The sequence below is a fragment of the Actinoplanes sp. NPDC051411 genome (assembly GCF_040682075.1).
Lineage (GTDB): Bacteria > Actinomycetota > Actinomycetes > Mycobacteriales > Micromonosporaceae > Actinoplanes.
The window spans coordinates 1-56930 of the sequence record NZ_JBFBAD010000068.1; the positions used below are offsets into that span (position 1 = coordinate 1).

Consider the following 56930-nt stretch of genomic DNA (forward strand, 5'->3'; position numbering starts at 1 on the left):
ACGGATCGGGACCGGTCCCGCCGTACAAGGGTCTGTCCCGTGGATCACGCGGGAGCGAGGCGAGGTCCAGGTGGTGGCTGACGTCGGGCGAGACGCGCCCTCATCCCGGGTTTGGATGTGGGCGTGGCTCGGCCGCCGTCAGGCGCCGGCTGGGCCACGCCGTAGCCCCTCGTGATCCACGGGACAGACCCTTGGCGAGGTCCGTGCCTCTCCGGGCCGTTGCGCCCCTTTCGCGTTGGTCGGTACGCAAGGCCGTCGGCTTCCGCCGACGAGACGATGATCTTCCGTCGTCGACGCGCCTACCGTCGGTTACCCGACGAGCGGAGGGACCGGCGGAATGTCTCAGACCGTGGTGCGACCGTGGCGTTGTCGTTGCAGCAAGATCCGCTACCGGACCGAGGAGGACGCCCGGGCGGTCGCCGAGCGGCACCCCGAGGTCTACGGCACCGGATTCCACCTATACAAGTGCCCGGGCGCGAGTCCGTGGCACATCGCGACCCGCGGCTTCCACCCGCGGGCCCTCAAGTCCCGCGGCCGCATCCTCGCCTACCACATGTCGGCCCGGCGGATCGTCGACGTCAACTGGGTGATCGAGCACGAGCTGAGGCTGGTGCCGAACACGCCGGCCTGGCGGTCGGCCCACCGGCTGGTCGACGACTACGTCGCCTGGGGGCTGGTGCGGCCGGTCGCGCGCCCGGGGACGCGGACGGTCGAGGTCGCCGACGAGAACGGGTTGCTCCGGGTCATCCAGATCGGGTGGGAGCAGTATCGGGCTGATCGGGAACTGTTGACCGGATGACGGCCCGGAGATGCGTCAGCAGGGCCGCGGTGCCGGGCGGGTCGGGCGGCTCCCCCAGCACGGCCACCGCGACGCGCCGGCTGCTTCTGGGCACCGGGACGACGCGTACGCGGTCGTCGCGATGCGCTGAAAGCGCGAGCCCCGGCAGGGTCGTCACACCCAGCCCAGCCGCGACCAGGGACTGAACGGCCACGTAGTCGTCGGTCGTGAACCGGATGTCCGGCGTGAACCCGGCATCTCCGCAGACCCGCAGCAGTTCGCCCCGGCACCGCTCGCACCCCGCGATCCACGGCCGGTCGCGGTGGTCGCCCAGCCGGTCCCCGTCCACGCCGGCCGGCACGACCAGATAGGTCGGCTCGTCCAGCAACACCTCGTGCCGCAACCCGTCCAGGTCGGTGACATCGGGATAGCCGAACACCAGCGCCGCTTCGACGGAACCGCTGCGCAGCAGCCGGATCGCCTCGGGCGGCTCGGCCTCGGTGAAGCGCAGGTCGACATCCGGATAGGCGGCCGCGAAGGAGGCGGCCGCCCGCGGCACGAACGTGCCGAGCGCCGACGGGAACGCCGCCAGCCGCACCCGCCCGGCCCGCAGCCCGGTATAGGTCGCGAGCTCCTCGGAGGCCGCGGCGAGCCGGCCCAGGATCTCCTCGGCCCGCTCGGCCAGCAGGCGGCCCGCCTCGGTCAGCCGGATCCCGCGGCCCACCCGCTGGATCAGCCGGCTGCCGGTCTCGGCCTCGAGCCGGGCCAGATGGTGGCTGACCGACGGTTGCGCGTAGTGCAGCTCGCGGGCGGCCGCGGTCACCGACCCGGTCCGGGCGACCGCGACCAGGACGGTCAGGCGGGTCACGTCAAGCATCGACCCAGCCTATGGTTTCCCTCGAAAACCGCCATTAGACCTATGGGTCGGCGCGACCCGACGATGAGGGCATGGAGTTCACCTACGCCGACGTCCGCGCGGCCCAGCCGATCGTCGAACGCCACCTGCCGCCCACACCCCTCTGGTCGTACCCGGTGCTCGACCGCGCAGTCGGAGCGAACGTGCTGGTCAAGCACGAGAATACGCAGCCCGTCGGCGCGTTCAAGGTGCGCGGCGGCCTCACCCTGCTGGACAGCCTTCCGCCCGGCCGCGGCACGATCACCTACTCGACCGGGAACCACGCGCTGTCGATGGCGTACGCCAGCAGCCGCGCCGGCGTCCCGTGCACGGTCGTGATGCCGGCGGCCGCCAACCCGGCGAAGGCCGACGCCGTCCGCGCGTGGGGCGCCGAGGTGGTGCTGACCGGCGCCGACCTGGGAGCGGCCCAGGCCTACGCCGAGCGGGCGGCCGCCGAGACGGGCGCGCTCCTGGTCAGCCCCGGCGACACCCCCGCGCTGCTGGCCGGTGTGGGCACCCTCTACCAGGAGCTCTTCACGGCGGCCCCCGACCTGGACGCGGTCGTCGTCCCGGTCGGCAGCGGCACCGGCGCGGCCGCGGCCATCGTGGTCGCGCGCGAGCTGGCCCCGCGCTGCGCCGTAATCGCCGTGCAGTCGACCGCGTCGCGCGCCGCCTACGACTCCTGGGCCACCGGCCAGCTGGTCGAACGCCCCAACCGGACCCGAGTCGACGGCCTGGCGACGGGCCGCGGCTTCGCCCTGCCCCAGCGGCTCATGGGCGGCGGCCTGAAAGACTTCGTGCTGGTCACCGACGAGCAGATCGCCGGGGCCCAGCGCCTGCTCGCGACCCACGCGCACACTCTGGCCGAGGGCGCCGGGGCGGCCGCCCTGGCCGCCGTGACCACCCGCCCCGACCTGTTCCAGGGCCGCCGGGTGGCCATCGTGTGCACCGGCGGCAACGCGAGCAAGGCCGAACTGGCCGAACTGGTTCAGTAGGTCGCGCGGCCGCCACTGATGTCGTAGACCGCGCCGGTGGAGAAGCTGACCTTGTCCGACACCAGCCAGGCGATCAGCTCGGCGACCTCCTCCGGGCGTCCCACCCGCTTCATCGGGATCAGGCTGGTGATGTGGGCCAGCGCCTCCGGGCCGGTGTCCGCGTTCATCGGGGTCTCGATGACGGCCGGGGCGATCGCGTTGACCAGCACACCGCTGGTGGCCAGCTCCTTGCCGAGCGACTTGGTCAGAGCGATGACCGCGGCTTTGGAGGCCGAATAGGGCGACATGTTCGGGTTGCCGTCCTTGCCGGCCATGCTGGCGATGTTGACGACGCGCCCCCAGCCACGGTCGCGCATGCCGGGCACGAAGGCGTGACAGGTGTTGAAGGTGCCGTGGACGTTGACCGCGAAGGTCCGGTCCCAGCCGGCGCGGTCGATCTCCCACAGCGGCGCGTTCGGTCCGACGACGCCGGCCGAGTTGATCAGGATGTCGACGGGGCCGATATCGCCGGCGGCCGCGTGGACGGCCGCGGTGTCGCTGACGTCGACGCGCAGGTCGGAGCCGTCGGCGAGGTCCAGAACGACGACCTTGACTCCGTCGGCGGTGAGGCGGGCGGCGGCCGCGGCGCCGAGGCCGCTGCAGCCGCCGGTGATGACGGCGGTGCGACTGCTGCTCATGGGAACCTCTCCGTCCTTACGCGCGATGCTGTCGCCGCGCTGCGGTAACCGCCGGCCATGCTCGACGGCCACGTCGGGCGTTGTGCACAGGGTCAGCGGGAGCAGCCGTCGGCGACCGGGGGCAGCGGGGCCGGGAGGCCGATCGTCGGGAGGCCCAGGGAGACGCCCTGGAGCTTGGGCAGGCGGCCGGCCTCGAACGCGTCGCCGGCGCGGGTGCGGCGGTGCGACAGTGGGGCGCCGTCGGCGTTGAGGTGGTGGGGCGCGGCGTACGTCACCACGGTCTCGACGACGTCGCCGGGACGCGGAGTGGTGTCACCGGTCGCGAAGTGGACCAGGCGGCCGTCGCGGGCCCGGCCGCTCATCCGGCCCGTACGCTGGTCTTTTCGGCCCTCGCCGACCGCGACCAGCACCTCGACCTTTTCCCCGACCAGCTTCTTGTTCTCCGCCCAGGTGAGCTCTTCGAGCAGGGCGATGAGCCGCTCGTAGCGCTCCTGGACGACCGCCTTGGGCACCTGCTCCTCCATCGTCGCGGCCGGCGTGCCGGGGCGCTTGGAGTATTGGAAGGTGAAGGCGCTCGAGAAGCGGGCCCGCCGGACCACCTCGAGGGTCTGCTCGAAGTCTTCCTCGGTCTCGCCGGGGAAGCCGACGATGATGTCGGTCGTGATCGCGGCGTCGGGCATCGCGGCCCGGACCTTGTCGATGATGCCCAGGTATTTTTCCTGGCGGTAGCTGCGGCGCATCGCCTTGAGCACCCGGTCGGAGCCGGACTGCAGCGGCATGTGCAGCGAGTGGCAGACGTTCGGCGTCTCGGCCATCGCGGCGATCACGTCGTCGGTGAAGTCTTTCGGGTGGGGGCTGGTGAAGCGGACCCGCTCCAGACCCTCGATGTCGCCGGTCGCGCGCAGCAGTTTGCCGAAGGCGAGCCGGTCACCGAACTCCACGCCGTACGAGTTGACGTTCTGCCCGAGCAGGGTGACCTCGGACACGCCCTCGGCGACCAGCGCGCGCACCTCGGCCAGGATCTCGCCCGGCCGGCGGTCCTTCTCCTTGCCACGTAGCGACGGCACGATGCAGAAGGTGCAGGTGTTGTTGCAGCCGACCGAGATCGAGACCCAGCCGGCGTAGGTCGACTCGCGCTTGGTCGGCAGGGTCGACGGGAAGACCTCGAGCGACTCGAGGATCTCGACCTCGGCCTCCTCGTTGTGCCGGGCCCGGTCGAGCAGCGCCGGCAGCGAGCCGATGTTGTGGGTGCCGAAGACGACGTCGACCCACGGCGCCTTCCTGACGATGTCGCCGCGGTCCTTCTGGGCCAGGCAGCCGCCGACCGCGATCTGCATGTCCGGGTTTTTCACCTTGGCCGGGCGCAGGTGGCCGAGATTGCCGTAGAGGCGGTTGTCGGCGTTCTCCCGCACCGCGCAGGTGTTGAACACCACGACGTCGGCCGCCTCGGGATCGGCGGCCCGCACGTAGCCGGCGTCTTCCATCAGGCCGGAGATGCGCTCGCTGTCGTGCACGTTCATCTGGCAGCCGTAGGTGCGCACGTCATAGGTGCGCGGGCCGGGGTTTGCGGCTCTGGCCGAGGTCTCGGTAGTCATGGCAATTGACCAGGGTACTGCTACGCGGCGGCGGGGCGCTCGGGCGCGGGGGTCGGTTTGAACCGCGAACGGCCACACCCCGGGGCCACGGCGCAGGCGGGATCGCTCCCGGTGCACGGGCGTACGTGACGGCGCTCCGGACCGTCGTCGGATTCGACCTCGTCGACGTGCACCGGGCGCAGGGTGCCGTCGGGCTCGGCCACGACGTACCGGGAAGGGTTGAGCGTGTCGTCGGGCAGCAGGACCGCGGCACCCAGCCGGACCGCGACGGCGCTCGCGGCCGTCGTCTCGGCGATGCCGGACGGAGCGAGATAGACGTCGATGAGCGTCGGGAAGTCGCCGTCCACGAAATAGACGTCGGAGAGCACATCGCCGTCGCCGCCGAGAGCCACCACCGACCGCCCCAGGGCGCCGGCCAGCGCGCCCCGGCACCGATCGGCATCGATGTGTCCGGCAACCGACCAGTTCCAGAGGCCGTCTGTCAGATCCCCGTCTGCCATACCGAACATGGTGGACACTGCCCTCGCTCCGAGCTCGCTAAGTTACCGCCTCGTGACCATTCTGGCCGGAAAACGGTTGTACAGCGCCCCTAGAGTGACCACATCCGAGTGAAGGTGGTCCCGTCTGTGTCTCTCATCGTCCTCGAGAAGGTTCACAAGTGGTTCGGCCCACTGCACGTGCTTGACGACGTGAATCTCTCCGTCGCCAAGGGTGAGGTCGTGGTCGTGATCGGACCGTCGGGGTCCGGCAAGTCGACGCTGTGCCGCGTGATCAACCGGCTCGAGCCGATCAAGTCGGGCACCGTCACGTTCGACGGCCACCCGCTGCCCGAGGAGGGCCGGGCGCTGGCCCGGCTGCGCAGCGAGGTCGGCATGGTGTTCCAGTCGTTCAACCTGTTCGCGCACAAGACGATCCTGCAGAACGTCATGCTCGGCCCGGTCAAGGTGCGGCGGGAGAAGACGGCCGCGGTCCACGACCGCGCGATGTCACTGCTCGAGCGGGTGGGCATCGCCGATCAGGCCGACAAATATCCGGCCCAGCTCTCCGGCGGCCAGCAGCAGCGGGTGGCGATCGCCCGCGCGCTGGCGATGCAGCCCAAGGCGCTGCTGTTCGACGAGCCGACCAGCGCCCTCGACCCGGAGATGGTCGGCGAGGTGCTCGACGTGATGACGTCGCTGGCCCGTGACGGCATGACGATGGTCGTCGTCACCCACGAGATGGGCTTCGCACGGCACGCGGCCGACCGGGTCGTGTTCATGGCCGACGGCCAGCTGGTCGAGGAGGCCACCCCCGAGGAGTTCTTCGCCAGTCCGAAGAGCGAGCGCGCCCGCGACTTCCTGTCGAAGATCCTCACCCATTGACGTCCGGAATATTTTTTTTCGATCTTGCTTCGAGGAGCATCTAGATGAAACTCAACCGGATGAGCGCTGCGCTCGGCGCACTGACGCTGGCCCTGGCCGTGGGGGCCTGTGGCAGCAAAGACGACGACGCGGCCAGCAGCGGCAGCGGCAGCAAGTCGTTCGCCGCCGGCAGCACCATGGAGAAGCTCAACAAGGCCCAGTCGATCAAGGTGGGCACCAAGTTCGACCAGCCCGGCTTCGGCCAGAAGGGCCTCTCCGGCAAGCCGGAGGGCTTCGACGTCGAGGTGGCCAAGCTCATCGTCAAGGAGCTCGGCATCCCGGAAGACAAGATTCAGTACGTCGAGACGCCGTCGAAGATCCGCGAGGACGCGATCGTCAACGGGCAGGCCGACATGGTGGTGGCGACGTACACGATCAACGACAAGCGCAAGGAGCGCGTCGCCTTCGCCGGGCCCTACTACGAGGCCGGCCAGAACATCATGGTCAAGAAGGACGACACGTCGATCACCGGGCCCGACTCGTTCAAGGACGGCACCAAGAAGGTCTGCTCGGTCACCGGCTCGACGCCGGCCGAAGAGATCAAGAAGCACGTCAAGGACGTCGCGACCCAGGTGGTGCTCTTCGACACCTATGACAAGTGCCGCGACGCCCTCAAGGGCGGTCAGGTCAACGCGGTCACGACCGACAACGTGATCCTGCTCGGCTACATCTCCAAGGATCAGGACTCGTTCAAGCTCGCCGGTGACAACTTCACCAAGGAGCCGTACGGCATCGGGGTCAAGAAGGACGACACCGCGTTCCGTAACTTCATCAACGACGTCCTCGAGAAGTCCTACCAGGACGGCAGCTGGAAGAAGGCGTGGGACGACACCGCCGGCAAGTTCGGTGCCCAGCTGGGCAACGCCCCGACCGTCAACCGTTACTGACACCGCGTAGGAAAGAAGCCCGCCAGTGAGTGTGCTCATCGACAAGTTCGACGTCTTCGCGGGCGGCTTCTGGTTGACGCTGCAGATCTGTGTTCTCGCCGCGATCGGCGCCCTGATCCTGGGCGCCGTCGTGGCGGTCCTGCGGATCTCGCCGGTGCCGCCGCTTCGGGCGGTCGGCACCGGCTACGTCACCGTGTTCCGCAACATGCCGCTGACCGTGGTGATGTTCTTCGCCGCGTTCGGGCTGCCGGCGCTGGGCTCGAACGCCAGTTTCCTCCGCATCCCGGTGATCGATTCGCTGTTCAGACGGCTCGGCACGGATCTGCCGTACTTCCGCTTCGCGCTGATCGCCCTGGTGCTCTACACCTCGGCGTTCGTCTGCGAGGCGCTGCGGTCGGGAGTCAACGCGGTGCCGCCGGGCCAGGCCGAGGCGGCCCGGTCGCTCGGGCTGACCTTCGGTCAGAACCTGAGGTACGTCGTGCTTCCGCAGTCGTGGAAGGCCTCGATCGTGCCGCTCGGCTCGGTCATCATCGCCATGATCAAGAACTCGGCGCTGATCGGCTTCTTCGGCGTCGTCGGTGACCTGTCCCAGACCGCCGACCAGCTGACCTCGGCCGAGGGCTACGCGTTCGTCCCGGTCGCCATCGGCATCTCGATCGGATACCTGATCATGACAATTCCCCTCGGCGCCCTCCTCGACCGGATCGAGCGGCGGCAGGCGGTGGCGAGCCGATGAGCGTGCTCTACGACACACCCGGGCCGCGGCAGCGCCGCCTCACCGTGATCGTCAGCGTGGTCGCCGCGGTGCTGGTGCTGGCCGGGCTCTACTTCCTGGTCTATCGCCCGCTGGACAGCAAAGGCCAGTTCTCGGCCGACCTGTGGGGCCCGCTGCTCGACCCGGGCAACGAAAACTTCTCCCAGGTCTGGGAGCGGCTCGGCGTCGGCATCCGCAACACGCTGCGCGCGGCGGCCCTGGCCATCGTCGCGTCGCTGCTCGTCGGCACCCTGCTGGCCGTCCTGCGGATCCAGCTCAAAAAACTCGCCCGGCGCCGGTTCACCGGATACGCCACCCCGGTGACCTACCTGCTCCGCGGGCTCAGCGCCGTGCTGTCGGCGGTCACCCGGGCCTGCGTCGAGGTCTTCCGCGGCCTGCCCGTCGTGATCACGATCTTCTTCGTCTCCCGGGGGCTCCCCGAGTTCGGCCTCAGATGGCCGACCGTGTGGTACCTGGTGCTCGGCCTCACGATCTACAACTCCGTGGTCATCGCCGAGATCCTCCGCTCCGGCATGGAAGGCCTGCCGTACGGCCAGGCCGAGGCGGCGTCCGCGATCGGTCTCTCCCCGCTGCAGACGACCCGGATGATCCTGCTGCCCCAGGCCTACCGCATCATGCTGCCGGCGCTGATCAGCCAGCTGGTCGTCGTGCTCAAGGACACGTCGCTCGGCTTCATCGTCAGCTACGAGGAGACCCTCAACATCGGCAAGCAGATCATCGGTGTGCTGGACAACCCGATCCAGGTCTACACGGTGATCGCGGTGCTGTTCATCACGGTGAACTACTCGCTGTCGAAGCTCGCCCAATACATTCAGCGACGGCTGGCGCGCGGGCCCAAGACACGGACGGTAGCCAAGGGCGTGGCACCCGACGCGGCGGTCGCGCCCGAGGGCTCGGTCGCGGCGTAGACCGGCCGGGGCGTACGGGAAGGCAGGCCGCCACCGAGGCGGCCGGCTGGATCAACGCGGTTTGCCGGGCCGCCCTCGATCAGAGCGGCTCTGCCGGGCCGGCCTCGATCAGAGCGGTTTTGCCGGGCCGGCTCGATCAGAGCGGCTTATCCGGGCCGGCTCGATCTCAGCGGTTTTATCGGGCCAGCTCGGTGACGCGGGACTCGCGGACGACGGTGACGCGGATCTGACCCGGGTAGGTCAGCTCCTCCTCGATCTGCTTGGCCACGTCCCGGGCCAGCACGGCGGCGCCGATGTCATCGATGTCATCCGGCCGCACCATCACCCGGATCTCGCGGCCGGCCTGCATCGCGAAGACCTTCTCGACACCGGTCTTCCCGGCGGCGATCTCTTCGATCCGCTCCAACCGCTTGACGTACGCCTCAAGGCTCTCCCGCCGCGCGCCCGGGCGGCCGCCCGAGCAGGCATCGGCCGCCTGGGTCAGCACCGCCTCGATGGTCTGCGGCGGCACCTCGTTGTGGTGCGCCTCGATCGCGTGCACCACGTCTTCGGATTCGCCGTACTTCCGGGCGAGATCGGCGCCGATCAGCGCGTGGCTGCCCTCCACCTCGTGGGTGAGCGCCTTGCCGATGTCGTGCAGGAACGCCGCCCGCTTCATCGACGGGACGTCCAGGCCCAGCTCGGCGGCCATGATGCCGGCGATGTGGGCGGTCTCGACCAGGTGCTTCAACACGTTCTGCCCGTAGCTGGTGCGGTAACGCAGCCGGCCCAGCAGCTTGGTCAGCTCCGGGTGCAGGTCGGTGATGCCGACGTCGACCAGCGCCTCCTCGGCCGCCCGGTCGCAGAGGACCTCGACCTCGTTCTTGGCGCTGTCGTAGACCTCCTCGATGCGGTGCGGGTGGATCCGCCCGTCGAGCACCAGCTTCTCCAGCGTGAGGCGGCCGACCTCGCGGCGTACCGGATCGAAGCAGGAGAGCAGCACCGCCTCCGGGGTGTCGTCGATGATCAGGTTGACCCCGGTGACCGACTCGAACGCCCGGATGTTGCGGCCCTCGCGGCCGATGATCCGGCCCTTCATCTCATCGCTCGGCAGGTGCAGCACGCTGACCACGCTCTCGGCGGTCTGCTCGCTGGCGATCCGCTGAATCGCGTCGACCACGATGCGGCGGGCCCGGGAGTCGGCGGTCGTCTTCGCCTCGGTCTCGATGTCCCGCACCATGATCGCGGCCTCGCGCTTGGCCTGGGCCTCGATGTTCTCGACCAGCTCGGCGCGGGCGGCCTCGGCGGTCAGGCCGGCGATCCGCTCCAGCTCCCGGGTGTGCTTCTCCTCGGCCGCGGTCACCTCGGCCTCGCGGGTGGTCAGCGCGCCCTCACGGGAAACGAGGTCGGCGTCCATGGTCGCCAGGCGGCGCTCGCGCTCGACCAGGCGCTCCACCTCTTCACCGTGCAGGCGCTCCCGCTCGTCGATCCGGGCGGCGCGGCGCTCCACCTCGGCCGACTGCTCCTTGACCGTGGCGTTGAGGAGGGCGACCTCGCGTTCGCCGGAGCGGCGGGCGGCCGAACGGACCTGCTCGGCGTCGCCCTCGGCCTGGCGGTGTGCGTGCTCGAGGATCGTGTCGGCCTCGGTGTGCGCGGCCTCGAGAACCCGGCGGGCCTCGGCCCGGGCGGCGGTAGCCTCCGCTTTCGCGGCGGCGGCCTCGGCGCGTACGGAAGCGGCCTTCGCGTTGGCGTCGGCGACCTTGGCCTGCGCGTCGTCGACCGCCTGGCCGCGGCGGTCCTCGGCGTCGGCCCGGTCGGTGCGTAGCTGGCGCAGTGCGCGGGCGCCGAGCACGAGTCCGGCCAGCACGAACGCGGCAAGAACGACGATCGCCACCACGAGCACCCAGTCCAGGGCGGTCATCTCGCCGCGTCTCCCTTCGCCGCCCGCACGCGCGGGCCTTCTGCGGGATGCCCGACCAAGGCGATGAACGCATACGGCCGTGACCCCCGGGCGCTCAGCGCGGGGTCCGGTATGTGGTTATGGGTCCCGCTACTTCGGGCGGGACTGCATAAGTGATGCCGTAATGTGATGCGATCTATGTTGTGCGTGTTGCATGCGATGGTCGAACAAACCTTGTTGTAACGCGAGGCTAGGTCGCGAGTGGCACTTCGGTCAAGGATCCATGATTCGGCAGCGGATAGGACGTAGGGCACAGACCAGGTCGCGGCGCAATTCAGGCGTAGCGGGCCCAAAGATCACGCATCGGGTCCCAGCTCTCGCCCAGCCCTTCCTTCCAGTATGCGAGCAGATAGCCCGCAACCGGCAACTGTGCGTCATCCCACCAGATCGCGGCCACCGGACGAGTGACACCACCCTCGGTCAGCTTGTACGCATACTCCACGTAGTTGCCGGTGGTCCGGCCGGACGGCGCAGGCCCCTGAGTAGCGGCCGCCGCCCCCGGAGTGAGAGTCCGCGCATCGACGTTCTGCTTCAGCGTGTTATCCCGGGCACTGTCCCGGTCGGCGATCGAGTTGTACTCCACGAAAAACGCGCTCATCCCGTTGAGCGTGCACCGGACACGGGCCTTCTCCCCCGCGTTGAGCTTCGGACCGCCGGGCTCACCACTGCGCGAACAGCTCGAAATGAACGGAAGCCAGCCCTGCGAGAGCCCGACCAGGCCGGTGCCGGCGAAGTGCGGCTGATTGAGGACGACCTGACTCTGCTCGAAGACACCCAGCTTCCCGGTCGGAGAAGCGGTCGGGCCGGCCTTCGGCTTCGGGGCGGCGGCGGGGGCGGTCGCCCGACCGGCGAAGAACCCGCCGATGCCGAACACCAGGAGGCCCGCTACCAGGCCCGCGACCAGGCCGATCACCAGACGGCTGCGATCGGGGGGCGGGGACGGCTCGATGCGGCGACTGGAGAAAGGGGCCGCGGAGGTGAAGTCGAGCGGGTCCGGGGTCGGGTCGCTGCGGAACGGGCCGTACGACGAGGGGGCGCCGCTCGTGGGATAGGGGGCGCCGCTCGAGGGGTCGGGAAAGGGGGAGGTGTAGGGGGTGCCGCTCGTGGGATCGGGACCGTAAGGGGGGCGGCCGGCCGGAGAATCGCTCGGGGGGCTGCCGCTCGGGGGACCCGGAGTGTAGGGGGCACCGCTGGCGGGAGTTCCGCTCGTCGGAGCGCCGCTCGACGGAACTGGAGGGTAGGCACCTTGGGGGTAGAGGCCTGACGGGTCGGCCATGTGCGGATTCGTGCCCGAAGGGTCCGGTGCATGCGGGTTCATGCTGATGGGTGCGGTCGGGTATGGGGTTGTGGGCTGGGGTGGGTAGTACACGGTGGCGTTCGGGTCGTAAGCCGGTGCCTGACTTCCGGGCCCGGCATCTACGCCATCCGGGCCGACCTGCTGGGCGTAGCTGGGATGCGCGGTGCTCGGCTGGCCCGTGCTCGGCTGGCCCGTGCTCGGCTGGCCCGTGCTCGGCAGGCCCGTGCTCGGCAGGCCCGTGCTCGGCAGGCCCGTGCTCGGCAGGCCCGTGCTCGGCAGGCCCGTGCTCGGCAGGCCTGCGCTCGGCACGCCCGTGCTCGGCAGGCCTGCGCCCGACTGACCGGCGCCCGACTGGCCGTAGGGCTCGTAACTCGGCTGGGGGTTCATCGACGGGTTCGGTGCGCCGGGCGGAGGCGTCGGATGAGCCTGAACCGTTTCGCCGTTTTGCACGGAAGGCGGGACATTCGCGTTTTGCGGGGAAACCGGCCCGCCTTCGACGCCCGCCGCTGTGTGACCGGCCGCTGTGTGACCGCCCGCCGGCTGGGCCGGATCGCCGCTGTTCGAGGCGGGCGCGGCGTAGGCCTGCTGCTCGGCCCCGGTCGGCTGGGCGGGAATGGGCGCGGTCGGCTCGGCACCCTCCTGGAAGGGACCGTAGCCCCGCGTCCGGCTGGGCGAGTCCTCGGTCACGACGCTGCAGATTACCAGCCAGTTGCGAAGGCCGATGTCCCGGAAGATCGTTCGGCCCCCGGCGTGACGAGCACACCGGGGGCCGTTGATCAGTCAGCCGGCTCAGGCTTCCGGCTGCACCTCGCGACATCGTGGGCTGACGAACACGAGCCCAACACCGTCGAACGCGAGCACCGCATCAAACTTCCTGCTGCGCCTCGCGACGCCGCCGCGTGATGAGCACGAGCCCGACACCGCCGGCCGCGACCGCCGCACCGAGCCCGGCGATGCTGACCACGTTGTCGCCGGTCTTGGCCAGGACGCCGCTCGACCCACCGCTGCCGCTCGAGTCGCTGCCGCCGGTGTTGTTGGTCTTCGACCCACCGGCGCCGCCGCCAGTGCCGCCGGTGCCGGTGGTCGGCGAGGTCGTCGGCTTGTCACCGGGACCGTCGTTGCCGCCGGGAGTGTCCGTGCCGCCGCCGTGCCCGCCACCAGTGCTGCCGCCGCCGTCGCCGCCACCGGTGCTGCCGCCACCGTCACCGCCGCCCGTGCTGCCGCCACCGTCACCGCCGCCCGTGCTACCGCCACCATCGCCGCCGCCAGTGCTACCGCCACCATCGCCGCCGCCCGGGGTGCCGCCACCATCGCCGCCGCCAGTGCTGCCACCACCATCGCCGCCGCCCGGGGTGCCGCCACCACCGGCGGGGTCGCCGCCGGTGCCGCCGTCGCCGGTGCCGGTGCCCGTGCCGCCATCGCTAGTGCCGGTACCGGTGCCGCCATCGCCAGTGCCCGTGCCGCCGTCACCAGTACCGGTGCCCGTGCCACCGCCTTCGCCGCCGGGCCCGGTCGTGCCGCCGCCCGGCGGGTCATCGTCGTCGCTCACGGTGGCGCCGGCGCCCGAATCGGTGGCCGCGGCGCTGTCGGAGCCGTTCGTCGACACGCCGGCCTCATCGGCCAGGACGACGATGCTCCGGGCAGCGCTCTGCGGCGTCGCGGCGCTGGCCGCCTGGCTCCCGTAAAGCGCGGCGACACCGACCGCCCCGACGAGCACGCCCAGGCGCGCGACCGCGCGCACGCCACGGCGACGCGCAAGCTGGTTGATCCGCATGTCCCTCCCCGTTGTCACGCGCGGGGGAATATGGACAGTGATCCCCCGCGATCCGTCGAGCAACCTAGCGGAAACATCCACATCGTCGCTATCCACGTCCGGCTATGCGGCCATCCCCAGCCATAGATTGTTACGAACGTCGATATAAATTCACCCGCACGGGATCGCACGCCCCAAATGTCCGAGCCGCATCCCCGCAGCCCGGAGAGCATTTCGACGGCAGGGACAGCGTTCAGGCGTGATGTACATAAGCGACTCGCGGCGTCGCCCAGACCGGCTTTCAAGGCCTCGGAACGCGGCACAAATCGCTCGGGAACCGACGCATCGACACCGCCCCGGAACGCGCCATTTCAAGGCCGGCAACTATCGCCATCAAGAGCCGAGTGAGACCAGCACCCGCCAACCGCCTACGACTCGGCCGCCTCATCGTCGAGCGCGTCGGCGTCGATCTGATCGGCGAACTCGGCCGCCTCGGCGTCGCGGGCAGCCAGCGCGTCCTTGACCGCCCGGATCGCCACCCCGGCGGGATAGCCCTTGCGGGCCAGCATCCCCACCAGCCGCCGGAACACCGCGTCGGGCGTCCCCTTCGTGGTGCGCAACTTGCGGTCGACGAGGGCGCGCGCGGTCGCCGCCTCTTCGTCGTCGTCGAGGATCTCCAGCGCCTCGCCGGCCACCTCGGCGTCGACCCCGTGCTGCCGCAACTCGTTGGCGAGTGCCCGCCGGGCGAGCCCGCGCCCGTGGTGCCGGCTGGTCACCCAGGCTCGTGCGAACGCGCCGTCGTCGATGATGCCGACCTCGTCGTACCGGTCGAGCACCTCGGCGATCACCTCGTCCGAGATCTCTTTGCGGGCGAGCACCTTGGCGAGTTCGGCGCGCGTGCGTGGGCGTACGGCCAACTGCCGGAGGCAAATCTCCCGAGCCCTCTCCGACTCGGTCTGCTCGGGAGCCGAAGGCTCTCGGGAGGAGGGGTCGCCCGGCGAGCCCCGGCGGCGCCCCAGGGCGTTGCCGCGCCCCGTCACGCCACGCCGGAGCTCGCCATCGGCGGCAGGCTCATCGGTGTCACGACTGGCCGCCCGGGGCGGAAGGGCATCCCATCCGCGCCCGGACCGCGCTCCACGGCGGCCGGCCATCTATCAGAAGTCGACCGGCGGCAGCTCGGGCCCGCCGGCCGCGTCGCCGGTGGTCTGGCCGACACCCAGCTTCTCGAGGATCTTCTTCTCGATCTCGGCGGCCACGTCGGGGTTTTCCTTGAGGAACTCCCGCGCCTTCTCCTTGCCCTGGCCGAGTTGGTCACCGTCGTACGTGTACCACGCGCCGGACTTGCGGATGATGCTCTGCTCTACGCCGACGTCGATCAGCGAGCCCTCGCGCGAGATGCCCTTGCCATACATGATGTCGAACTCGGCCTGCTTGAACGGCGCGGCGACCTTGTTCTTCACCACCTTGACCCGGGTGCGGTTGCCGACCACGTCGGTGCCGTCCTTCAGGCTCTCGATGCGGCGCACGTCGAGGCGCACGGACGAGTAGAACTTCAGCGCGCGGCCACCGGTCGTCGTCTCGGGCGAGCCGAACATGACGCCGATCTTCTCGCGGAGCTGGTTGATGAAGATCGCGGTGGTGGACGTCGTGTTGAGCACGCCCGTCATCTTGCGCAGCGCCTGGCTCATCAGGCGCGCCTGCAGACCGACGTGGCTGTCGCCCATCTCGCCCTCGATCTCGGCCCGCGGCACGAGCGCGGCGACCGAGTCGATGACGAGGATGGTGAGGGCGCCGGAGCGCACCAGCATGTCGGCGATCTCGAGCGCCTGCTCACCGGTGTCGGGCTGGGAGACCAGCAGGGCGTCGGTGTCGACGCCGAGGGCCCGCGCGTAGTCCGGGTCGAGAGCGTGCTCGGCGTCGATGAACGCCGCGATGCCGCCGTTGCGCTGGGCGCTGGCCACGGCGTGCAGCGCCACCGTCGTCTTACCGCTGGACTCCGGGCCGTAGATCTCGACGACACGGCCGCGCGGCAGGCCGCCGACGCCGAGCGCCACGTCGAGCGCAATGGATCCGGTGGGGATGATGGCCATCTGCGCGACCGGCCGCTCACCCAACCGCATTACCGAGCCCTTGCCGAACTGCTTGTCAATCTGAGCCAGCGCCAGATCGAGCGCTTTGTCCCGGTCAGGTCCTGCCACCATGTCCGCCACCCCTGTACTCGACTTTGCAGGCGTCTTCGCCGACGAGCTCTTGTTCACCACGGGCATCAACGTAGGGGGTGGGTATGACAAAAATCCGCCGCCCTGCCCTGAGCTGTGGATGACCAAGCCCTGTGGACAATAGCCGAACACGTGTACGACGATCGAGTGACACGCCAGAACAAGCGTACGAAAAACGCCTCAGCGCAGGCGAGACGGAACCCGATCGGGGTACGCCGCCACCACAGCTCGCCAGATAGTAATGGTTTCGACACCCTGAGCAATCGCTTCATCGATCGTGCGGCCGCCGAGTTCCGCGAACGAATGGTCGGCCGCAATGCTTCGCGCATAGCTCGAACCGAATACCTCGCCGAGGCGTCCCCAGAAATCCGTCAACCGCACCCCACGAGCGTACTCAAGCCGCCTTTCGGCGCCACCGACGCGAGGCCGGCGTCACCTCACCGCCGCGGCGGCGACCTTCAGGTCGTCGACCAGGCTTCGGTACGCGGTTTCCCGGTCATCCGCCCGCAGCACCGCCGAGGGGTGGATCGTCGCGAGCGCCTGAACCTCGTCGACCGGGAAGTCTTCCGGATGCTGGGCCGAGGCCGGCCACGGCATCAGCCGGCCGCGCGACTGCGTGACCCGGAACGACGGGCCGAGCAGCGCCTTGCCCGCGGTCGCGCCGAGCATCACCACGACCTTGGGTTTGAGCAGCGCGAACTCGGCCACCAGCCAGGGCCGGCACGCGGTGATGTGAGCCGGGCCGGGCGTCTGGTGGATGCGCCGCTTGCCCCGCAACTCGAAGCGGAAGTGTTTGACGGCATTGGTGATGTAGACGTCGGCCGGGTCGAGGCCCGCGTCGTCGACCGCCTCGCGGAGCAGGCGTCCGGCCGGCCCGACGAACGGCAGGCCCTGCTGGTCTTCCACGTCGCCGGGCTGCTCACCCACGAAGACGACCGACGCGTGCGGCGCGCCCCGGCCGAAGACGGTCTGGGTCGCGTCGGCATAGAGCTCGCAGCCCTCACACCCGGCCGCGGCGGACTTGAGCTGGTCGATGCTGGTCGGCTCGGCGGGCACCCACTGCTGCGCGCCGACCGGCGCGTCGGTCCTCGGCATCCCATGGTTTTACCCGACGTGGTTCGGCTCACACTCATCGGGAAGGCACCCCGGGGCCGGACGGGTGAACGGCGGCGGCCACCGCGTCGGCCACGGCCGGGATCTCGGACTCGTCCAGCGAGCTGATCGTCAGGCGGATGCCGGGCGGCGCGGCCACGCGAAACAGCGAGCCGGGCGCCACCGCGTACCCCCGATCGCGCAGGAGCCCGACGGCCCGCGTCTCATCGGGAACCTGGACCCAGACGTTGATCCCGGTTTTACCGGTGGCCGTGAGGCCGCGTGCCGTGAGGGCCTCGCAGAGGGCCCGGCGGCGCTGCGCGTAGACGCGGGAGGCCTCCCCGATGAGGGCCGTGACCTGCTCGTCCTGCCAGAGGTGCAGCAGCGTGCGCTGGAGAACTGTGGAGACCCAGCCGGCGCCGATGCGCATCCGCCCGACGACCCGGGCGATCGTGGTCTCGTCGCCCGCGACCACCGCTATGCGCAGGTCGGGGCCGAAGGGTTTGGACGACGACCGGACGAAGGCCCACGAGTCGGTGACCGGGCCCAGGCAGTGCAGCGGAACCCCGGCCAGCTCGGCGGCATGATCGTCCTCGACCAGGAGCACCGAGGAATGCCCGGCGAGCACGCGGCGCACCTCGGCCGCCCGCTCGGCGGTCAGGGCGCCGCCGGTCGGGTTTTGCGCTCGGCCCGTGATGATCACGGCCCGGGCACCGGCCCGCAGCGCCGCGGAGAGCGTGGCCGGATCGGGCCCGTCATCGTCGACGGCGAAGGGCACCGGGCGCAGACCACAGGCGGCGAGCAGGTCGAGAAGATTGGCCCAGCCCGGATCCTCGACCGCGACCGCGTCGCCCGGTCGCAGATGGGCGGTCAGCAGGCGCTCCATCGCGTCGAGGGTGCCCGCGGTGGCGGCGATCGTGGCCCCCTCGACCGGGACGCCGTCGGCGGCGAGACGCAGCCGGGCGGCGTCGGTGAGCGCGGGCATGGCGACCGCCGACGCATATCCCTGCGGTTTGTCGACGGTCTCGGCGACCGCGCGCAGCGCCGGGCCGAGCGAGGGCAGCCGGTGCACGTCGGGCTCGCCGTCGGACAGGTCGCGCAGGCCGGGCCGGATCGGAAGGCGCAGCGCGGACCGCGGCCCGGCGATCGGCGGCCGGGGACGGATGCGGGTGCCGCGCCGGCCCTCGGTCTCGACGACCCCGCGTTGCCGCAGTTCCTGATAGGCCTTGGCGACCGTCGCCGGGCTGACGTGCAGGTGGTCGGCGAGAACCCGCACGGCCGGCAGGGCGGCGCCCGCGACCCAGTCTCCGCGCAGGACGCCGGACTCGATGCTGGCGGAAATCGAGGCGGCGCTGTCGCCGTTGACCTGATACTGTGCTGACACAAGGCAGATTCTGTACTAGTACAGGTTGAGATGCAAGCAGGAGGGCCCGATGTCCGACCTCTATCCCGCGACCGCACGCACGACCCCGACCCGCGCGCGTCACCTGATGAGTTACGACCGAGCCGCCGCACACGCCATCCTCGACGAGGCCTACGACTGTTCCGTCGGCATCGTGATCGACGGCGAACCCCGCGTCCTGCCGACGCTGCACATCCGGATCGGCGACACGCTTTACCTGCACGGCTCCAGCGGCGGCCGCTTCGGCCTGACGGCCCGCGGCGACGACGGGGTCAAGGTCTGCGTGAGCGTCATGCTGCTCGACGGCTTTGTGTACGCGCGGTCCCAGTTCCACCACACCGCCAACTACCGTTCGGTGGTCGCCATGGGAGTGGCACGCCTGGTCCCCGACGACGCGACGAAGCTGGCCGTGCTCACCACCCTGGTCGAGAAGTTCGGGGCCGGTCGCACCGCCGGCAGCCGTCCACCGTCCAAGCAGGAGCTGGCCCAGACGTCGGTGCTCGCCCTCCCGCTCGAGGAGGTCTCGGTCCGCAGCCGGGGCGGCGGAGCCAAGGACGAGCCGGAAGACCTCGACCTGCCGCACTGGGCCGGAGTGGTGCCGCTGCGGCGGGTGCCGCAGCCGCCAGTGGCCGACCCCGGCATGCAGAGCCCGCCCCCTGCTTATCTGCCCGGTGCTCCGCAGTCCCCGTGGCACGAGGCCGTGCTGCTCAACGGCGAGCACGTCCGGCTGGAGCCGCTCTCTCCGGCGCATGTGGACGGGCTTCGAGCGGCCCTGTCCGATGAGGAGGTCTGGCAGTTCCTCCCGACGTCGCAGCCGACCACGCGCGAGGAGTGGGCCGCCCACGTCGACAACATGCTGGACCGTCGCTGGCGGGGCCTGCAGGTGCCGTGGGCCCAGGTCGACCCGTCGACCGGCCAGGTCGTCGGCATGACGACCTATCACGACATCGACCCGGTCAACCGCTCGGTCGGCATCGGCCACACGATGATCGGCCGACATTGGTGGCGCACCGGGGTCAACACCGAGGCCAAGCTGATGCTGATGGCCCGCGCCTTCGACGTGCTCGGCGCCGAGAAGGTCTTCTGGCACACCGACATCCGCAACCAGCGCTCACAAGACGCGATCGCCCGCCTCGGCGCCAGCCGCGACGGCCTGATCCGCGCCCAGCGCCTGCGCCCCGACGGCACCTGGCGCGACACGGTCGTCTTCGCCCTGACCGCCGACGAATGGCCGGGCGCGGCCAAGCGCCTCCGCGCCCGTTTGATGGCCGGTCCCGCCAAGGAGCCGGCCATGCAATAGCCGCCACGGCCGGCAGCCCCAAGTGGGCGGACGGTCGGATATTCAAGAACCCTCGAGCTGAGCGTGGCTACTCGTCAGAGCCCTCGGAGTCGTCTTCGAAGACCTCCTCGACGACCTCGCCCAGGACCATGCCGCCGAGCACACCTCCGGCGACGCCCGCGGCCACCGCCCCCATGCCCGGCCCGCGGGACCGGCCAGGGCCGTGGCCCATCGGGTAACCGTTGGCCGCCGGATAGCCCTGGCCCGACGACGGGTAGCCATGGGGCCCGCCGGGGTAGCCAACGGCCCCGCCGGGGTAGCCATGGGCCGCGCCCGGGTAGCCATGGCCGCCCGAGAAGGCGGCGCCATGACCACCGGAGCCGCGCAAGCCCTGGTAGCGACCGGCTGCCTCCTGCACCCAGGAGTCGACAACGGACTGCCAGTCGGCGGTGTCGGCCTCCTCGTGGGCGACCCGGAAGCGGCCGTAGGCGTCGTGGCCGGGCGTCAGGAAGCCGCCGCGCTCGTCGAACTCGAGGACGATCTCGACGCCGGCCGGGTCGGCGACGAAGGTCAGCTCGACCTCGTTGATCGCGCCGGCCAGGTGGGGCGGCGGGTAGAACTCGATCTCCTGGTAGAAGGGGAGTTGCTGATGGACGCCGTAGATCGCGCCGTGCTCCAGGTCGGCCCGGGCGAAGCGGAAGCCCAGCGCGGCGAAGGCGTCGAGGATGCGTTCCTGGGCCGGCAGCGGGTGCACCACCACCTCGTCGAGGTCGCCCTGGTCGACCGCCTTGGCCACCGCCAGCTCGGTGCGCAGGCCCATCGTCATGCCGTGCAGGCGTTGACCGTAGACGTCGGTCACCGGGGTCTCCCACGGCACCGGAAGGTTGAACGGGATGTCCCGCCGCTCGCCCTTGGCCAGCGGGAACGGGCCGGAGACCGGCACCCGGAGGAACTCGGCCAGGCCGTCGCCGTGCCCCGACTCGACCCGGGTGACCAGGCCGAGGGCGATGTACTCGATGGTGACGTCGTGGTCGCCGCCGACGACCTGCACCTGACCGCCCAGGGTCAGGCCGGGCCGGGTGTTCGGGTTGGCGAGCACCGTGTCGACGGACGGGCCGCCCACACCGAAGGCGCGCATCATCTTCTTGAAGACCACCGGGTCATTCCTCCTTGAATCAACGGGTGGCGCAGCGATGGCTCAGGCCCGCGGTACGGAGGGGCGGGCCGCGAATGTCGGCGACCCTAACAACCAGGGCTGATAACTCCCTGTGAGCTAGATAAACATCAAGACAGGCCGACAGTGCTACTTGCCGTCGGCATAAAACGTGCTCAGGACCATGCTGATCTTGGCGAAGTCGCCCGACCAGTCGACGTCGCGGGTCTGCCAGCTGATGGCATAGGCCTTACCGTTCGTGGCGAACCAGCGGGTCTGCACGTGCAGAAGCGTCCTGTCGGGAGCCAGATATTCGTATTCCCAGTCGGCCGCCTTGTTGAGCAGCGGCCGCGGCTCCAACAGGACCTGGTGATAGGCCGGTAGCGCCCCGGCCGCCACCAGCCGTGCCGCCTCTTTCCGGCACGCCTGCAACGGGTCGGCGCTGGGCTTGCGCCCGAAGTCGAGGGTCATCAGCCGGCCGCCGTCGGGGTCACGGAAGCAGTACGTCGTGCCGACCTTCTGATAGGTCCAGTGGTCGGGCACCGGCATGTGGAAACCGGTGCCGTCGGTGAAGTAGGACCAGCCGGGATACAGCGCGAACCCGATGACACCGCGGGCCGCGTTCTTCTGCGGCGTTTCCGGGGCGTCGGACGACATCGCCCCGTCGCACGCGGCCGGGCTGAACCCGCCGACTGCCGGCGCCCGCGACGGGGCCGTCGACTGCTGGGCCACGCCCGGGAACACCATCGGTGACGGCTGGTCGTCGTCCCGCTGGATCAGGTAGCCGGCGAAGATTCCTGCCGCACCCAGCACCGCGACCGCGGTCAGCACGGCTGCGACCAGGGGAAACCTCGGCTTCGACCGGTCGGCCACGCCTGCGTCGGCTCCCGCCGGGGCAGGCGAGACCGGACCGGACGAGGTGCGTTGGGCGGGCACCGGGCGTACGGGAGCCTGATCAGCCGACCGCGCAGCGGGAGTTGCCGGCGCACCCGACATGGCAGCGACCGTGGCATGTCCGCGATCTTGCCGCGCCCGGCGCGGCGCCGGCACCGTCAGCGCGCGCTCACGATCGACGACGGCCGGTTCACCGTCGGCCGTCGCGACGATCATGCGGAGGCGGCGGTCGACCTCGGCCGCGGTCAGCCGGGTCTCCGGCTCGTGCCGCAGCAGACCGGTCAGCACGGGCGCCAGCAGACCCGCCAGTTCCGGCGGATCGGGCGGCTCGGTCCCCAGCGCCATCAGCGTGGCCATCGCGCTCTCGCGGGCATAGGGCGAACGGCCCTCAACCGCGGCGTAGAGAGTCGCCCCGAAAGACCACAAGTCGGACTCTACGGTGGACGCACCGTCACGGGCCCGTTCAGGCGAGACGTACTGCGGCGAGCCGACGATCAGCCCCGGACCGGTCACCGAGCCGTCGTCAACGAACGTGGCGAGACCGAAATCGGTCAGGACGACCCGGCCCTCGCCGCCGATCAGCACGTTGTGCGGCTTGATGTCGCGGTGCAGCACCCCGGCCTCGTGGGCCGCGGTCAGGGCGTCGAGCACGTGCAGGCCGATGCGGGCGGCGGCGACCGGGGCGAACGGGCCGTCCTCGCTGAGCACCTGGTGCAGCGACCGGGACGGAACGTATTCCATGACGATCCACGGCTGCCCGTCGGCGTGCACCACGTCGTAGATCTGCACCACGTTGGGGTGGTTGAGCCGGGCCGCGCTGCGGGCCTCACGGAGCGTGCGGTCCTTGAGGCGGGCCTTCTCCTCGTCGGTCATCCACTCCGGCGGCACGAACTCCTTGACCGCCACATCGCGGTCGAGCATCTCGTCGCGCGCCAGCCACACCCGGCCCATGCCACCGGTGCCGACCGGCTCGCGGAGACGATACCGACCAGCGACGAGCATGCGCCGAACCGCCATCCCGCCCCCACCGTCGACTCGATTTCAGGATAGACAGGCACCCCGACCAGCGGAACCACGATCACCCGGCCACTGCGTAAACCACGAGATTGTCCGTATAAGACCGAAGCCGGTGGTCGAACACCCCGCCGCACGTGATCAGCCTCAGCTGACGGTCCGGCGTCGGCCCGTAGACCTCACCGGTCGGAAAGCGCGTCTTCGGGTACCAAGCCACGCGAACCACCGTGAACCGCACCACCGACCCGCCCCGCACGACCTCGATGCGGTCACCGACCGTAAGCTCGCGCAGCCGATAAAAGATCGCCGGCCCCGACTTCGAGTCGACGTGCCCGGCGATCACGGCCGGCCCGACGTCACCCGGCGCCGTGCCCCCCGAATACCACCCGGCCCGGCCGTAAACCTTCGGCGGAACCAGGGCACCACCCGTCCCGAGGTGCAGACTCTCCAGAGACGTATCGATGCCGATCGCCTTCACCCGCAGCCGGCCCGGCACACCGGCGGCCACCACGGCCGCGGCCCCGAAGGGATCACCGGCCGACCTTCCGGCCACGGTGACCGGCGCCGCGACCGCCTGCGGCCCCCACCGCCCGAGGTCGGAGTCGCCGTCCCGGTCACTCACGGCAAGATATCCGGTGCCGACGACAAACGCGGCAATCCCGGCGGCAACGACCGGCAGGGCGGTCTGCCGCAGCCTCTTTTTCCGTACGCGATCTGCTCCGCGCCCGCCCCCTTGGGGCCGTTCTTCCGCCGCTCCGGTTCCCCCGGTCAGTCCAGCTTCGAGAAGAGGCACCGCCGACCGCAGCAGCCCTCCCCCACCCGAACCGCCAGATGCCCGCTCACCCCGCTCCTCCTCGTCGCGCTCCTGCTCGCAGAGGTCCGGCTGGCGGCAGTCCAGCTCGTGGCGCTCCGGCTCGCGGAGGCCCTGGCCGCCCCGCTCTCGCTCGTCGCCATCCAGCTCGTGGCGCTCCGGCTGGCGGGCATCCTGCCCGTCCCGCTCCTGCCCATGACGGTCCGGTCCGCGCCGCCCCGGCTCGCGGCGATCCTGCTCTCGGCCTTCCGACCCGTCGCGTTCCCGCTCATCGGGCCGTCGCGGTCGTCGCAGCTCGACCAACGCTCCCGCCGCGGGTCTCCCCACCCGGTCGAGGGGACGGTCGGGCCGCAAACCAGGAGCCCGCCCCTGGGCACGCCCCCGGTCGCCAACCCGCGCACCCGCGCCAACACTCCCCGGGTCATCGACCCCCGCACCCCTGCCGGCACGCCCCTGATCGTCAACCCGGGCACCCCCGCCAGCACCCCCCTGGTCAACAACCCGCACCCGCGCGGCGACACGCCCCTGGTCATCAACCCCCGCACCCGCGCCGGCACGCCGCTGCTCGTCAACCCCCGCACCCCCGTCGGCCTCGCCCGAGACGCCTTGGTCGGTGTCGAGGGCGGGCGGCGGCAGGGAGGCGCGGCCGATGTGGCGTCCGGGTTCGTCGGCGACGAAGTCGTGGGGGTAGACGGCGAAGGCTCGTCGCTTCTCGGTCGCCGGGCGTCCCGGCATGCCCGGCGGCACCAGCGGGATCGGTGGCCAGGCCGACTGCGGAGGCGGCAGCGACAATGCCCCCGGCACGGCCGCGACGGCCCGGACGACCGGCGGCAGCAACACCCTCTCGCCGTCGGCCGGGTGTGGCGACGCGACCTGGGCACGGCCGCTCGCCGGGGCGACGGCCTTACCGCGTACCTCAGCAACGGCCCGCACCACCCCCTCAGCCGGCGCCGGAACGCCGGGCATGGTGGGCTCCGGCGCCTCCTCGTCTCGCGGAGGCGCCGGTTCGATGTGGAGTTCGGCCGTCACGCCCGGCCTCGCCTCAGGCCGCCCGGATGCGGCGGCGGACGACGACCACGAATCCGGCCGTCACCACCGCGGCCAGTGACGCCAGCAGCAGCGCCGTGGCCAGGTGGGACGTCGGCTGGGTGCCGCCGGCGCCGGTGGCCACCCCGCCCAGCGGGACCGTGCCTTGACGCTCCGCGTCGACATGGAGTTGGGGTTTCAGGCCGCCGTTCTTGTCGTCGAGCACGATCAGCGAATAGACGCTGCCGGCCCCGAGTGTGCACGGCAGCACGCTGGTCTTCCCGCCGCCGGTCGGCGCGACCTCGACGCTCCACTTGCCCGGGTTGACCTCGCGGTATGCGGTCGTGGTCGCGAACTGGACGCCGTCGGCGATGGTCTTGCCGTTTTTGCCGGCGACGTTGAGCACCGGGGCCTTCACCGAGGCCTGGATGACCCGGACCTTGGACTTGCCCGGGTCGGGGAGCTTGAGGTCGTCTTTGAGGACGCGGAGTCCGAGGTCGGCGAAGCGGCCGACGCCGGCGACCGTGTAGGCGTCGCCGTTTGCCACCCCGACCTGGGTGGTGATCACGGGTTTGGTGCTGGCGGGCGCGCCGGCCTTGCGCATCGCCACCTGGTAGGTGCCGGTGGGCAGGCGCAGGTATTGCGACATGGCGCCGTAGGCGACGCCCTTGAAGACCTGTGGTTTGACCGCGTTCGACGGGGATTTCAGGTAGACGTCGACCGCCGGGGTGTCGGGCGAGAGGTGGGCGAGGCGGACATAGCCGGCGCCGGCCGCCTGGGCGGGTGAAGCGAAGAGCGTGACAGCCGCGAGCGCGGCCAGAGCCGCGAGGGCGCCGCTGAGGCGCCGGCGGGTGGATGCGCGAAGGGACACGGAGCCTCCTGTCGGGTGGGGGACCTCTGCGTTCACTGACATTGATGTCTGACGGACCGGTGGCGCGACGGGCGATCGCGCAGAAGAAACCAACCGCATCGCGGACGTGCGAGTCAAGCACTATCCGAAACGTGGCCTTCACGATCTGTAGGCGAGAAAGTGTCGTACCCCGGGGGGAGGATGGTTGGCGTGGAAGAGGTGCTCGAACAGTTCGGCCCGGCGACCAGGGAATGGTTCCGGGCAGCGTTCGCCGCGCCCACCGCGGCGCAGGCCGGGGCGTGGCGCGCGGTCGGCGCCGGTCGCAACGCGCTGGTCGTCGCGCCCACCGGCTCCGGCAAGACCCTGGCGGCGTTCCTCTGGTCGCTCGACCGGCTCGCACACGAGCCGGTCCCGGCCGACGCCAAACGCCGCTGCCGGGTTCTCTATGTCAGCCCGCTCAAGGCGCTCGCGGTCGACGTCGAGCGCAACCTGCGGGCGCCGCTCACCGGCATCCGGCAGGCGTCGGGCCGGCTCGGCGTTCCGCCTCCCGACATCACGGTCGGCATGCGAACCGGAGACACGCCCGCCGACGAGCGGCGCGCTTTCGGCCGTACGCCGCCGGACATCCTCATCACGACGCCCGAGTCGCTCTATCTGATCCTCACCTCGGCCGCCCGCGACTCCCTGCGCGGCGTCGAGACGGTGATCGTCGACGAGGTGCACGCGGTCGCGGCTACCAAGCGCGGCGCGCACCTGGCGCTCAGCCTCGAACGGCTCGACGCGCTGCTCGGGCGCCCGGCCCAGCGCATCGGGCTGTCGGCCACCGTCCGCCCGATCGACGAGACGGCCCGCTTCCTCGGCGGCGCCCACGACGTCGAGATCGTCCAGCCCAAGAGCGCCAAGACGATCGAGGTCACGGTCGAGGTGCCGGTCGAAGACATGACCGCGCTCGACGAGGTCCCCGACGTGGATCCCGACGACCCGGGCGCCGGGCGTCATTCGCCGTCGATCTGGCCCGCGGTCGAGGAGCGGGTGCTCGACCTCATTCAGGGTCACCGGTCGACGATCGTCTTCACCAACTCGCGGCGTGGGGCCGAGCGGCTGTGCGCCCGCATCAACGAATTGGCGGCCGAGCGGGCAGGCCAGGTCATCCCGGTGCCCGACCGCCCGCCGGCCGAGATCATGGCCCAGGCCGGGCAGGCCGGTGGCGCGCCGCCGGTCGTCGCCCGGGCCCACCACGGCAGCGTCTCCCGCGAGGAGCGCAAGCAGATCGAGGAGGCGCTGAAGTCGGGCCGCCTTCCGGCGGTGGTCGCCACGTCCAGCCTCGAGCTGGGCATCGACATGGGCGCGGTCGACCTGGTCGTCCAGATCGAGGCGCCGCCGTCGGTCGCGGCCGGCCTGCAGCGCATCGGCCGGGCCGGTCACCAGGTCGGTGCGGTGTCGAAGGGCGTCGTCTTCCCCAAGCACCGCGGTGACCTGGTCTCCTGCGCGGTGGTCGCCGAGCGGATGGGTGAGGGCGCGATCGAGGAGCTGCGCTACCCACGCAACCCGCTCGACGTGCTGGCCCAGCAGATCGTCGCGATGGTCGCGCTCGACGAGTGGCAGGTCGACGAGATGGCGGCCCTGGTCCGCCGGGCGGCGCCGTTCGCCGAGCTGCCCGAGTCGGCCCTGCACGCGGTGCTCGACATGCTCTCCGGGCGTTATCCGTCGACCGCGTTCGCCGAGCTGCGCCCCCGCCTGGTCTGGGATCGCGGCACCGATCAGCTGACCGGCCGGCCGGGCGCCCAGCGGCTGGCCGTGACCAGCGGCGGCACGATCCCCGACCGGGGCATGTTCGGCGTCTTCCTGGCTGGCTCCGAGCGGGCGTCCCGGGTCGGCGAGCTCGACGAGGAGATGGTCTACGAGTCCCGCGTCGGCGACGTCTTCCTGCTCGGCTCGACCTCGTGGCGCATCGAGGACATCACGCCCGACCGGGTGCTGGTCTCCCCCGCGCCCGGTGCCGCCGCCCGCATGCCGTTCTGGAAGGGCGACGCTCTGGGCCGCCCGATCGAGCTGGGCCGCGCGATCGGCGCCCGGTTGCGGTCGCTGACCCGCGCCGGCGACGAGAAGGGCACGGCCTCGCTGCTCGAAGCGGGGCTCGACGACTGGGCCGCCGGCAACCTGATCGCCTACCTGCGGGACCAACGCGAGGCGACTCGCCATCTGCCCGACGACCGGACGATCGTGGTCGAGCGTTTCCGCGACGAGCTGGGCGACTGGCGCATGACCGTGCACTGTGTCCTCGGTGCCCGCGTCAACGCGCCCTGGGCCCTGGCGATCGCCCGGCGGCTCAGCGAGCGGTACGGCGTCGACGGCCAGGTCATGCCCTCCGACGACGGCATCGTGGTGCGGCTGCCCGACACGGCCGAGGAGCCACCCGGCACCGATCTCGTGGCGTTCGACCCGGAAGAGATCGCCCAGCTGGTCGAGGAGTCGGTCGGCACGTCGGCGCTGTTCGCCTCCCGGTTCCGCGAGTGCGCCGCCCGGTCTCTGCTACTGCCGCGCCGCGACCCGCGCCGCCGCCAGCCGCTCTGGCAGCAACGCCAGCGTTCGGCCCAGCTGCTCGACGTGGCCCGCGAGTTCGCCGACTTCCCGGTGACGCTCGAGGCGGCCCGCGAGTGCCTGCAGGACGTCTTCGACGTTCCCGGCCTGGTCGGGCTTATGCGTGAGCTCTCCGGCCGCAAGGTGCGCCTGGTCGAGGTCGAGACGCCGCGGCCGTCGCCGTTCGCCCGGTCGCTGCTCTTCGGCTATGTCGGCGCTTTCCTCTACGAGGGCGACGCCCCGCTGGCCGAGCGCCGCGCGGCCGCCCTGGCGCTCGACTCGACGCTGCTCGGCGAGCTGCTGGGCCGGGTCGACCTGCGCGAGTTGCTCGACCCGTCGGTGGTCGCCGAGACCGAGGCCCAGCTGCAGTGGCTCACCACCCAGCGGCGGCCACGTGACGCGGAGGACGCGGCCGAGCTGCTGCGCCTGCTCGGCGACCTTTCGACCGCCGAACTGGAGACGCGCGGGGTCGAGGAGGCGTGGGTGTCCACGTTGGAGGCCTCCCGGCGGGCCATCCGCATCCGGGTCGCGGGCGAGGAGCGCTGGATCGGCATCGACGACGCCGGGCGCTATCGCGACGCCCTGGGCGTGGCGCTGCCGGTCGGGCTCCCCGAGGCCTATCTCGAACCGGTCGCCGACCCGCTCGGCGACCTGGTCGCCCGCTATGCCCGCACCCACGGGCCGTTCGCGGCCGCGACCTGCGCGGCCCGCTTCGGGCTCGGCGTCTTCGTGGTCGAGCAGGCCCTCAAACGGCTCAGCGCCACCGGCCGGGTCGGGTCGGGTGAGTTCACGCCGGGCGGCGCCGGCACCGAGTGGTGCGACGCCGAGGTTCTCCGCATGCTGCGCCGCCGTTCGCTGGCCGCGCTCCGCCGGGAGATCGAGCCGGTCCCGCCCCGCATCCTGGCCGCCTTCCTGCCCCGCTGGCATCAGATCGGCGGCAACGCCCGCGGGGTCGACGCGCTGGCCGCCTCGATCGAGCAGCTGCAGGGCATCGCCGTGCCCGCCTCGGCCTGGGAGCGGCTGGTGCTGCCGGCCCGGGTCACCGACTACGCGCCACCCCAGCTCGACGAATTGTGCGGCAGCGGCGAGGTGCTGTGGGCCGGTTCCGGCTCGATCGCGGGCGGCGACGGCTGGGTGACCCTGGCCTGGGCCGACAGCGCGCCGCTACTGCTTCCGCCGCCGGACGACGAGGTCGCGCTCACGCCGCGGCACGAGGAGGTGCTGGCGGCGCTCGGCGACGGCCAGGCGCTGTTCTTCCGCGGCCTCTCCGACCGAGTGGGCTCGACCGATGACACCGAGCTGGCGGCCGCGGTGTGGGACCTGGTCTGGGCCGGCCACCTGACCAACGACACGTTCGCCCCGCTGCGGGCCCTCCTCGGCGGCAGCGGCGCCCACAAGTCGCGGCCGACGCCCAGCCGGGGCCGTTACGGCCGCCCCGGGCGTCCGGCCATGCCGGCCCGCAGCGGCCCGCTCAACATGGCCGGCCGCTGGTCCCGGCTGCCCGCCCGCGACCTCGACCCGACCCGCCGGGCGGCCGCCCTGGCCGACCTGCTGCTGGAGCGCCACGGCGTGGTCACCCGCGGCGCGGTCATGGCCGAGGGGGTGACCGGCGGCTTCTCGGCGGTCTACCCGGTTCTCGGCGCCCTCGAGGAGCGCGGGGCGGCCCGCCGGGGTTATTTCGTCGAGGGTCTGGGAGCGGCCCAGTTCGCCGTGCCCGGGGCGGTCGACCGACTGCGTGCCCTGGCCGAGCCGGCCGAGCTCGCCAAACGCACCGGCACCGCGGCGGTCGTGCTGGCCGCCACCGACCCCGCCAACCCCTACGGCGCCGCCCTCCCGTGGCCCGAGCGCATCGTCGACAGCGGCGACGGCGAACCGGTCGTCAAGGCGGGCCACCGCGCCGGCCGCAAGGCGGGCGCCCTGGTGGTGCTGGTCTCCGGCGACCTGGTCCTCTACGTCGAACGCGGCGGCCGCACCCTGCTCTCCTTCACCGACGACCCGGAGTCCCTGATCGCGGGCGGCCAGGCGCTGGCGGGAGCGGTCCGCTCGGGCGCCCTGGGCGCGATGTCGGTCGAGCGCGCCGACGGCGAGTCCGTCCACGCCTCGCCGTTGCGGGAGGCCCTGACGACGGCCGGCTTCCGAGCGACGCCACGAGGATTGCGCCTGCGCGGCTGATGCGCGAGCCGAGCGGTCAGCCCGAGGCCAGGCCGGCGGTGAGGCCCCAGGCCAGGCGGACGGTCACGCCCCAGGCAAGGGGACGGTCACGCCCCAGGCAAGGCCGGCCGAGACAAGACCGGCCCGAGCCGAGACCGACGCCCGACTGGCGGCAAGACCGACGGTCAACTCGCGCCGAGGCCGGCGGTCAACTCGCGCCGAGGCCGGCGGTCAACTCGCGCCGAGGCCGGCGGTCAACTCGCGCCGAGGCCGGGCGGTCAACCCGCCGCAAGACCGACGCTCAGCTCGCGGCGAGACCGGCGGTCAGCTCGCGGTAGGCGGCGAGGACCGAGTGGGTGTGCTCGGCCAGGTCGGAGGCGGGCTCGAGCGCCGTACCCGGCCCGGACAGGAACGCTGGCGGCATCGAGTGCAACGTCTGGTCGGCGGCCTGAACCGCCGAGCGCATCTGCTGCTCGCGGATGAAGTCCCGGCCCGCCTCCTCGGCTCGGCGGAGGCCGGCCTCGCGACGCTGGAACTCGGCGTCGATCCGGGCCCGGGCGGCGCGGGCCGCGCTGAGCTGGGAGCGGGTTTCGACGCTGGCCGTGCCCGGGTCGAAGCCGGCCGCCTCCAGCACCGCGTCCAGTTCCTCGCGGCGGGACAGCACCGCCGCGGTCTGCCACAGCGCCTCGGCCAGCATCACCGCGGCCTCGTCGGCGTCGATCAGTTGCCCCAGGTCGGGCCAGGTCTCGCTGACCCGGTCGGCCAGGCCGAGGGCATGGTCGAAGGCCGAGCGGGCCTTCTCACCGCGCAGGAGGATGTTGTCCGGCCGCCGCAGCCGCCGCTCGGCCAGGCGGCGGCGGAGCTGCGGGGTCAGATAGGTCGAGGCGATCAGGGTCGCTCCGCCGACCGCCACGCCGATGCCGGCCGGGGCCAGGGCGGCGGTCAGCGCGCCGAGCGCCACCGGCGGCGCGAAGACCAGGGTCGTCTCGCCGGGGGCCCGGCCGGTTCGGGGCGGGATCTCGACCAGCGTGTCCCAGGAGCGCGGCACCGGGCGGTTCCGCAGCCAGCCGAGTCGCCGCCGGGACACGACGATGACGCTGTCGTCCCGCATGACGTAGATCCGCGCCACCGCCGCACCCCCTAAGTCTCCGCATCGGCATCCGGCGCGGGGACTTTAAGAAAGTCAGAGCTGGCGGGCCACCTCGGCGGCTACGAACTCGACGTGGTCGAGGTCGCTCAGGTCCATCGTCTGCAGGAAGAGGCGGGTCGCCCCGGCTTCCGCGTACCTCTGGATGGTCTCCACCGCCTCGCCGGGCGTGCCCACGACGCCGCCGTTGGCCCGCATCTCGTCGGCCTCCCGGCCGATCGCCGCCGCCCGGCGGCGCACCTCGGCCTCGTCGCGGCCGACGCAGAGGACCGCGGCGGCCGAGAAGGTCGGCAGGGTGGTGCGGCCGATCGCGGCGCACGCTTCCCGTACGCGGGAGAACGTCGGCGCCACGTCGGCGATCTTGGAGAAGGGCACGTTGAATTCGTCCGCGAAGCGGGCGGCGAGCGCGGGCGTACGCCGTTTGCCGTGGCCGCCCACGATGACCGGCGGGCGCGGCGACTGGACCGGCTTGGGCAGCGCGGGCGAGTCGCTGAGCTGGTAGTGCTTGCCGTGGAAGTCGTATGTGCGGCCGGCCGGCGTCGCCCACAGGCCGGTGATGATCTCGAGCTGTTCTTCGAGCCGGTCGAATCGCTCGCCGAGGGGCGGGAACGGGATGCCGTACGCCGCGTGTTCGGTTTCGAACCAGCCGCCGCCGAGGCCGAATTCGATGCGGCCGTTGCTCATCGCGTCGGCCTGGGCGACCGCGATGGCCAGAGGCCCGGGCAGCCGGAACGTCGCCGAGCTGACGAGCGTGCCGAGCCGGATGCGGGAGGTCTGCACCGCGAGGCCGGCCAGGGTGAGCCAGGCGTCGGTGGGGCCGGGGCGGCCGTCGCCGCCCATCGTCACGAAGTGGTCGGAGCGGAAGAAGCCGTCGTAGCCGCTCGCTTCGGCGGTCTGGGCGACCCGCCGCAGGTCGTCGTAGCTTGCCCCTTGCTGGGGTTCGGTGAAGATCACGAGACGCATGGATTCAACCCTGCCAGAGTTCTCCGGCGCGCCTGACCGGACCTGCCGCTCGCGTTCCGTGCCGGGGCAGTAACGTTTGGCACCATGGCGGGGTATGGATGGATCTCACTTACTACCGATTACGGCACCTTCGACGGGTTTGTGGCCGCGTGCCACGGATCGATCGCGCGGATCGCGCCGGACGTACGGGTGATCGATGTCACCCACCACGTCCCGCCGGCCGACGTGTCCCGCGGTGCCGCCGTTCTGGCCCAGAGCGCCCCGCATCTGCCACCGTCGGTGCATGTCGCGGTGGTCGACCCGGGCGTCGGCACGGCCCGGCGGGGCGTCGCGATCGGCACTCCGGGCGGCGTGCTCGTCGGCCCGGACAACGGCGTGCTGATCTGGGCGGCCGAGGCGCTCGGCGGCGTCGACTCGGTGCACGAGCTGGCCAACAAGGACTGGTTCCTCGGCGACGTCTCGCGCACCTTCCACGGGCGTGACCTGTTCAGCCCGGCCGCGGCGCGGATCGCGCTCGGCGCCGACCTGGGCGATGCCGGGCCGGCCGTCGACCCGCGCCAGCTGGTGCGGCTGCCCGACCCGGTCGTGACGGTCGGCGACGGCTGGATCGAGGCCGAGGTGCTGACCATCGACCGGTTCGGCAACGTGCAGCTGGCCGCGGGCGGTGCGACGCTGGCCGGGCTCGGCCCCGACCTACTGGTCAACGGCAATGTGCGGGGCCGGCGGGGCGCCACGTTCGCCGATGTCGACCGGGGCGATCTGCTGGTCTTCGAGGACTCGGCGGGCAAGGTCGCGCTGGCGATCAACAACGGCCGCGCGGTCGTCGTGCTGTCGGTGACGCCGGGAGACATGGTCCGGCTGGCGGCCAGAGGCTGAAGTTCAGCGAATCCCCAGCTGGCAACCCGGCTGACGCCAGGCAAGATAGGTACATGCCCGAGGGGGACACCGTCTGGAACACGGCGCGCGTGCTGGAGCGCGCCCTGGCCGGTGACGTGCTGACCGGTTCCGACTTCCGGGTGCCGCAGCTGGCGACCACCCGGCTGGCGGGCTGGACCGTGGCCGGTTCGGGCAGCCGCGGCAAGCATCTGCTGCTGCGGCTGACCAAGGCCGGCGAGGCTCCCCGCACCTTGCATTCGCACCTGCGGATGGACGGGGCCTGGCGGGCGTACGCGCCGGGCGAACGCTGGAGTGGCCGCCCTTCGCACCTGATCCGGGTCGTCATCCGCAGCGCCCGCTCGGTCGCGGTCGGCTACCACCTGCACGAGGTGGCGCTGATCCCGACCGCCGACGAGGACAAGCTGCTCGGGCACCTGGGCCCGGATCTGCTGGGCCCCGACTGGGATCCGGCCGAGGCGGTGCGCCGCATCTCCGCCAAGCCGGATGTGACCGTCGCCGAGGCCCTGCTCGACCAGCGCAACCTGGCCGGCATCGGCAACCTTTACAAGGCCGAGACGCTGTTCCTGCGCGGTGTCTGGCCGTGGACGCCGGTGGCCAAGGTCGCCGACCTGACCGGCATGGTCGAGTTGGCGCAGAAGCTGGTCGCCTCCAACCGGGGCCGCTGGACGCAGACCACGACCGGCTCGCTGCGTCGGGGCACCACGAGCTATGTGTACGGTCGTCGCGCCCAGCCCTGCCGCCGCTGCGGGACCGCGATCGAGAAGGCCGACAGCGACGAGCGGATCACCTATTGGTGTCCGCAGTGCCAGCCGAGGACGGATTAGTAGGCGGGCCGTTTCAGCTCGGAGAGCCCTTCGGCCAGGCCGCGCAGCCGGTCGGTCGCGTCGACCAGGCTGGAGAAGGCCGGATGCTTCATGTCAGCCATCGGGTGCCCGTCTTCGGCGACGTAGCCCGCCGCCGCCGCGACCAGCCGCTCATAGGCCTCGACGCCTTCGACGAACTGCTCGGCGAGGCTCGCGTGTGACTGCTCCAGAGCCGGCCGCTGGTCGGGCGGGCTGAGCGGGATCGCCTTTTCGACGCTGGCCACCCGCTGGCCGAGGTCGCGCAGCCAGTGCTCGGCGGTCGCCGCCTCGAGCAGTGCCTCCTGGCCCGGCCCGTGCAGCCGGCCGGCCAGACCGACCAATGTCGAGGACGCCCGGTCGAGCCGGTCCCACGCCATCGTGATCGCCGAGCCGCGCAACGCGTAGCGGTTGCGCTGCCGCCGCACCTCGTGCAGGAACGTGCGCCCGGCCGGGAACCGCTCGATCGCCGCGGTGAGGCGCTGCCCGGCGAGGGCCGGGTCGGGCGCGGGCGGCGGCGGGAGGGCGGCCAGCGCCCGGTGGTCACTCCAGCGCCACCAGGCCAGCGCGACCGAGGCACCGGCCGCGCCGGCCCAGATCGCGTCGGGGAGACCGATGCCCGCGTAGGGCGTGAGGACGGCGGCGGCCGCGGTCAGGCCACCGCCCAGCACGCTCCATCGGCGCGCCGAGTTGCGCAGCCGCTTGAGCCGCCGGAAGTGCCTGGCCCGCTCGTCCACCGTCGTCCCCCTCGTGAATGCCGGATCAGCCGGCGGCTGAGGTGTCGCCCCGCTTCTGGTTCATGCTGGCGCGGATCTCGTCGAGCCGGGCCACGCTGGCCGGGTCGGACGCCGGGGCGCCCTGCTCGACCGCGGGCGTCGCCGCAGAGCCACCGAGCTGCTCGCCGGCCATGCTGGCCCGGATCTGCTCGAGCCGGGACGATCCGGCCATGTCGAGGCTCGACTTCTGCACCTCGAGCATGCGGCCCTCGACCGAGTTGGACGCGAGCTCGGCCCGGCCCATCGCGCTCGCATAGCGCTGCTCGATCTTGTCGCGCACCTCGTCGAGCGACGGGGTGTTGCCGGGCGCGGCGAGCGACGACATCGACTCGAGCGACTTGGCGACGGTCTCCTGCATCTTGGCCTGCTCGAGCTGGCTCAGCAGGCGGGAACGCTCGGCGATGCGCTGCTGAAGCACCATCGCGTTGTTTTCCACCGCCTTGCGGGCCTGACCGGCCGCCCCGAGCGCCTGGTCGTGCAGCGTCTTGAGGTCTTCCATCGACTGCTCGCCCGAGACCAGCTGGGTAGCGAGTGTCGTCGCGGTCGACTCGTATTTTTGCGCCTCGGCCTCGTCGCCCTGTGCGCGGGCGCGGTCGGCCAGCACGAGCGCCTGCCGGGCCATGCCCTGCAGCTTCTCGACCTCGGACATCTGGCGGGACAGCTTCATCTCCAGCTGACGCTGGTTGCCGATGACGGCCGCCGCCTGCTGCACGAGCGCCTGGTGCTGCCGCTGCGCGTCCTCGATGGCCTGCTGAATCTGCACCTTCGGGTCGGCGTACTCGTCGATCTTGGCGCCGAACAGCGCCATCATGTAGCGCCAGCCCTTGACGAACGGATTCGCCATATCGCGGTATCCCCTCAATGTCGCTCAGTCGGACCCGCCACCGACGCCCCGCTCTGGAATGGCTGAGCGAGGAGCTGACGCGATGGCTTGTGCAGCCATGGTGTCAGCTCGACGCCACTGGCGTCACGTGACCTCGGGGAGAACTCAGGGTCTCCCCCAGACTCATTCCCCAGGTTTCGAGGCTACGCGCAGTCGCGGCTGGGTGCGATCCCCGAGACGTCCGTAACTGACCATGAACAACAAAGCGGCCGGACTGTCCGGAGGACAGCCCGGCCGGGCATGGTCGAAGGGGGTTGCTAGGCGGCGTAGACGACGTCGCGTCGCGGCTTGCGAGTGGTCCGCAGCGTCGCCTTGAGCGGCGAATCGTGGCGGACCGAGACCGACACCTTGCCGTCGGTCGCGACATTTTTGACCGGGGCGGGCTTTTCCTCGACCGGAACCAGCACGCCGTCCATGTCTTCAGCGAGGGAGAGCGTGTCGCTCACCTCGCCCAGCAACTCGGAAAGGCGCGCGCCCAGAGCTTCGCAGATGGCCGCGAGCAACTCGCTGGACGCCTCTTTCTGACCGCGCTCGATCTCGGACAGGTACCCCAGGCTGACATTCGCGGCGGTGGACACCTCGCGCAGCGTGCGGTGCTGCCCCTGCCGGCGCGCCCGAAGTGCGTCGCCGATAACCCGGCGTAGCAGGACCATGGCACCTCCTCCTGCGGCGGGGCCGCCGGCCGACGCCGGAGGCTTCCCGCAACCGTACCCGTTGCGGGCCAGACCGACATCCCGCCCCGCCGAATTCCGGGAGCACCCCTGCGATGCCGGCACCCGGACAACAACCGTGATCACTACAACATTCCCTGGTCAGGCCCGTGCCGAAGCGGCCTCTATGCGGTCAGCGAACAGGCGCAGGACGCGGGTCACACTTTCGGTGCGGACGGCCGCCCGATCACCAGGGACCTCGAGCCGGAGCACCTCGCCGCCGGAGCCCTCGCCCGGCCCGTCGACCGCCACATAGACCGTGCCGGGCGCGATGCCGTTCTGCGGGTCGGGCCCGGCGACGCCGGTCGTGGCCAGGCCCCAGTCGGCCGCACACCGCCGCCGGGCCCCGGCGGCGAGCGCCAGGGCCACGTCGGGATCGACCGGGCCGCGGGCCGCCAGCAGATCTTCCGGTACGCCGGCCAGGGCGTGCTTGAGGTCCGTCGCGTAGACCACCAGGCCGCCCCGGAACACCGCACTGGCTCCCGGCACCTCGACCACGGTCGCCGCGACCAGGCCGCCGGTCAGCGATTCGGCGGTGGCGAAGGTCTCACCGCGCCGGGCGACGAGGTGCACGATGTCACTGGCGAGCACTTCGGGCCTCCCGTCGCAGCCGCAACGCCTGCACCACATAGTCGCCGCCGGTCACCACGGTCACCAGCAGGGCGGCGCCCATCAGCACCGGGCCGACCAGGTCGGCCGGATGCGGCACCGGCCACAGGTACCACGCGATGGCGGCGATCTGCAGCACGGTCTTGAGCTTGCCACCGCGGCTGGCCGGGATGATGCCGTATCGGATCACCCAGAACCGGAGCGCGGTCACCCCCCACTCGCGCACCAGGATCACGATCACGACCCACCACCACACCCGGCCGTACGCCGCGAGCAGCACCAGCGCGGTGCCGGTGAGGGCCTTGTCGGCGATCGGGTCGGCGACCTTGCCGAACGAGGTGACCATCGACCAGCGCCGGGCGATCCAGCCGTCGAGGAAGTCGGTGCCCGAGGCGACGCAGAAGACGAGACACGACAGGATGCGGGGGCCGGTGCCCTGCAGCGAGGAGGCGACCACCAGGGCCAGGAAGACCGGGACCAGCACGATGCGAACCGCGGTGAGGACGTTCGCCGGGTTGTACGGCGACACCACCCGCGTCGTCGTGACCGGAACCGGCTCCTCGGTCACCGCGACGACACCGGCGCCGCGGAGATCATCTCGACCGGTACCGCCACCAGGTCGACGCCCTCGGTCGCGGTGACCCGCGCCCGTACGAGATCACCCGGCCGCAAAGCGGCCAGATCGACCCCGGCCTCGCTGGAAACCAAGGTGGTCGAGCCGTCGACCTCGGGGGCCTGGTGCTCGGCCCGGCCCTCGATCTCGCCGTCGTCGACGGTGTCGACCAGCACCTCGACCAGCGAGCCCATCCGGTCCTCGGCCCGCTGGGCGCACAGTTCCTCGGCCAGCGAGGTGATCCGGTCGTACCGCCGCTTGATCGTGTCTTCCCGGACCTTGCCGTCGAGGCCGGCGGCCTCGGTGCCGTCCTCGTCGCTGTAGTCGAAGACGCCGATCGCGTCGAGGCGCGCGTCGGTCAGGAAACGGGCCAGCTCGTCGACGTCGGCCTTGGTCTCGCCCGGGAAACCGACGATGAAGTTGCTGCGGGCGCCCGCCTCGGGCGCCAGCTTGCGGGCCGATGCGAGCAGCTCCAGGAACCGCTCGGTCGAGCCGAAACGCCGCATGCGGCGCAGCACCGGCTCACTGGAGTGCTGGAAGGAGAGGTCGTAATAGGCGGCGACGCCGGGCGTCGTGGCGATCACCTCGACCAGGCCCGGCCGGATCTCGGCCGGCTGGAGGTAGCTCGCCCGCACGCGGACGATCCCGTCGACCGCGGCGAGCTGCGGCAGGAGCTTCTCGAGCGCCCGCGGGTCGCCCAGGTCTTTTCCGTACGACGTGCTGTTCTCACTGACCAGCACCAGTTCGCGCACGCCGGTCTTGGCCAGCCACTCGGCCTCGGCCAGCAGCTCCTGCGGGTCGCGCGAGACGAAGGCACCGCGGAACGCCGGGATCGCGCAGAACGCGCACCGCCGGTCGCAGCCGCTGGCCAGCTTGAGGCTCGCGACCGGGCCGGAATCGAGGCGGCGGCGCAGCACCTGCCGCAAGTGAGCCGGGGTGTGCTCGTCGACCGTGGCGTGACCCGGCACGACGACCTTGGCCGCTTGGCGCTGCACCGGGGTGATCGGCAGCAGCTCGCGGCGGTCGCGCGGGGTGTGGGCGACGAACTGTTCGCCGGCCAGGACGCCGTCGAGACGGTTCGCGATGTCGGTGTAGTCGTCGAAGCCGAGCACCGCGGACGCCTCGGGCAGGCTGTCGGCGAGCTCCTTGCCGTACCGCTCGGCCATGCAGCCCGCCGCGACGACCTTCGCTCCGGTGTCGGCGGCCGCCAGCAGCGTGTCGATCGAGTCTTGCTTGGCCTTGTCGACGAAGCCGCACGTATTGACGAGCACCACGTCAGCGCCCTCGGCGTCGGTGCTCACCTGCCAGCCGCCCGCGTCGAGGCGCGCGGCCAGCTCCTCCGAATCCACCTCGTTACGCGCACAGCCGAGGGTGAGGAGAGCGACACGACGGGAAACAGGGGTTACTGACACCCGGCCAAGGCTACCGGGCCGTCCGCGCGCGGCCGTCCCCCGCTCGGACGCCACCAGAAATTCAGTTCTCATTAAACAAGGACCACTAGGGTCCCGCGCTTGTGCGAACTCCGTTGAAATCGGCCATTCGGGCCGAGTGGTCACTGATCGTCGCGCTCGCCGCTCTTGCCCTGCTAGTCCGCCTCGTCGGGCTACGGCAGGACTCCGGCGAGGTTCACAACATGTCTGCTTGGGCCCACCGGCTGGTCGCGGGGGGCGGCTGGAAGGGCCTGAGCGAACGCATCGGCAACTACAACGCCCCTTACCTCTATCTCCTGCTGCTCGCCACGTACCTGCCCGGGCCACTGATCATCAAGATGAAGCTGGTCTGGACGGCGTTCGACGTCGTGCTGGCGTTCTTCACCTACAAGCTGGTCGGGCTGGCCCGGCCGGGCCCACGCATCCCGGTCATCGCGGCACTGATCACGGTCTTCCTCCCGACCGTGGTGCTCAACGCGGCGTACATCGGGCAGCTCGACGACATGTGGGCTTCGCTCTGCGTCGCCGCGCTCTATTTCCTGCTCCGCAAGCGCTACTGGTGGGCCCTGTCGATGCTGGGCGTCGCGTTCGCGCTCAAGCCGCAGGCGATCTTCTTCTTCCCTGTGATCGGCCTGTTGCTGCTGGTCGGACGGGTGCCGTGGCGTACGGTGCTGGCCGTCCCGGCGGTCTATCTCGCCCTCGACGTGCCGGCTCTGGTGGCCGGCCGGGATGCCCGCGAACTGCTGACGATCTATTCACCCGGTCGTCAGATGGGCGTGATCAGCCAGCTGAGCTACACGGCGCCATCGGTCTACTACTTCATCCCGGCCTCACCGGACCGGGTCGGCGCGGTCCGGCTGCTCGGCGAGATCCTGCTGGCCGCGATCGTCCTCGGCATCTACTACGTGTTGATCGTGCGCCGGGTCGAGATGACCGATGCCCGCATCGTCACGGTCAGCCTGCTCTTCGCGATCCTGGTGCCGTACCTGCTGCCCGGCATGCACGAGCGCTACTTCTTCCTGGCCGACGTGCTGTCGGTGGCGGTGTGCTTCTGGCGGCCCCGGCTCTGGCCGGTTCCGCTGCTGGTGCAGGCGTCGTCGCTGGCGTCGTACTTCCCGTTCTTCTTCCATCGGCTCGGCGGCCACTTCCTGCCGATGACCCTCTTGTCGACGATCATGCTGGCGGCCTTGATAACGATCGGCTACCAGGTACTCAAAGACGCCGCCGACGGTCCGGCGCCGATTTCCGGCGCCGGCCTTTCCCGTACGCCCGTCGCAGCACCCAGGATCGAAGTGCCTAGTCCCCGTCAACCCGAAGAGCAGCTAGCGACTCTTCCAGCTCGTCCGGCTTGACCAGCACGTCCCGGGCCTTCGACCCCTCCGAGGGCCCGACGATGCCGCGGGTCTCCATGAGGTCCATCAGCCGGCCCGCCTTGGCGAAGCCGACCCGCAGTTTGCGCTGAAGCATCGACGTCGACCCGAACTGACTGCTCACGACCAGCTCGATGGCCTGGATCAGCAGTTCGAGGTCGTCGCCGACCTCCTCGTCGATCTGCTTCTTCTTGCTCGGCGGCGCGTCGGTGACGCCCTCTTTGAACTCGGGCTCGCGCTGGTCCTTGCAGAAGTCGACGATCGCCTTGATCTCCTTCTCGTCGACCCAGGCACCTTGGATGCGGGTCGGCTTGGAGGCGCCCATCGGCAGGAACAGGCCGTCACCGCGGCCGAGCAGCTTCTCGGCGCCCGGCTGGTCGAGGATGACCCGACTGTCGGCGAGGCTCGAGGTGGCGAAGGCGAGACGGGACGGCACGTTCGCCTTGATCAGGCCGGTGACCACGTCGACCGACGGGCGCTGGGTGGCCAGCACCAGGTGGATGCCGGCGGCCCGGGCCAGCTGGGTGATGCGGACGACCGAGTCCTCGACGTCGCGCGGGGCGACCATCATCAGGTCGGCCAGCTCGTCGACGACCACCAGCAGGTAGGGATAGGGCTTGATCTCCCGCTCGCTGCCCGGGGGCGCGGTGATCTCGCCGCTGCGTACCTTGCGGTTGAAGTCGTCGATGTGGCGTACGCCGTTGGCCGCGAGATCGTCGTAGCGCATGTCCATCTCGCGGACGACCCACTCGAGCGCGTCGGCCGCCTTCTTCGGGTTGGTCACGATCGGCGTGACGAGGTGCGGGATCCCCTCGTACCCGGTCATCTCCACCCGCTTGGGGTCGACCAGCAGCAGGCGGACCTCGTCCGGGGTGGCCCGGGACAGCAGCGACACCAGGATCGAGTTGAGGCAGGAGCTCTTGCCCGCGCCGGTCGCGCCCGCGATCAGGATGTGCGGCATCTTGGCCAGGTTGGCCACCACGAAGCCGCCCTCGATGTCCTTGCCCAGCGCGACCACCATCGGGTGGTGGTCGGCGGTGGCGGCCCGCGAGCGCAGCACGTCGCCGAGCGAGACGTTCTCCGGGTCGGTGTTCGGGATCTCCACGCCGACCGCGCTCTTGCCCGGGATCGGGCTGAGGATGCGCACGTCGGGTGACTTCACGGCGTACGCGATGTTGCGCGAGAGCTGGGTGATCCGCTCGACCTTGGTGCCCGGGCCGATCTCGACCTCGTAGCGGGTGACGGTCGGGCCGCGGGTGAAGCCGGTGACCACCGCGTCGACGTTGAACTGCTCGAACACGCCGCTCAGGGCGGCCATGATCTCGTCGTTGGCCCGGCTGCGGGCCTTCGGCGGGGTGCCCTGGGCGAGCAGGTTGGGCGGCGGCAGGCGGTAGTCGCCGGCCAGCGAGGAGATCTCCAGCTGCTCGGCCCGGGTCGGCAGCGGGTCGTTGTGCTCGGGCGGGGCCGGCGGCGTCTTCTTGCGGCTCGCCGGCACCTTGGGCACCGCGATCGTGTCGTGCACGACCAGGTCATCGTCGTCCGGCTCGGCCGGGGCCAGCCCGATGTCGGCCAGCGATCCCTGCCGGCGCCGCGACGGCCGGCGCGTGCGGACCGGCTCCTCGTCGAGGCCGACGTCGAGGTCGTCCTCGGCGTCGTCGATCGACGGCTCGGGCAGCGGCGCCCGCGCGGTCGAGCGGCCGAGAAGCACGTCGACCAGCAGCAGGAACCGCTCCGGGACCTTCGAGATCGGGGTCGCGGTGATGACCAGCAGGCCGAAGACGAACAGCAGCACCAGCAGCGGCGCCGCGACCCAGACGGTGACCGCGTGCTCGAGCAGCGCGCCCACGCCGTAGCCGAGCAGGCCGCCGGCCCGGTCCACGCCCAGGTCGTCGCGCGGGTGCTGGGCCAGGTGGAGCAGTGCCGCGGTCGAGACGACCAGGGCGGTCCACCCGACCAGGCTGCGGCCGCGGTGCTCGGGGTCGGCCGGCTTGCGCATGAGCCGCACCGCGCCGTAGAGCAGCAGCAACGGCAGGAGCACGGCCAGGCCGCCGAAGAACAGCCGGGTGGAGTCGGCCAGCCACTTGCCGACCGGCCCGGCGCTGCCCGCCCACACCCCGACCCCGACCAGGATGGCCAGGCCCAGCATGAGCAGTCCGGCGCCGTCGCGGCGATGCTCGGGGTCGATCTCCTTGGCCGTCGCGGCCTGCCGCCCGACGCCGCGGGCGGCCCAGCCGACGCTGTGGGCCAGGCCCATCCAGACGGCGCCCAGACCGCGGCCGACGCCGTTGGCCAGGGCGGCGCTCACGCTCGGGCGGGCGACGCGCCTTTGCTGCGGGCGTCTTGTGCGGGATGCTGCCTTTGTCGGCTTTGCCGCGGCCTTGCGGGCCGGTTGACGGGCACGACTGGTCGCGGCGCCACGCGACGAGGACGTGGCGCGGTTCCGGCTCGCCGGAGAGGTTCGGCCCGCCATATCCATCACCGTAGTGCCGCCGGTGGCGTTAGCCCCGCAGGCGCACCGGACCCGATACGAGCGGAGCCGATATTAGGATCGTCGGGTGCAGCCCCTGACCCAGGAAATGATCACCGATGCGCTGACCGCTCGCGGCTTCCACTACTTCGTCGACGCGGACGGTGACGTCGTCGGCAACTTCCAGGGCAACCTGATCTACTTCTTCCAGCTCGGCACCGAGCGCGAGATCCTCCAGATCCGGGCGATGGTGCAGCACGTCTTCGGCATCGACGACGTCCGCCGGCTCTACGAGTTCTGCAACGCGTGGAACCACGATCAGCTATGGCCGAAGGCGTACGTGCACGTCAACGACGACGGGACGGCCAGCGTCATCGGCGAGGTCGTGGCCGACTGGGAACACGGTGTCAGCGCGGAACAGCTCGATCAGATCGTGATCTGCGGGGTGGCGACGGGCTGTCAGCTCGCCGACGCCGTCGCCGCACTACGAGAAGACCGGCCCATGAGCTGAGCACGACCAGGGCGGCGACGATCTGGGCCGCCCGCTCGTGGCCGCGCGGATAGAAGACGCCGGCCACGTGGTTGTCGAGGAAGCCGCCGGTCAGCGGCGGCCACCCGGCCCGCTCGCGGGCGCGGTCCTCGACCCAGGTCAGCGGACACGGCAGGCTCGCGGCCACGACCAGCACCAGCCAGGCCGCCGCGACGACCTGGACCCAGAGCAGCCGGGGCCACCGCCACGCGGCGAAGCCGCCGAGAATGCCCAGCGCCAGAAACCCGAAGTGGGCGGCGACCGCGGCATCCGCGACGGCTTCGAAAAACACCGTTTCAGGTTAGGGGGTGGTGAACCCCAGGGCGTAGTCGCCGCTGCCGGAGTTGTCGACCACGACGTACCGGTAGACGCCGGACCGGGCGGTCACCGCGAGCGACTTGTCACCGTCACCGGTCGCCTTGGCGACCGTGTGGAACTTGTTGCCGCTCAGCTTCTGCAGGAAGAGGTCGAAGTCGGCCCCGTCCGGAGCGTCCAGGCAGGCGGTCTGCTTGCCGGCGTTGGCACGGAACGCGTTGCCGTCGGGCTGCGCCTGAGCGTGGCCCTTGCGCAACGCACCCTTCCGCTGCACGGCCTGGTCGTCACACGAGGCGGCCGGTGCGTCCGTCGGCTCGGTGGTCGGCGCGGCGCTGGCCGGCTCACTGGCCGGCTCGCTCGCCGGCTCACTGGCCGGGGCGCCGGCCCCGCCGTTGTCGCCGCCAGCCGCGGTGCCGCCGGTGGTCAGCAGGGTCAGGTTGTTGATCGCCAGGATCTCGTTGACCGGCTGGAAGAACGTCTCACCGCCGGTCGTGCAGTCGCCGGAACCACCCGAGGTCACGCCCTGGGCCTGGTCGCCGGAGAGCCACGGGCCGCCCGAGTCACCGGCCTCGGCGCAGACGTTGGTGCGGGTCAGGCCGGTGACCGCACCCTCCGGGTAGACCACGGTCTGGTTCTTGGCCTCGATCGTGCCGCAGTGGGTGCCGGTGGTCGAACCGGAACGGCACACCGCCGCGCCGACCGGCGCCTCGGTGCTGCCCGCGACCGGAAGCAGGTTGCCCTGGAAGTCGTTGACGAACGGCTGCGGCGTCTGCCCGCCGGTCACCGTCACGAAACCCTCGTCGTTGTCGCCCGGGAAGACCGACGCCTTGACCTCGCCCATCGCCCCCTGGGCCTGGTCGAACGTCTTGTCACCCGCGCTGCCGCAGTGCCCGGCGGTCACGAAACCACCCTCGACCGAGAACCCGATCGAACAGCGGGCGGTGCCGCCGTCGAGCGAGATGAAGTACGGGTCGGCGCCGTGCAGGTCGGCCAGCGGTTTCGGTGCCGCGTTGCTGGTCACCACGTCGACGTCGGCGCTGTTGACCCCGGCGTTCCCGGCCCACGACCTCGCCTTCGCTGCCGCGTCCGGCTTGGCCACCACGACCACCTTGTTCGTCGGCACATCGACGTACCAGCCGGTGAGGCCCTTGGCCCCCGACTTCGCCGAGTCGAGCTTCGCCTTCGCCGCGTCCAGCGCCTGCTCGCTGTGCTTCACCATCACCGGCACCGCGCCGGCGGCCTTGGCCGTCTTCGCCGCGCCGGCGCTGGTGACGGCGACCTTCAGGGTGGTGCCGTCCGGCGCCAGCCAGGAGCCGCCGAAGTCGCTGCCGGTCTCGGCCGAGAGCTTCGCCGAGACCCCGCTCGCCCACTTGGCCCGCTTCAGGCGAGCCGCCGCCTCATCGGCGTTGAGGCCCAGGTCACGCTGCATCGCCGCGAGAATCTGCGGAGAAACGCCACCACTACCGCCCGGCGCCTTGGCGGCGGACTGCGGAGTAGTGCCGGCCATCGACGGCAGGGTGAAAGCCACTGCCGCTCCGGCCGCCGCCACGACCGCGGCCGCCACCGCGATCTTCCGGCGTTGCGCCACGGTGGTCCGTTGGCGTCGCGCCATGGCGGTCCGTCTGCGTTGCATCGTCGAGTACTCCCCTCGCCACGGGTGCCGTGGGGGCGGCACCGGTGACCAGAGGTACGGACAACGGTTTAAAAGGGTTCAGACTTCGACAACCGTTGGCACAATCATCGGGCGCCGTCGATAGGCGTCGTTCACCCAGCGACCCACCGTACGGCGTACGACCTGCTGCAACTGGTGGGTGTCGGTGATGCCGTCCTCGGCCGACCGGTGCAGGGCGGCGGTCAGCAGAGGAATGACCGGACTGAACGCCTCCGGGTCCTCCGAGAAGCCCTTGGCCGACACGCTCGGCTCGCCGACCACCTTGCCGGTCACCGAGTCGATCACCACCGTGGCCGAGATGAACCCGCCGTCGCCGAGAATCCGCCGCTCGGTCAGCAGCGACTCGCTGACGTCACCGACCGCGAGACCGTCGACGTAGACATACCGGTTTTCGACCCGGCCGACGTGCCGGGCGTGGCCCTCGACCAGGTCGACGACGTCGCCGTCCTCGCAGAGCACGACCCGGTCGGCGGCGACGCCCGACTCGATGCCCAGCTGAGCGTGCGCACGCAGGTGCCGCCACTCGCCGTGCACCGGCATCAGGTTGCTCGGCCGCACCACGTTGAGCAGGAAGAGCAGCTCGCCCGCCGGGGCGTGACCGGAGACGTGCACCTTGGCCGTCTCCTTGTGGACCACGGTGGCGCCGGCCCGGGACAGCTGGTTGATGACCCGGTAGACCGAAGTCTCGTTGCCCGGCACCAGCGAGCTGGCCAGCACGACCGTGTCGCCCGAGGTGATCGTGATGTGCCGGTGGTCGCCGGTCGACATGCGGCCGAGCGCGCTCATCGGCTCGCCCTGCGAACCGGTCGACATGAAGACGATCTCGTCGGCCGGCAGGTTGGTAGCCTCGTCCAGGCCGACCAGCAGGCCCTCCGGCACGTGCAGCAGGCCGAGATCGCGGGCGATGCCCATGTTGCGCACCATCGAACGGCCGATCAGCGCGACCTTCCGCTCGTATTCCCACGCCGCGTCGAAGACCTGCTGGACGCGGTGCACGTGGGAGGCGAAGCTGGCCACGATGATCCGGCCCTGGGCCTTGCCGAAGATCGAGCTGAGCACCGGGCCGATGTCACGCTCGGGGGCCACGAAACCCGGCACCTCGGCGTTGGTCGAGTCGGACAGCAGCAGGTCGACGCCCTCGGCACCGAGCCGGGCGAACCCGGCCAGGTCGGTGATGCGGCCGTCGAGCGGCACCTGGTCCATCTTGAAGTCGCCGGTGTGCAGCACCAGGCCGGCCGGCGTACGCACGGCGACCGCCAGCGCGTCCGGGATCGAGTGGTTGACCGCGAAGAACTCGCACTCGAACGGGCCCAGCCGCTCGGTCTGGCCCTCCTTCACGGTCAACGTGTAGGGATCGAGCCGGCGCTCGGCCAGCTTGGCCTCGACCAGGGCGAGCGTGAACTCCGACCCGACCAGCGGAATGTCGGCCTTGTGAGCGAGCAGGTAGGGCACCGCGCCGATATGGTCCTCGTGACCGTGCGTGAGCACGATCGCCTGGACGTCGTCGAGCCGGTCGAGAATCGGGCTGAAGTCGGGCAGGATCAGATCGACACCGGGTTGCTCCACGTCGGGGAAGAGCACCCCGCAGTCGATCACCAGCAGCTTGCCGTCGAACTCCAGAACTGTCATGTTGCGGCCGATCGCCCCGAGGCCGCCCATCGGGATGACGCGCAAGGCGCCTTCGGGCAGCGGCGGTGGGGGATCGAGCTCCACGTGCGCTTGACTCATTCGCGTCTTTCTGTCTCTGGCCGGAGCGCCGGCCCTGTCTCTGGCCGGGCCCCCGCCCCTGTCTCAGGCCGGGGGGCCGGCCCGTACGTCAGAGGGTGAGGCCGGCCGCCGAGGCATCCCGCCGCAGCTGGCCGAGCTCCTGCTCGCTCGCGTCGACCAGGGGCGACCGGACCGGACCGGCGGGCAGGCCGCGGGCACGCAGCCCGGCCTTGACCAGCATGGTCCCCGGGACCCGGAAGATGCCGGTGAACAGTGGCATCGCCCGGCGATGCGAGGCCAGGGCGGCGGCGGTGTCGCCCCGCTCGTACGCCTCGATCATCTCCTTGGCGATCGGGCCGGTGAAATGGGTCGACGTGCCGACCAGCCCGGTCCCGCCGATCGACAGCAGGGGCAGGGTCGCGGCGTCGTCACCCGAGTAATAGGCCAGGTCGGTGCGGGTGAGCACCCAGGAGCTGGCGGTGAGGTCGCCCTTGGCATCCTTCACCCCGACGATGCGCTCATGCTCGGCGAGCCGACACATCGTCTCGGTGGCGATCGCCACACCGGCCCGGTGCGGAATGTCATAAACCATGATCGGCAGGCCGACCACGTCGGCGACGGCCCGGAAATGCCGTTCGACGCCGGCCTGCGGGGGCTTGTTGTAGTAAGGCGTCACGACGAGCAGACCGTGGGCGCCGGCCTTCTCCGCGGCGTGCGCGAGCTCGATCGTGTGGGCGGTGTTGTTGGTGCCGACGCCGGCCACCACCTTGGCCCGGTCGCCGACCGCCTCCACCACGGCCCGCAGCAACCGGTCCTTTTCGGCGTCGGTCGTGGTCGGTGACTCACCGGTGGTCCCGCTGATCACGAGAGCATCGTTGCGCTGCTCATCGACAAGGTAGGAGGCCAGTTTCGCCGCGCCCTCGACATCGAGGGAGCCGTCCGGGGCGAACGGAGTGACCATGGCGGTCAACAGCCGGCCGAAGGGTCGCGGGTCGTGCGTCATACAGACAACCTAGCGGACGCCAACCCTAGACGTAGAAAGCGGTGAACGGGGCCCAGGGGAGGTTACGCAGCACACTCCAGACCCCCCAGACGATCATGAAGCCGACCATCACCCGCGGACCGATGGTCAGCTGGGGCAGCTTCCAGTTGAACATCCGGCGGCCGGCCCAGGCCACGTACATGTAAATGAGGAACGGCACCGCGAAGGTGAAGATCGCGTGGTGCCGGGCGGCGGCCGGGATGTTGCCGTGCAACAGATACCATGCGGCGCGGGTGCCGCCGCAGCCCGGGCAGTTGAAGCCGGTGGTCAACTTGAGCAGGCAGGTCGGGGCGGCCCCGGCGTCGGCCCGCTCGGGGTGGCTGAGCAGCGTGTAGCCGACCGCGCCACCCATGCAGGCGAGCATCGCGACCGGGGCGACCCAGACCGGCGACCGGTGCCAGACCCGCTGGACGAACCGGGTGAGACGATCCTGCCGCGGCTGCTGGGCGGCCCAGAAGGCCACCCACTCCGGCGGCACCGGCGGACCCTGCACCGGCTGGCTCGCCAGCTCGGGCGGGAAGGACACCGGCTCGGGCCGGCGGCCGGGGAGAGAGCCCGGCGAGACGGCCAGTCCGTCCGCCGAAGTCGCACTGCTCATGGCCGCCACGCTACACCGGCCGGTCGATCGCGACCGCGCGCCAACCGGCCACCCGCGCGGCCCGCTGAGCCCCGGGCCCCGCCCGCCAACCGGCCACCCGACCGACCCCCTGAGCCCCGGGCCCCGCCCGCCAACCGGCCACCCGCGCGACCCGCTGAGCGCCGGGCCCTGCCCGCTAACCGGCCACCCGACCGACCTGCTGAGCGCCGGGCCCTGCCCGCTAACCGGCCACCCGGGCGAGACCCGCTGGGCGCCGGGCCCTGCGCGGTCAACCCCCGGCCCGGCCCCCGGGAGCGCCCCTGCGGAGCGGTCAGAGCGGCGCGCCGACGGCGGCGTGGGCCTTGAGGGCGGCGGTCAGCGGGCCCGCGAAGTCGCCGCGGTCCGGGGCGGCGACCGAATGCAGGCCGAGCCAGCCGGCCAGCCGGTGCAGCTCGGCGGCGAGCGCGACCGCGGTCTCCTCCTGGCCGGCGTCCGGCTCGAGCCAGGCGGCCGGGATCTGCAGGACCCCGGTCTTGCGGTCGGCCTTGAGGTCGACCCGGGCCGCCAGCCGGTCACCGAGCAGGAACGGGAGCACGTAATAGCCGTAGAGCCGCTGGGCGGCCGGCACATAGATCTCGATGCGGTAGTTCATGCCGAACAGCCGCTCGGTGCGCCCCCGCTCCCAGATCAGCGGGTCGAACGGGCTGACCAGGGTGGCCGCCCGCACCCAGCGCGGCAGCCGGGCCTCGTGATGCAGATAGGTCGGCTGCTTCCACCCGGGCACGGTGACCGGGAGCAGCACCTGGTCTTCGACCAGCTCGGCGACCGCCTGCTTGAAGCCGTCGACCGGGAGCCGGAAATAGTCGCGCAGCTCGGGCTCGGCGGCCACGCCGAGCGACCGGGCGGAGAGCTCGACCAGGGCCCGGAACGCGTCGGCCGGCGACGGGGTGGGCGCGTCGAGCACCGCCTGCGGCAGCACCCGCTCGGGCACGTCATAGCGCCGGGCGAACGAGGTGGTGCGGTCGGCCGCGGTGATCTGACCGGTGTAGAACAGCCACTCCAGCGCGTGCTTGGTCGCCGACCAGTTCCAGCCCCAGTGGTCCTTGGTGCGGGGGGTGTCGTCCTCGATCTGGGCGGCGGTGATCGGCCCGCGGCGCCGGACCTCGTCGAGCACGCGCGCGATCAGGCCGGGCTGCTCGGTGGCGAGCCGGCGCACGCCGCCCCACGCGAAGTCGACCGCCCGGTCCATCCGCCAGCGGAACAGCGGCTGGAGGTCGGTGGTGATCAGCGAGGCCTCGTGGCCCCAGAACTCGAACAGCTCGCGGGGCTTGCGGTAGGCCGCCCGCTCGAGCAGCTCGACCGGGTAGGGCCCGAGACGGCTGTAGAGCGGCATGAAGTGGGCCCGCTGCAGGACGTTGACCGAGTCCATCTGGATCAGGTGCAGCCGCCGCAGCACCCGCCGCAGGTGGCGCAGGTCGGTGGCGCCGCCCGGCTTGGGGTCGGTGAAGCCCTGCGCGGCCAGCGTGATGCGACGGGCCTGGGCCAGGGAAAGCGAGTCAGGAAGGGCCACGAGCAAAAACGGTAGAGCAGGGGTACGACAATTTAGGAATGCTTGTGATCCGCACGATCGCCGAGGACGAGATCGACCAGGTTGCCCGCGTTCACGTCCGGTCGTGGCAGTCCGGATATGCCGGGATTGTTCCGGAGGAGTTCCTCGCGTCGCTCGACCCGGCCGAGTTCGCGGCCCGGCGGCGCTACACGGAGGTTCCGCCCGGTGGCGGCGCGGTGTGCGCGGTCGACGACGGCCAGATCGTCGGGCATGCCGCGTTCGGCCCCTACCGCCCCGAGAAGGACACCCTCGACGAGTCGATGGGCGAGCTCTACTCGATCTACGTCGACCCCGGGCAGTGGGGCACCGGCACCGGCCACCGACTGTTCGCCACGGCCAAGGAGCGGCTGGCCGCGGCCGGCTTTCCCGACATGCGGCTCTGGGTCCTCGAGGACAACCATCGGGCCCGGCGCTTCTACGAGCGGCAGGGCATGCGGCCGGACGGCGAGCGCGAGGTCTGGGTGCCGCGCGGCTACACGGTCGAACTGCCCGAACTGCGCTACGCGGTCGCTCTGTAGGCTTCCGGCATGGCACTCGGCTTCGTCCGCCCCGCCCGCCCGGAAGACGCGGCGGAGATCGCTCGCATCCAGCTGTCGACCTGGCGGTCGTCCTACCGGCGCATGTTCCCGCCCCACGTGCTGGCCAACCTCGACGAGGCCTACCTGACACGAGGCTGGTCGGAGGCGATCGAGGCGGCACCGAGCCGGCGGCACCGGGTGCTGATCGCGATCGAGCAGAGCGACGCCTCGACCGCGGTGGTCGGCTTCGCGGCCGCCGGCCCGGCCGACGAGCAGGCGCTGGTGCCCGAGGAGCCGCCGCTCGCCGACGACGTCGCCGCGATCACCGACCTGATCATCGAACCGCGCTGGGGCCGCCGCGGTCACGGCAGCCGGCTGCTCGCCGCGGTCGTCGACCTGTGGCGGGAGGACGGCTTCGCCACGGCCGTGGCCTGGGCCTACGAGCAGGACAAAGTGATGCAGAAGTTCCTGGCCTCGGCCGGGTGGGAGCCCGACGGGGCCGGGCGGGCGCTCGACGTCGACGACATGCTCGTGCCCCAGGTGCGGTTCCACGTCGCGCTGGACCGCGACGAAGAAGAAGGCCGCCCCGAAGAAGAGGGCCAGGCCGAGGATGCAAGCCGCGACGGAGAAGAAGAGTGACTGTCCCGGCCTCCGCCCACGGCGCGACCTTCGTCTACGACGGCGACTGCTCGTTCTGCACCACGTGCGCCGAGTTCATCGGGCGCCGCATCCCGACCCGCGCCCGGGTGATCCCGTGGCAGTTCGCCGACCTCGACGAGCTCGGCCTGACCGTCGAGCAGTGCGAGTCGGCCGTGCAGTGGGTCGCCTCCGACGGCACGGTCGCGGCCGGGCCCGACGCGATCGCCCTGTTGCTGCGCGACGCCGGACGGTTCTGGCAGTTCGCGGGTGGCGCGCTCCAGATCGGCCCGGTGCGGCTCGTGGCCTGGCCGGCCTATCACTGGGTCGCCGACCACCGGCACCTGCTGCCTGGAGGCACCGCCGCCTGCTCCCTGCCCCAGGCCCAGCGCGACCTGCTCTACGGCCCGACCACCGAGACCGCCTGAGTCCGGAAGAGACAGCCCGGAAGAGACAGCCCGGCCGAGACGGCCCGGCGCCCGGCCGAACCACCTGCGGCCGGCCGGAATCGTCCGGAGCCCGGCCGCCCGACCACTTGACCGAGCGCGCGACCTATCCGCCGCCGGGCGAGGTCGCCGGCTCGGCCGGAACGGCCGCCAGCGGCTCGCCCAAGGGAGGCGTGGACGAGAAGCGGCGCCGCGCCCAGACGATCGGCCGCACCTTCTCCAGCGGCAGGAAGCTGGTCATCGCGATCAGATGCGGCATGAACGAGATCGTGATGGTCGCGAACGTGGCCAGGTGGAACATGTAGAAGAACGCCACCACCCAGCCCCGCAGCCGCCGCGGCACGGCGAACACCAGCGGACTGAGCAGCTCGAACATGATGATCCCGAACTGCGACACGATCAGCAGGCCGGGCACCGAGGCGATCAGGTCGGCCAGGGGTGTCCCCCGCCGGATGATCGCCTGGGCGAGGACCGAGCTGGTCATCCAGTGCGGGCCGCCGATCCGCAGTTTCGCCCACGAGGCCAGGAAATAGGTGCAGATCACCGCGATCTGGGTCACCCTCAGCGCCCAGCCGCCCGCCTCCGAGAGCTCGGGATCCCCATGCCGGGCCCGCCCGACCGTGGGCAGGACGGCCAAAGCGACGAGGAACCCGAACCGGTCGTGATCGACCTTGCCGTAGCTCATCGCGATGATCATCCACTCGAAGTAGAGCAGGAAGACCGTCCAGCCGAGCAGGCGCGGCGCCCGCCCGGTGGCCGCGAGCAGGGTGACCACGAGCAGCACCCAGAAGACGGTGTGCACGATCAGCGCGGTCGGTGTCGGCAGCGGCAGCAGGCGGCCGATCCGGAGGGGCTGGTAGAGCGAGCCCGGGGTGTCGGCGTGCGCCCGCACCCACGGCGTGAAGACCACCATGTCGGCGGCGACGAAGAGGTAGACCAGGGTGCGGAACGCGGCGATCCGCCCGCGGGGCACCGGTTCGAAGAGCCACTTCACGACTTGACCCAATCGGCGATGACCTGGTCGGTCCAGGTGCCGGTGGGGCGGCTGTGCTTGACGCCGTGCCACCGGATGACGAGACGGACCTCGCGGAGCGCGGGGGCGGCCGGGTTGCGTACGGCGTACGCGTCAGCAACCTCGCGCAACCGCGCGGGGTCCGCGACATAGGCCGCCTGCTGGCCCTCGATCTCGGCCCGGCGGATGCCCGAATTGGTCTCGGTCAGCGGCACGACCTTGCCGGCGACGTCGACGCCTTCGACCCGGGAGTCCTTGGCCGCCTCGTTCGAGCCGGGGGCCGACGCATACATCCGGAAGGGGCCGAACGGGAAGTCGTCGTCGCCGCCCCAGAGCGTGCCCCACACCAGCAGCACGGCGGCCGCGAGCGTGAACACGACCCGGATCCACCGGCCGCGCAGGGTGAGATTCATCGGACGACAACCTACCCGCTGCACACCAGTCAGCCCCTGTCGGCTCGATGCGCACCGCGAGCAGCTTGGATCGCGCGGTGCGCATCTGCCGCGCGGCCTGGTCGACCCGGTGCCGGGTCTCTTCGCGGACGACGGTGTCCGTGTCGAGGACGGTCAGCGTCGAGGTGGCGTCCGACCTGGCCCCGATCGAGGCGGTCAAGGCCGGCCGGGTCTCGTCCGGACAGATCTGGCCGCGAGACGCGATCACCGTGCACGTCGACGGCCCGCTGGAATGGCCGGTCGACCTGGCGCCGGGTGAGCGGCGCACACTGACCTGGTCGCTGACCGTCGACGACGAGGGTGCGCTGATGCGGCCCGGTCCGCGCGGCGCCTTCGCCCGGCCGGTGGTCAGCGCCTACGACCGGCGGATCGAACGGCTGGTCGACCGGTCCCTCGACGACCTCGCGGCGCTGCGCCTGACCACACCGGGCGACGACGGCGACACCTTCCTCCGCGCCGGCGTCCCGTGGTATCTGACGCTGTTCGGCCGCGACAGCCTGTGGGCGGCCCGGATGATGCTGCCCCTGGGCACCGGCCTGGCGATCGAGACGCTGCGGGTGCTGGGCCGCCGGCAGGGCACCCGCACCGACCCGGACACCGGCGAGGCCCCCGGCAAGATCATGCACGAGCTGCGGCGGTCCGACGTCACGGTCGAAACCGGCTGCCCGCGGTCTATTACGGCACGATCGACGCCACCCCGCTCTGGATCAACCTGCTCGCCGACGCCTGGCGCTGGGGTCACGCCCCGTCCGAGATCTCCTCGCTGCTGCCGCACCTCGAGGCGGCGTTGAACTGGCTCGCCGCCGAGACCGGCGACGGCTTCCTGCGGTACGTCGACACCACCGGCCGCGGCCTGGCCAACCAGGGCTGGAAGGACTCCCACGACGCGGTCCGCTTCCACGACGGCCGCCTGGCCGACCCGCCGATCGCCCTGGCCGAGGTGCAGGGATACGCCTGCCGGGCCGCCCTCGACGGCGCCGCCCTGCTCGACGCGTTCGGCCGCCCGGGCGCCGACCGCCGGCGCGCCTGGGCTGCGGGCCTCGCCGGGCGTTTCCGGGACGCCTTCTGGGTGGCCGACGGCCGCTTCCCGGCCCTCGCCCTCGACCGCGACCAGCGCCCGGTCGACGCCCTGACCAGCAACATCGGCCACCTGCTGGGCACCGGCCTGCTCACCGCCGAGGAGGAGTCCCGGGTCGCGGCGGCCCTCGCCACCGAGTCGATGTCCGGCGCCTACGGCCTGCGCACGATGTCGGCCGACGACCGCGGCTTCGCCCCGCTCTCCTACCACTGCGGCTCGGTCTGGGCCCACGACACGGCGATCGTCGCCGCCGGTCTCGCCCGCGGCGGCTTCGCCTCCGCCGCGGCCTCGCTCATCGACGGCCTCCTGACGGCCGGCGAGGCGTTCGACTTCCGGCTCCCCGAGCTGTACGCGGGCGACCCGCGCACGACCCTCAGCCGCCCGATGCCCTACCCCGCGGCATGCCGCCCCCAGGCCTGGTCGGCGGCCGCCGCCATCCTGATCCTCCAGGCGTGGCTGGGCCTGGAACCGGACGTGCCCAACGGGGTCGTCCGCCTCCGCCCGCTCCCCCACGCCCCGATGGTCAAGGGCCTGCGCATAGCCGGCCAGCCGGTCGACTTCGACGGCCGGTCCCTGATCGGCCTGCCGACCCGGCTGGCGGTCAAGAACTAGCGGCGTTCCACTCGCGGGCGAGCCGGGCAAACTGGAGTTCGGTGCTCCACTCGCCCTTGAAGATCTCGTTCTCGACCAGGCGCGCCTCCTGGCGCATCCCGAGCCGGCGCGCCACCCCGGCCGACGCCTCGTTACGCTCGTCGAGCCGCGCCACGATGCGGTGCAGGCCCAGTTCCTCGAAGCCCAGCCGCAGCACGGCCCGCCCCGCCTCGGTCGCATAGCCGTGCCCGGCGAAGTCCGGGTTGAAGACGTATCCGAGTTCGCCGCCCCGATGCTCCCGGCTGTGCCAGAACAGGACCACATCACCGATCAGTTGACCCGTCCGGGCAAGTTCGGCCCCGAGGGTCAGCGACTGCCCCTCGTCGGTGAGCGAGGTGCGGGCCCACGGCCCGGCAAGCCGGTCGACGATCAGCTGCTTGTCCATCGGCTCGAACGGAACATAACGACAGACGTCGGGCCGGCTGCGGTAGGCGAGCAGGGAGTCCGCGTCGTCCACGGCCAGCGGCCGAAGAAGAAGGCGTTCGGTGGAGATCGGATAGGCAGGGCGCAACTCGGTTCCGCTATGGCTTCGCACGCGACCATGGTGCTGCTCCCGGGCCGCCCGCGCCCGCCATTTATGCCGAACACCCAACGGGACGGGCCTTAGGTGTGACGGGGAAACGCGGCTGGGGGTGGTCCTGCGATGGCCGGGGCGGTGCCGGTAATGATCGTCGGTGTGCAGGGCTTTGCAGTGGGCGTTTCGCTGGTGAGGACTTGGCATCGCCCCATTCATCGGTCAGGGTGCGGTGGAAACGCTCGACCTTGCCCCGGGGTGTTGTGCGGCGGGCAGCGTTCGACCGGCGCCGAGGTGCGGTTCGGGCTGTGGTGCGGCCGGCCATTCATGCTCGCGGTTCCCTTCGGCGCGGTAGCGGTCGGCCTACCGTTCGCGGTGGTCACAGCGACTTGGAACCGGTCGGTGGTCCGGCGTAGCGGCCAGTCGGCCCCGGGGCAGGCCGCCGACAAGCGACGGAACCAGGTCGAACGCGGCTTCAACCGGCGCAAACACTGGCCCGGACTGGCCGACTGGCTTCGCACCGTGCCGGATGGCCTCGATCTGAGAGACAGAACCTAGTCGAGGAAGGCGTCCAGGCCGACCGTCAGGCCGGGGCGGCCGACGATCGTGCGTACCGCGAGCAGCACGCCCGGCATGAATGAGACCCGGTCGAGCGAGTCGTGCCGGATCGTCAGCGTCTCGCCCTGGGTGCCGAACAGCACCTCCTGGTGGGCGACCAGCCCGGCCGCCCGCACCGAGTGGACGCGCACGCCCTCGACGTCGGTGCCGCGGGCGCCCGGCGCCTCCTGTTCGGTCGCGTCGGGCATCGGGCCCAGGCCGGCCTCCGTGCGGGCCGCCGCGATCAGCCGGGCGGTGTGCCCGGACGTGCCGCTCGGGGCGTCGAGCTTGCGCGGGTGGTGCTGCTCGATGATTTCGGCCGACTCGAAGTAGCGGGCGGCGCGGGCGGCAAACTCCATCATCAGCACGGCGCCGATGCCGAAGTTGGGGGCGATCAGCACGCCGGTGGAGGGGTGGGACGCGAGCCACCCGCGTACGGAATCGAGCCTTTGATCGGTGAAGCCGGTCGTGCCGACGACCGCGTGGATTCCCTGGCCGATC

The 56930-nt window shown here is 71.4% G+C and carries 52 protein-coding genes and 2 pseudogenes (1 of these 54 running past the window's edge); 17 read left to right on the forward strand and 37 right to left on the reverse strand.

All coding sequences use genetic code 11. The features are described from left to right. The first annotated feature begins 337 nt into the window (after positions 1-337). The gene (locus AB0M88_RS31960) at positions 338-799 is read left to right on the forward strand and encodes a hypothetical protein (protein ID WP_364108899.1); all 462 of its coding nucleotides are present in this window, start codon (positions 338-340) and stop codon (positions 797-799) included. Here AB0M88_RS31960 and AB0M88_RS31965 read toward each other — a convergent pair. Continuing rightward, complete coding sequence (locus AB0M88_RS31965) at positions 744-1655, reverse strand: LysR family transcriptional regulator (protein WP_364108901.1); 912 nt, start codon at positions 1653-1655, stop codon at positions 744-746. The genes AB0M88_RS31960 and AB0M88_RS31965 overlap by 56 nt on opposite strands. A gap of 71 nt (positions 1656-1726) precedes the next feature. On the opposite strand from AB0M88_RS31965, the gene AB0M88_RS31970 reads away from it, so the two are divergent. Beyond that, positions 1727-2668: a pyridoxal-phosphate dependent enzyme gene (locus AB0M88_RS31970; protein WP_364108903.1), complete on the forward strand. Its 942-nt coding sequence runs from the start codon at positions 1727-1729 to the stop codon at positions 2666-2668. On the opposite strand, the gene AB0M88_RS31975 is transcribed toward AB0M88_RS31970, so the two are convergent. The 3 genes from AB0M88_RS31975 to AB0M88_RS31985 all read right to left on the reverse strand — a co-directional run bounded on the left by AB0M88_RS31975 (position 2662) and on the right by AB0M88_RS31985 (position 5440). Continuing rightward, a complete protein-coding gene (locus AB0M88_RS31975) occupies positions 2662-3345 on the reverse strand; it encodes an SDR family NAD(P)-dependent oxidoreductase (RefSeq protein WP_364108906.1) in 684 nt (227 codons plus the stop codon). The two genes, AB0M88_RS31970 and AB0M88_RS31975, sit on opposite strands and share 7 nt — an antisense overlap. A 92-nt stretch (positions 3346-3437) precedes the next feature. Next, positions 3438-4940, reverse strand: coding sequence for a tRNA (N6-isopentenyl adenosine(37)-C2)-methylthiotransferase MiaB (miaB, locus tag AB0M88_RS31980; protein WP_364108908.1), 1503 nt, complete (start codon positions 4938-4940; stop codon positions 3438-3440). 20 nt (positions 4941-4960) lie between these two features. Beyond that, a complete protein-coding gene (locus AB0M88_RS31985; RefSeq protein ID WP_364108910.1) occupies positions 4961-5440 on the reverse strand; it encodes a hypothetical protein in 480 nt (159 codons plus the stop codon). Between the two features lie 126 nt (positions 5441-5566). Between AB0M88_RS31985 and AB0M88_RS31990 the strand changes: the two genes are divergently transcribed. The 4 genes from AB0M88_RS31990 to AB0M88_RS32005 are packed head-to-tail and all read left to right on the forward strand — an operon-like array spanning position 5567 to position 8910. Next, positions 5567-6301, forward strand: a complete 735-nt coding sequence (locus AB0M88_RS31990; protein WP_364108912.1) for an amino acid ABC transporter ATP-binding protein — start codon at positions 5567-5569, stop codon at positions 6299-6301. Positions 6302-6345: 44 nt separating this feature from the next. Further along, positions 6346-7227: a glutamate ABC transporter substrate-binding protein gene (locus tag AB0M88_RS31995; RefSeq protein ID WP_364108914.1), complete on the forward strand. Its 882-nt coding sequence runs from the start codon at positions 6346-6348 to the stop codon at positions 7225-7227. A 25-nt stretch (positions 7228-7252) separates the two neighbouring features. Next, on the forward strand, positions 7253-7963 hold the full coding sequence (locus AB0M88_RS32000; protein ID WP_364108916.1) for an amino acid ABC transporter permease: 711 nt from the start codon (positions 7253-7255) through the stop codon (positions 7961-7963). Beyond that, complete coding sequence (locus AB0M88_RS32005) at positions 7960-8910, forward strand: amino acid ABC transporter permease (RefSeq protein WP_364108918.1); 951 nt, start codon at positions 7960-7962, stop codon at positions 8908-8910. The genes AB0M88_RS32000 and AB0M88_RS32005 overlap by 4 nt, the downstream gene beginning before the upstream one ends. A 175-nt stretch (positions 8911-9085) precedes the next feature. Here AB0M88_RS32005 and rny read toward each other — a convergent pair whose 3' ends face one another. The 9 genes and pseudogenes from rny to AB0M88_RS32050 all read right to left on the reverse strand — a co-directional run bounded on the left by rny (position 9086) and on the right by AB0M88_RS32050 (position 18594). Then, the gene (gene rny / locus AB0M88_RS32010) at positions 9086-10810 is read right to left on the reverse strand and encodes a ribonuclease Y (protein ID WP_364108920.1); all 1725 of its coding nucleotides are present in this window, start codon (positions 10808-10810) and stop codon (positions 9086-9088) included. A 313-nt stretch (positions 10811-11123) separates the two neighbouring features. Beyond that, entirely contained in the window at positions 11124-11762 is a 639-nt protein-coding gene (locus tag AB0M88_RS32015) for a hypothetical protein (protein ID WP_364108922.1), read from the reverse strand. 503 nt (positions 11763-12265) lie between these two features. Next, positions 12266-12472 (reverse strand): annotated as a pseudogene (locus tag AB0M88_RS32020) (hypothetical protein); the annotation flags it as partial. A 539-nt stretch (positions 12473-13011) separates the two neighbouring features. Beyond that, positions 13012-13920 (reverse strand): LPXTG cell wall anchor domain-containing protein, encoded by a 909-nt coding sequence (locus tag AB0M88_RS32025; RefSeq protein ID WP_364108927.1) that lies wholly within the window; start codon positions 13918-13920, stop codon positions 13012-13014. A 407-nt stretch (positions 13921-14327) separates the two neighbouring features. Further along, positions 14328-15050: a regulatory protein RecX gene (locus tag AB0M88_RS32030; RefSeq protein WP_364108929.1), complete on the reverse strand. Its 723-nt coding sequence runs from the start codon at positions 15048-15050 to the stop codon at positions 14328-14330. Between the two features lie 3 nt (positions 15051-15053). Then, positions 15054-16100: a recombinase RecA gene (recA, locus tag AB0M88_RS32035; protein WP_364108931.1), complete on the reverse strand. Its 1047-nt coding sequence runs from the start codon at positions 16098-16100 to the stop codon at positions 15054-15056. 198 nt (positions 16101-16298) lie between these two features. Beyond that, the gene (locus AB0M88_RS32040) at positions 16299-16499 is read right to left on the reverse strand and encodes a DUF3046 domain-containing protein (protein WP_364108933.1); all 201 of its coding nucleotides are present in this window, start codon (positions 16497-16499) and stop codon (positions 16299-16301) included. Between the two features lie 51 nt (positions 16500-16550). Continuing rightward, the gene (locus AB0M88_RS32045; RefSeq protein WP_364108936.1) at positions 16551-17213 is read right to left on the reverse strand and encodes a UdgX family uracil-DNA binding protein; all 663 of its coding nucleotides are present in this window, start codon (positions 17211-17213) and stop codon (positions 16551-16553) included. A gap of 34 nt (positions 17214-17247) precedes the next feature. Then, entirely contained in the window at positions 17248-18594 is a 1347-nt protein-coding gene (locus AB0M88_RS32050) for an aminotransferase class I/II-fold pyridoxal phosphate-dependent enzyme (protein WP_364108938.1), read from the reverse strand. Positions 18595-18643: 49 nt separating this feature from the next. Between AB0M88_RS32050 and AB0M88_RS32055 the strand changes: the two genes are divergently transcribed. Then, positions 18644-19912 carry a bifunctional pyridoxamine 5'-phosphate oxidase family protein/GNAT family N-acetyltransferase gene (locus AB0M88_RS32055; RefSeq protein ID WP_364108940.1) on the forward strand — a complete coding sequence of 423 codons (1269 nt, stop codon included), beginning with the start codon at positions 18644-18646 and terminating at the stop codon, positions 19910-19912. Between the two features lie 67 nt (positions 19913-19979). Here the strand turns inward: AB0M88_RS32055 and AB0M88_RS32060 are convergent, their stop codons facing one another. The 4 genes from AB0M88_RS32060 to AB0M88_RS32075 all read right to left on the reverse strand — a co-directional run bounded on the left by AB0M88_RS32060 (position 19980) and on the right by AB0M88_RS32075 (position 25660). Continuing rightward, a complete protein-coding gene (locus AB0M88_RS32060) occupies positions 19980-21047 on the reverse strand; it encodes a sporulation protein (RefSeq protein ID WP_364108942.1) in 1068 nt (355 codons plus the stop codon). Positions 21048-21194: 147 nt separating this feature from the next. Continuing rightward, the gene (locus AB0M88_RS32065; RefSeq protein ID WP_364108944.1) at positions 21195-22940 is read right to left on the reverse strand and encodes a protein kinase; all 1746 of its coding nucleotides are present in this window, start codon (positions 22938-22940) and stop codon (positions 21195-21197) included. A gap of 76 nt (positions 22941-23016) precedes the next feature. After that, positions 23017-24510, reverse strand: coding sequence for a sortase (locus AB0M88_RS32070; RefSeq protein ID WP_364108946.1), 1494 nt, complete (start codon positions 24508-24510; stop codon positions 23017-23019). Positions 24511-24805: 295 nt separating this feature from the next. Continuing rightward, positions 24806-25660, reverse strand: a complete 855-nt coding sequence (locus tag AB0M88_RS32075) for a DUF4397 domain-containing protein (protein ID WP_364108948.1) — start codon at positions 25658-25660, stop codon at positions 24806-24808. Between the two features lie 180 nt (positions 25661-25840). On the opposite strand from AB0M88_RS32075, the gene AB0M88_RS32080 reads away from it, so the two are divergent. Continuing rightward, positions 25841-30391, forward strand: coding sequence for an ATP-dependent helicase (locus AB0M88_RS32080; RefSeq protein ID WP_364108950.1), 4551 nt, complete (start codon positions 25841-25843; stop codon positions 30389-30391). A 280-nt stretch (positions 30392-30671) separates the two neighbouring features. Here the strand turns inward: AB0M88_RS32080 and AB0M88_RS32085 are convergent, their stop codons facing one another. Together AB0M88_RS32085 and AB0M88_RS32090 are read right to left on the reverse strand one after the other, a co-directional pair. Then, positions 30672-31499, reverse strand: a complete 828-nt coding sequence (locus AB0M88_RS32085) for a hypothetical protein (RefSeq protein ID WP_364108952.1) — start codon at positions 31497-31499, stop codon at positions 30672-30674. A 54-nt stretch (positions 31500-31553) separates the two neighbouring features. Then, positions 31554-32480, reverse strand: coding sequence for a TIGR03560 family F420-dependent LLM class oxidoreductase (locus tag AB0M88_RS32090; RefSeq protein ID WP_364108954.1), 927 nt, complete (start codon positions 32478-32480; stop codon positions 31554-31556). An 84-nt stretch (positions 32481-32564) separates the two neighbouring features. Here AB0M88_RS32090 and AB0M88_RS32095 point away from each other — a divergent pair, with 84 nt between their 5' ends. Both AB0M88_RS32095 and AB0M88_RS32100 read left to right on the forward strand, forming a co-directional pair. Further along, entirely contained in the window at positions 32565-33356 is a 792-nt protein-coding gene (locus AB0M88_RS32095) for an SAM-dependent chlorinase/fluorinase (protein WP_364108956.1), read from the forward strand. Between the two features lie 53 nt (positions 33357-33409). Then, on the forward strand, positions 33410-34201 hold the full coding sequence (locus AB0M88_RS32100) for a DNA-formamidopyrimidine glycosylase family protein (protein WP_364108958.1): 792 nt from the start codon (positions 33410-33412) through the stop codon (positions 34199-34201). Here the strand turns inward: AB0M88_RS32100 and AB0M88_RS32105 are convergent. The 6 genes from AB0M88_RS32105 to rimO all read right to left on the reverse strand — a co-directional run bounded on the left by AB0M88_RS32105 (position 34198) and on the right by rimO (position 39219). Continuing rightward, complete coding sequence (locus AB0M88_RS32105; protein ID WP_364108960.1) at positions 34198-34953, reverse strand: hypothetical protein; 756 nt, start codon at positions 34951-34953, stop codon at positions 34198-34200. The genes AB0M88_RS32100 and AB0M88_RS32105 overlap by 4 nt on opposite strands. Positions 34954-34978: 25 nt before the next feature. After that, a complete protein-coding gene (locus tag AB0M88_RS32110) occupies positions 34979-35836 on the reverse strand; it encodes a PspA/IM30 family protein (protein ID WP_364108962.1) in 858 nt (285 codons plus the stop codon). A gap of 296 nt (positions 35837-36132) precedes the next feature. Continuing rightward, on the reverse strand, positions 36133-36528 hold the full coding sequence (locus AB0M88_RS32115; protein ID WP_364108964.1) for a helix-turn-helix transcriptional regulator: 396 nt from the start codon (positions 36526-36528) through the stop codon (positions 36133-36135). A gap of 159 nt (positions 36529-36687) precedes the next feature. Then, positions 36688-37215: a CinA family protein gene (locus tag AB0M88_RS32120; RefSeq protein ID WP_364108966.1), complete on the reverse strand. Its 528-nt coding sequence runs from the start codon at positions 37213-37215 to the stop codon at positions 36688-36690. Further along, on the reverse strand, positions 37163-37762 hold the full coding sequence (gene pgsA / locus AB0M88_RS32125; RefSeq protein ID WP_364108968.1) for a CDP-diacylglycerol--glycerol-3-phosphate 3-phosphatidyltransferase: 600 nt from the start codon (positions 37760-37762) through the stop codon (positions 37163-37165). The genes AB0M88_RS32120 and pgsA overlap by 53 nt, the downstream gene beginning before the upstream one ends. Beyond that, complete coding sequence (gene rimO / locus AB0M88_RS32130; protein ID WP_364108970.1) at positions 37759-39219, reverse strand: 30S ribosomal protein S12 methylthiotransferase RimO; 1461 nt, start codon at positions 39217-39219, stop codon at positions 37759-37761. Before rimO ends, pgsA begins: the two co-directional genes overlap by 4 nt. A 221-nt stretch (positions 39220-39440) precedes the next feature. Here rimO and AB0M88_RS32135 point away from each other — a divergent pair, with 221 nt between their 5' ends. Continuing rightward, complete coding sequence (locus AB0M88_RS32135; protein WP_364108972.1) at positions 39441-40589, forward strand: glycosyltransferase 87 family protein; 1149 nt, start codon at positions 39441-39443, stop codon at positions 40587-40589. Here the strand turns inward: AB0M88_RS32135 and AB0M88_RS32140 are convergent. After that, a complete protein-coding gene (locus AB0M88_RS32140) occupies positions 40534-43077 on the reverse strand; it encodes a DNA translocase FtsK 4TM domain-containing protein (RefSeq protein WP_364108974.1) in 2544 nt (847 codons plus the stop codon). The genes AB0M88_RS32135 and AB0M88_RS32140 overlap by 56 nt on opposite strands. A gap of 106 nt (positions 43078-43183) precedes the next feature. On the opposite strand from AB0M88_RS32140, the gene AB0M88_RS32145 reads away from it, so the two are divergent. Beyond that, positions 43184-43585, forward strand: coding sequence for a YbjN domain-containing protein (locus tag AB0M88_RS32145; protein WP_364109010.1), 402 nt, complete (start codon positions 43184-43186; stop codon positions 43583-43585). Here the strand turns inward: AB0M88_RS32145 and AB0M88_RS32150 are convergent. From AB0M88_RS32150 to AB0M88_RS32175, 6 genes are all read right to left on the reverse strand, one after another. After that, positions 43482-43895 (reverse strand): DUF2784 domain-containing protein, encoded by a 414-nt coding sequence (locus tag AB0M88_RS32150; RefSeq protein WP_364108976.1) that lies wholly within the window; start codon positions 43893-43895, stop codon positions 43482-43484. The two genes, AB0M88_RS32145 and AB0M88_RS32150, sit on opposite strands and share 104 nt — an antisense overlap. Before the next feature lie 9 nt (positions 43896-43904). Further along, positions 43905-45506 carry a S1 family peptidase gene (locus tag AB0M88_RS32155; RefSeq protein ID WP_364108979.1) on the reverse strand — a complete coding sequence of 534 codons (1602 nt, stop codon included), beginning with the start codon at positions 45504-45506 and terminating at the stop codon, positions 43905-43907. Between the two features lie 123 nt (positions 45507-45629). After that, a complete protein-coding gene (locus tag AB0M88_RS32160) occupies positions 45630-47318 on the reverse strand; it encodes a ribonuclease J (protein WP_364108981.1) in 1689 nt (562 codons plus the stop codon). A gap of 88 nt (positions 47319-47406) precedes the next feature. Beyond that, positions 47407-48300, reverse strand: coding sequence for a 4-hydroxy-tetrahydrodipicolinate synthase (gene dapA, locus AB0M88_RS32165; RefSeq protein ID WP_364108984.1), 894 nt, complete (start codon positions 48298-48300; stop codon positions 47407-47409). Between the two features lie 25 nt (positions 48301-48325). Continuing rightward, positions 48326-48937: a DUF2752 domain-containing protein gene (locus AB0M88_RS32170; protein ID WP_364108986.1), complete on the reverse strand. Its 612-nt coding sequence runs from the start codon at positions 48935-48937 to the stop codon at positions 48326-48328. Between the two features lie 310 nt (positions 48938-49247). Beyond that, the gene (locus AB0M88_RS32175; protein ID WP_364108988.1) at positions 49248-50486 is read right to left on the reverse strand and encodes a crosslink repair DNA glycosylase YcaQ family protein; all 1239 of its coding nucleotides are present in this window, start codon (positions 50484-50486) and stop codon (positions 49248-49250) included. Positions 50487-50524: 38 nt separating this feature from the next. On the opposite strand from AB0M88_RS32175, the gene AB0M88_RS32180 reads away from it, so the two are divergent. Genes AB0M88_RS32180 through AB0M88_RS32190 form a run of 3 tightly spaced genes read left to right on the forward strand, consistent with a single transcriptional unit; the run spans position 50525 to position 52107 of the window. Next, positions 50525-51043: a GNAT family N-acetyltransferase gene (locus tag AB0M88_RS32180; protein ID WP_364108990.1), complete on the forward strand. Its 519-nt coding sequence runs from the start codon at positions 50525-50527 to the stop codon at positions 51041-51043. A gap of 9 nt (positions 51044-51052) precedes the next feature. Further along, positions 51053-51682, forward strand: coding sequence for a GNAT family N-acetyltransferase (locus AB0M88_RS32185; protein WP_364108992.1), 630 nt, complete (start codon positions 51053-51055; stop codon positions 51680-51682). After that, a complete protein-coding gene (locus tag AB0M88_RS32190; protein WP_364108994.1) occupies positions 51679-52107 on the forward strand; it encodes a DUF393 domain-containing protein in 429 nt (142 codons plus the stop codon). The genes AB0M88_RS32185 and AB0M88_RS32190 overlap by 4 nt, the downstream gene beginning before the upstream one ends. 124 nt (positions 52108-52231) lie before the next feature. Here AB0M88_RS32190 and AB0M88_RS32195 read toward each other — a convergent pair whose 3' ends face one another. Both AB0M88_RS32195 and AB0M88_RS32200 read right to left on the reverse strand, forming a co-directional pair. Next, on the reverse strand, positions 52232-53131 hold the full coding sequence (locus AB0M88_RS32195) for an MFS transporter permease (protein ID WP_364108996.1): 900 nt from the start codon (positions 53129-53131) through the stop codon (positions 52232-52234). Next, positions 53116-53550, reverse strand: a complete 435-nt coding sequence (locus AB0M88_RS32200) for a hypothetical protein (RefSeq protein ID WP_364108998.1) — start codon at positions 53548-53550, stop codon at positions 53116-53118. Before AB0M88_RS32200 ends, AB0M88_RS32195 begins: the two co-directional genes overlap by 16 nt. A gap of 140 nt (positions 53551-53690) precedes the next feature. Here AB0M88_RS32200 and AB0M88_RS32205 point away from each other — a divergent pair, with 140 nt between their 5' ends. Further along, complete coding sequence (locus tag AB0M88_RS32205; RefSeq protein WP_364109000.1) at positions 53691-54380, forward strand: hypothetical protein; 690 nt, start codon at positions 53691-53693, stop codon at positions 54378-54380. Next, positions 54377-55279, forward strand: coding sequence for a hypothetical protein (locus AB0M88_RS32210; RefSeq protein WP_364109002.1), 903 nt, complete (start codon positions 54377-54379; stop codon positions 55277-55279). Before AB0M88_RS32205 ends, AB0M88_RS32210 begins: the two co-directional genes overlap by 4 nt. Here the strand turns inward: AB0M88_RS32210 and AB0M88_RS32215 are convergent. The 3 genes and pseudogenes from AB0M88_RS32215 to dapB form a co-directional block, all read right to left on the reverse strand. Then, positions 55269-55853, reverse strand: a complete 585-nt coding sequence (locus AB0M88_RS32215) for a GNAT family N-acetyltransferase (protein ID WP_364109004.1) — start codon at positions 55851-55853, stop codon at positions 55269-55271. The genes AB0M88_RS32210 and AB0M88_RS32215 overlap by 11 nt on opposite strands. Before the next feature lie 272 nt (positions 55854-56125). Continuing rightward, a pseudogene (locus AB0M88_RS32220) lies at positions 56126-56254 on the reverse strand (IS481 family transposase); the annotation flags it as partial. A 132-nt stretch (positions 56255-56386) separates the two neighbouring features. Then, positions 56387-56930: the 3' portion of a 4-hydroxy-tetrahydrodipicolinate reductase gene (gene dapB, locus AB0M88_RS32225; protein WP_364109006.1), read on the reverse strand. It continues 191 nt past the right edge of the window; 544 of the gene's 735 nt are visible here — the last part of the coding sequence; its start codon lies off the right edge, out of view; the stop codon is at positions 56387-56389.

Coding starts and splice junctions, on each gene's coding strand:
- recA (WP_364108931.1), bottom strand. CDS start 16,100: ATGGTGGCAGGACCTGACCGGGACAAAGCGCTCGATCTGGCGCTGGCT.
- rny (WP_364108920.1), bottom strand. CDS start 10,810: ATGACCGCCCTGGACTGGGTGCTCGTGGTGGCGATCGTCGTTCTTGCC.
- AB0M88_RS31995 (WP_364108914.1), top strand. CDS start 6,346: ATGAAACTCAACCGGATGAGCGCTGCGCTCGGCGCACTGACGCTGGCC.
- AB0M88_RS31970 (WP_364108903.1), top strand. CDS start 1,727: ATGGAGTTCACCTACGCCGACGTCCGCGCGGCCCAGCCGATCGTCGAA.
- AB0M88_RS32200 (WP_364108998.1), bottom strand. CDS start 53,550: ATGAATCTCACCCTGCGCGGCCGGTGGATCCGGGTCGTGTTCACGCTC.
- AB0M88_RS31960 (WP_364108899.1), top strand. CDS start 338: ATGTCTCAGACCGTGGTGCGACCGTGGCGTTGTCGTTGCAGCAAGATC.
- AB0M88_RS32135 (WP_364108972.1), top strand. CDS start 39,441: ATGTCTGCTTGGGCCCACCGGCTGGTCGCGGGGGGCGGCTGGAAGGGC.
- AB0M88_RS32025 (WP_364108927.1), bottom strand. CDS start 13,920: ATGCGGATCAACCAGCTTGCGCGTCGCCGTGGCGTGCGCGCGGTCGCG.
- AB0M88_RS32045 (WP_364108936.1), bottom strand. CDS start 17,213: ATGCCGAGGACCGACGCGCCGGTCGGCGCGCAGCAGTGGGTGCCCGCC.
- dapA (WP_364108984.1), bottom strand. CDS start 48,300: ATGACGCACGACCCGCGACCCTTCGGCCGGCTGTTGACCGCCATGGTC.
- AB0M88_RS32005 (WP_364108918.1), top strand. CDS start 7,960: ATGAGCGTGCTCTACGACACACCCGGGCCGCGGCAGCGCCGCCTCACC.
- miaB (WP_364108908.1), bottom strand. CDS start 4,940: ATGACTACCGAGACCTCGGCCAGAGCCGCAAACCCCGGCCCGCGCACC.
- AB0M88_RS32115 (WP_364108964.1), bottom strand. CDS start 36,528: ATGGTCCTGCTACGCCGGGTTATCGGCGACGCACTTCGGGCGCGCCGG.
- AB0M88_RS32095 (WP_364108956.1), top strand. CDS start 32,565: ATGGCGGGGTATGGATGGATCTCACTTACTACCGATTACGGCACCTTC.
- AB0M88_RS31985 (WP_364108910.1), bottom strand. CDS start 5,440: ATGGCAGACGGGGATCTGACAGACGGCCTCTGGAACTGGTCGGTTGCC.
- AB0M88_RS31965 (WP_364108901.1), bottom strand. CDS start 1,655: ATGCTTGACGTGACCCGCCTGACCGTCCTGGTCGCGGTCGCCCGGACC.
- AB0M88_RS32110 (WP_364108962.1), bottom strand. CDS start 35,836: ATGGCGAATCCGTTCGTCAAGGGCTGGCGCTACATGATGGCGCTGTTC.
- AB0M88_RS32090 (WP_364108954.1), bottom strand. CDS start 32,480: ATGCGTCTCGTGATCTTCACCGAACCCCAGCAAGGGGCAAGCTACGAC.
- AB0M88_RS32080 (WP_364108950.1), top strand. CDS start 25,841: ATGGTTGGCGTGGAAGAGGTGCTCGAACAGTTCGGCCCGGCGACCAGG.
- AB0M88_RS32120 (WP_364108966.1), bottom strand. CDS start 37,215: ATGTGGTGCAGGCGTTGCGGCTGCGACGGGAGGCCCGAAGTGCTCGCC.
- AB0M88_RS32065 (WP_364108944.1), bottom strand. CDS start 22,940: ATGCTCGTCGCTGGTCGGTATCGTCTCCGCGAGCCGGTCGGCACCGGT.
- AB0M88_RS32170 (WP_364108986.1), bottom strand. CDS start 48,937: ATGAGCAGTGCGACTTCGGCGGACGGACTGGCCGTCTCGCCGGGCTCT.
- AB0M88_RS32030 (WP_364108929.1), bottom strand. CDS start 15,050: ATGGCCGGCCGCCGTGGAGCGCGGTCCGGGCGCGGATGGGATGCCCTT.
- AB0M88_RS32100 (WP_364108958.1), top strand. CDS start 33,410: ATGCCCGAGGGGGACACCGTCTGGAACACGGCGCGCGTGCTGGAGCGC.
- AB0M88_RS31975 (WP_364108906.1), bottom strand. CDS start 3,345: ATGAGCAGCAGTCGCACCGCCGTCATCACCGGCGGCTGCAGCGGCCTC.
- AB0M88_RS32185 (WP_364108992.1), top strand. CDS start 51,053: ATGGCACTCGGCTTCGTCCGCCCCGCCCGCCCGGAAGACGCGGCGGAG.
- AB0M88_RS32145 (WP_364109010.1), top strand. CDS start 43,184: ATGATCACCGATGCGCTGACCGCTCGCGGCTTCCACTACTTCGTCGAC.
- AB0M88_RS32180 (WP_364108990.1), top strand. CDS start 50,525: ATGCTTGTGATCCGCACGATCGCCGAGGACGAGATCGACCAGGTTGCC.
- AB0M88_RS32160 (WP_364108981.1), bottom strand. CDS start 47,318: ATGAGTCAAGCGCACGTGGAGCTCGATCCCCCACCGCCGCTGCCCGAA.
- AB0M88_RS32140 (WP_364108974.1), bottom strand. CDS start 43,077: ATGGCGGGCCGAACCTCTCCGGCGAGCCGGAACCGCGCCACGTCCTCG.
- AB0M88_RS32055 (WP_364108940.1), top strand. CDS start 18,644: ATGTCCGACCTCTATCCCGCGACCGCACGCACGACCCCGACCCGCGCG.